At 64.7% G+C, this 55,539-nt stretch carries 54 protein-coding genes and 1 pseudogene (1 of these 55 only partly in view); 28 read left to right on the top strand and 27 right to left on the bottom strand.

Annotated features, from left to right (window positions below; translation table 11 throughout):
• Together BRA1417_RS0138755 and BRA1417_RS0138760 are read left to right on the top strand one after the other, a co-directional pair.
• On the top strand, positions 1-870 hold the 3' portion of the coding sequence (locus BRA1417_RS0138755) for an EAL domain-containing protein (protein ID WP_027520390.1). 600 nt of this gene lie to the left of the window's left edge; 870 of the gene's 1,470 nt are visible here — the last part of the coding sequence; the start codon falls outside the window, past its left edge; the stop codon is at positions 868-870.
• Between the two features lie 15 nt (positions 871-885).
• On the top strand, positions 886-1,740 hold the full coding sequence (locus BRA1417_RS0138760) for a TIGR01459 family HAD-type hydrolase (RefSeq protein WP_027520391.1): 855 nt from the start codon (positions 886-888) through the stop codon (positions 1,738-1,740).
• Positions 1,741-1,861: 121 nt separating this feature from the next.
• Here the strand turns inward: BRA1417_RS0138760 and BRA1417_RS0138765 are convergent, their stop codons facing one another.
• Positions 1,862-2,257: a response regulator gene (locus BRA1417_RS0138765; RefSeq protein ID WP_007596883.1), complete on the bottom strand. Its 396-nt coding sequence runs from the start codon at positions 2,255-2,257 to the stop codon at positions 1,862-1,864.
• Between the two features lie 228 nt (positions 2,258-2,485).
• Between BRA1417_RS0138765 and BRA1417_RS0138770 the strand changes: the two genes are divergently transcribed.
• The gene (locus tag BRA1417_RS0138770) at positions 2,486-3,457 is read left to right on the top strand and encodes a bifunctional riboflavin kinase/FAD synthetase (protein ID WP_027520392.1); all 972 of its coding nucleotides are present in this window, start codon (positions 2,486-2,488) and stop codon (positions 3,455-3,457) included.
• A 9-nt stretch (positions 3,458-3,466) separates the two neighbouring features.
• On the opposite strand, the pseudogene BRA1417_RS46400 reads toward BRA1417_RS0138770, so the two are convergent.
• Together BRA1417_RS46400 and BRA1417_RS0138780 are read right to left on the bottom strand one after the other, a co-directional pair.
• A pseudogene (locus BRA1417_RS46400) lies at positions 3,467-3,906 on the bottom strand (RES family NAD+ phosphorylase).
• Between the two features lie 9 nt (positions 3,907-3,915).
• The gene (locus tag BRA1417_RS0138780) at positions 3,916-4,305 is read right to left on the bottom strand and encodes an MbcA/ParS/Xre antitoxin family protein (RefSeq protein ID WP_027520393.1); all 390 of its coding nucleotides are present in this window, start codon (positions 4,303-4,305) and stop codon (positions 3,916-3,918) included.
• Between the two features lie 263 nt (positions 4,306-4,568).
• On the opposite strand from BRA1417_RS0138780, the gene ileS reads away from it, so the two are divergent.
• The 6 genes from ileS to arfB all read left to right on the top strand — a co-directional run bounded on the left by ileS (position 4,569) and on the right by arfB (position 12,537).
• Entirely contained in the window at positions 4,569-7,577 is a 3,009-nt protein-coding gene (ileS, locus tag BRA1417_RS0138785; protein ID WP_027520394.1) for an isoleucine--tRNA ligase, read from the top strand.
• Positions 7,578-7,734: 157 nt separating this feature from the next.
• Entirely contained in the window at positions 7,735-8,229 is a 495-nt protein-coding gene (gene lspA, locus BRA1417_RS0138790) for a signal peptidase II (protein WP_027520395.1), read from the top strand.
• Between the two features lie 97 nt (positions 8,230-8,326).
• Positions 8,327-9,052 carry a hypothetical protein gene (locus BRA1417_RS0138795; protein ID WP_027520396.1) on the top strand — a complete coding sequence of 242 codons (726 nt, stop codon included), beginning with the start codon at positions 8,327-8,329 and terminating at the stop codon, positions 9,050-9,052.
• Between the two features lie 198 nt (positions 9,053-9,250).
• A complete protein-coding gene (locus BRA1417_RS0138800; RefSeq protein WP_198034908.1) occupies positions 9,251-10,645 on the top strand; it encodes a pitrilysin family protein in 1,395 nt (464 codons plus the stop codon).
• Positions 10,642-12,009, top strand: coding sequence for a pitrilysin family protein (locus BRA1417_RS0138805; RefSeq protein WP_027520398.1), 1,368 nt, complete (start codon positions 10,642-10,644; stop codon positions 12,007-12,009). The genes BRA1417_RS0138800 and BRA1417_RS0138805 overlap by 4 nt, the downstream gene beginning before the upstream one ends.
• 111 nt (positions 12,010-12,120) lie before the next feature.
• Positions 12,121-12,537: an alternative ribosome rescue aminoacyl-tRNA hydrolase ArfB gene (arfB, locus tag BRA1417_RS0138810; protein WP_027520399.1), complete on the top strand. Its 417-nt coding sequence runs from the start codon at positions 12,121-12,123 to the stop codon at positions 12,535-12,537.
• Between the two features lie 62 nt (positions 12,538-12,599).
• Here the strand turns inward: arfB and BRA1417_RS45910 are convergent, their stop codons facing one another.
• Complete coding sequence (locus BRA1417_RS45910; RefSeq protein WP_245286336.1) at positions 12,600-12,788, bottom strand: hypothetical protein; 189 nt, start codon at positions 12,786-12,788, stop codon at positions 12,600-12,602.
• 424 nt (positions 12,789-13,212) lie between these two features.
• Here BRA1417_RS45910 and BRA1417_RS0138820 point away from each other — a divergent pair, with 424 nt between their 5' ends.
• From BRA1417_RS0138820 to BRA1417_RS0138835, 4 genes are read left to right on the top strand one after another with little or no spacing between them, the layout of a single operon-like run.
• Positions 13,213-13,599 carry a cytochrome c family protein gene (locus tag BRA1417_RS0138820; RefSeq protein ID WP_027520401.1) on the top strand — a complete coding sequence of 129 codons (387 nt, stop codon included), beginning with the start codon at positions 13,213-13,215 and terminating at the stop codon, positions 13,597-13,599.
• Positions 13,600-13,995 (top strand): VOC family protein, encoded by a 396-nt coding sequence (locus tag BRA1417_RS0138825; protein ID WP_027520402.1) that lies wholly within the window; start codon positions 13,600-13,602, stop codon positions 13,993-13,995.
• Between the two features lie 43 nt (positions 13,996-14,038).
• The gene (locus BRA1417_RS0138830) at positions 14,039-14,587 is read left to right on the top strand and encodes a hypothetical protein (protein WP_027520403.1); all 549 of its coding nucleotides are present in this window, start codon (positions 14,039-14,041) and stop codon (positions 14,585-14,587) included.
• A gap of 29 nt (positions 14,588-14,616) precedes the next feature.
• Positions 14,617-16,185: a GMC family oxidoreductase gene (locus BRA1417_RS0138835; RefSeq protein WP_027520404.1), complete on the top strand. Its 1,569-nt coding sequence runs from the start codon at positions 14,617-14,619 to the stop codon at positions 16,183-16,185.
• A gap of 147 nt (positions 16,186-16,332) precedes the next feature.
• Here BRA1417_RS0138835 and BRA1417_RS0138840 read toward each other — a convergent pair whose 3' ends face one another.
• Positions 16,333-16,650: a ribbon-helix-helix domain-containing protein gene (locus BRA1417_RS0138840; protein ID WP_027520405.1), complete on the bottom strand. Its 318-nt coding sequence runs from the start codon at positions 16,648-16,650 to the stop codon at positions 16,333-16,335.
• 234 nt (positions 16,651-16,884) lie between these two features.
• On the opposite strand from BRA1417_RS0138840, the gene mutL reads away from it, so the two are divergent.
• The gene (gene mutL / locus BRA1417_RS0138845) at positions 16,885-18,696 is read left to right on the top strand and encodes a DNA mismatch repair endonuclease MutL (RefSeq protein WP_027520406.1); all 1,812 of its coding nucleotides are present in this window, start codon (positions 16,885-16,887) and stop codon (positions 18,694-18,696) included.
• Between the two features lie 100 nt (positions 18,697-18,796).
• Here the strand turns inward: mutL and rsmD are convergent, their stop codons facing one another.
• Both rsmD and BRA1417_RS0138855 read right to left on the bottom strand, forming a co-directional pair.
• On the bottom strand, positions 18,797-19,351 hold the full coding sequence (rsmD, locus tag BRA1417_RS0138850; RefSeq protein WP_027520407.1) for a 16S rRNA (guanine(966)-N(2))-methyltransferase RsmD: 555 nt from the start codon (positions 19,349-19,351) through the stop codon (positions 18,797-18,799).
• A 2-nt stretch (positions 19,352-19,353) separates the two neighbouring features.
• Positions 19,354-21,525: a pseudouridine synthase gene (locus BRA1417_RS0138855; protein ID WP_027520408.1), complete on the bottom strand. Its 2,172-nt coding sequence runs from the start codon at positions 21,523-21,525 to the stop codon at positions 19,354-19,356.
• A 119-nt stretch (positions 21,526-21,644) separates the two neighbouring features.
• On the opposite strand from BRA1417_RS0138855, the gene BRA1417_RS0138860 reads away from it, so the two are divergent.
• Positions 21,645-22,103, top strand: a complete 459-nt coding sequence (locus BRA1417_RS0138860; protein ID WP_007596901.1) for a nucleoside deaminase — start codon at positions 21,645-21,647, stop codon at positions 22,101-22,103.
• Here the strand turns inward: BRA1417_RS0138860 and BRA1417_RS0138865 are convergent.
• The 7 genes from BRA1417_RS0138865 to BRA1417_RS0138900 all read right to left on the bottom strand — a co-directional run bounded on the left by BRA1417_RS0138865 (position 22,100) and on the right by BRA1417_RS0138900 (position 30,429).
• Positions 22,100-23,005 carry an alpha/beta fold hydrolase gene (locus BRA1417_RS0138865; protein WP_027520410.1) on the bottom strand — a complete coding sequence of 302 codons (906 nt, stop codon included), beginning with the start codon at positions 23,003-23,005 and terminating at the stop codon, positions 22,100-22,102. The genes BRA1417_RS0138860 and BRA1417_RS0138865 overlap by 4 nt on opposite strands.
• A 186-nt stretch (positions 23,006-23,191) precedes the next feature.
• Positions 23,192-24,475, bottom strand: a complete 1,284-nt coding sequence (gene purD / locus BRA1417_RS0138870) for a phosphoribosylamine--glycine ligase (RefSeq protein ID WP_027520411.1) — start codon at positions 24,473-24,475, stop codon at positions 23,192-23,194.
• Between the two features lie 413 nt (positions 24,476-24,888).
• Positions 24,889-25,899 carry a hypothetical protein gene (locus BRA1417_RS0138875; protein ID WP_027520412.1) on the bottom strand — a complete coding sequence of 337 codons (1,011 nt, stop codon included), beginning with the start codon at positions 25,897-25,899 and terminating at the stop codon, positions 24,889-24,891.
• A gap of 117 nt (positions 25,900-26,016) precedes the next feature.
• The gene (locus tag BRA1417_RS41585) at positions 26,017-26,907 is read right to left on the bottom strand and encodes a hypothetical protein (protein WP_051448458.1); all 891 of its coding nucleotides are present in this window, start codon (positions 26,905-26,907) and stop codon (positions 26,017-26,019) included.
• A 1,320-nt stretch (positions 26,908-28,227) separates the two neighbouring features.
• Entirely contained in the window at positions 28,228-28,527 is a 300-nt protein-coding gene (locus tag BRA1417_RS0138890) for a transcriptional regulator (RefSeq protein WP_027520413.1), read from the bottom strand.
• Positions 28,527-29,081: a hypothetical protein gene (locus tag BRA1417_RS0138895; protein ID WP_027520414.1), complete on the bottom strand. Its 555-nt coding sequence runs from the start codon at positions 29,079-29,081 to the stop codon at positions 28,527-28,529. The genes BRA1417_RS0138890 and BRA1417_RS0138895 overlap by 1 nt, the downstream gene beginning before the upstream one ends.
• Positions 29,082-29,418: 337 nt before the next feature.
• Positions 29,419-30,429 (bottom strand): alpha/beta hydrolase, encoded by a 1,011-nt coding sequence (locus BRA1417_RS0138900; protein ID WP_027520415.1) that lies wholly within the window; start codon positions 30,427-30,429, stop codon positions 29,419-29,421.
• Positions 30,430-30,566: 137 nt separating this feature from the next.
• On the opposite strand from BRA1417_RS0138900, the gene xseA reads away from it, so the two are divergent.
• Entirely contained in the window at positions 30,567-32,189 is a 1,623-nt protein-coding gene (gene xseA / locus BRA1417_RS0138905; protein ID WP_027520416.1) for an exodeoxyribonuclease VII large subunit, read from the top strand.
• Positions 32,190-32,499: 310 nt separating this feature from the next.
• Here the strand turns inward: xseA and BRA1417_RS44595 are convergent, their stop codons facing one another.
• Both BRA1417_RS44595 and BRA1417_RS0138915 read right to left on the bottom strand, forming a co-directional pair.
• Positions 32,500-32,673, bottom strand: a complete 174-nt coding sequence (locus BRA1417_RS44595) for a hypothetical protein (protein ID WP_198034943.1) — start codon at positions 32,671-32,673, stop codon at positions 32,500-32,502.
• A 50-nt stretch (positions 32,674-32,723) separates the two neighbouring features.
• Positions 32,724-33,545, bottom strand: coding sequence for a dienelactone hydrolase family protein (locus BRA1417_RS0138915; RefSeq protein WP_027520417.1), 822 nt, complete (start codon positions 33,543-33,545; stop codon positions 32,724-32,726).
• 175 nt (positions 33,546-33,720) lie between these two features.
• Between BRA1417_RS0138915 and BRA1417_RS0138920 the strand changes: the two genes are divergently transcribed.
• Positions 33,721-33,948, top strand: a complete 228-nt coding sequence (locus BRA1417_RS0138920; protein ID WP_007596922.1) for a DUF2093 domain-containing protein — start codon at positions 33,721-33,723, stop codon at positions 33,946-33,948.
• Between the two features lie 117 nt (positions 33,949-34,065).
• On the opposite strand, the gene lpxK is transcribed toward BRA1417_RS0138920, so the two are convergent.
• Genes lpxK through BRA1417_RS0138950 form a run of 6 tightly spaced genes read right to left on the bottom strand, consistent with a single transcriptional unit; the run spans position 34,066 to position 39,605 of the window.
• Positions 34,066-35,082, bottom strand: a complete 1,017-nt coding sequence (gene lpxK, locus BRA1417_RS0138925) for a tetraacyldisaccharide 4'-kinase (protein WP_027520418.1) — start codon at positions 35,080-35,082, stop codon at positions 34,066-34,068.
• The gene (locus BRA1417_RS0138930; RefSeq protein WP_027520419.1) at positions 35,075-36,421 is read right to left on the bottom strand and encodes a 3-deoxy-D-manno-octulosonic acid transferase; all 1,347 of its coding nucleotides are present in this window, start codon (positions 36,419-36,421) and stop codon (positions 35,075-35,077) included. The genes lpxK and BRA1417_RS0138930 overlap by 8 nt, the downstream gene beginning before the upstream one ends.
• Complete coding sequence (locus BRA1417_RS0138935; RefSeq protein WP_027520420.1) at positions 36,384-37,097, bottom strand: lysophospholipid acyltransferase family protein; 714 nt, start codon at positions 37,095-37,097, stop codon at positions 36,384-36,386. The genes BRA1417_RS0138930 and BRA1417_RS0138935 overlap by 38 nt, the downstream gene beginning before the upstream one ends.
• A complete protein-coding gene (locus BRA1417_RS0138940) occupies positions 37,094-37,336 on the bottom strand; it encodes a DUF4170 domain-containing protein (protein ID WP_007596929.1) in 243 nt (80 codons plus the stop codon). The genes BRA1417_RS0138935 and BRA1417_RS0138940 overlap by 4 nt, the downstream gene beginning before the upstream one ends.
• Before the next feature lie 60 nt (positions 37,337-37,396).
• A complete protein-coding gene (locus BRA1417_RS0138945; protein WP_027520421.1) occupies positions 37,397-38,215 on the bottom strand; it encodes a 3'(2'),5'-bisphosphate nucleotidase CysQ in 819 nt (272 codons plus the stop codon).
• Positions 38,202-39,605, bottom strand: a complete 1,404-nt coding sequence (locus BRA1417_RS0138950) for a TldD/PmbA family protein (protein WP_027520422.1) — start codon at positions 39,603-39,605, stop codon at positions 38,202-38,204. Before BRA1417_RS0138950 ends, BRA1417_RS0138945 begins: the two co-directional genes overlap by 14 nt.
• A 264-nt stretch (positions 39,606-39,869) precedes the next feature.
• Here BRA1417_RS0138950 and BRA1417_RS0138955 point away from each other — a divergent pair, with 264 nt between their 5' ends.
• Positions 39,870-40,388 carry a DUF6101 family protein gene (locus BRA1417_RS0138955; RefSeq protein ID WP_027520423.1) on the top strand — a complete coding sequence of 173 codons (519 nt, stop codon included), beginning with the start codon at positions 39,870-39,872 and terminating at the stop codon, positions 40,386-40,388.
• Here BRA1417_RS0138955 and ubiA read toward each other — a convergent pair.
• Together ubiA and BRA1417_RS0138965 are read right to left on the bottom strand one after the other, a co-directional pair.
• Positions 40,385-41,341: a 4-hydroxybenzoate octaprenyltransferase gene (gene ubiA, locus BRA1417_RS0138960; RefSeq protein WP_027520424.1), complete on the bottom strand. Its 957-nt coding sequence runs from the start codon at positions 41,339-41,341 to the stop codon at positions 40,385-40,387. The two genes, BRA1417_RS0138955 and ubiA, sit on opposite strands and share 4 nt — an antisense overlap.
• Before the next feature lie 141 nt (positions 41,342-41,482).
• Entirely contained in the window at positions 41,483-42,142 is a 660-nt protein-coding gene (locus BRA1417_RS0138965; RefSeq protein ID WP_027520425.1) for a hypothetical protein, read from the bottom strand.
• Between the two features lie 210 nt (positions 42,143-42,352).
• Between BRA1417_RS0138965 and BRA1417_RS0138970 the strand changes: the two genes are divergently transcribed.
• The 6 genes from BRA1417_RS0138970 to BRA1417_RS0138995 all read left to right on the top strand — a co-directional run bounded on the left by BRA1417_RS0138970 (position 42,353) and on the right by BRA1417_RS0138995 (position 48,329).
• Entirely contained in the window at positions 42,353-43,105 is a 753-nt protein-coding gene (locus BRA1417_RS0138970) for a 16S rRNA (uracil(1498)-N(3))-methyltransferase (RefSeq protein ID WP_027520426.1), read from the top strand.
• A gap of 131 nt (positions 43,106-43,236) precedes the next feature.
• A complete protein-coding gene (locus BRA1417_RS0138975; RefSeq protein WP_027520427.1) occupies positions 43,237-44,388 on the top strand; it encodes an ATP phosphoribosyltransferase regulatory subunit in 1,152 nt (383 codons plus the stop codon).
• Between the two features lie 3 nt (positions 44,389-44,391).
• Positions 44,392-45,369: an ATP phosphoribosyltransferase gene (gene hisG, locus BRA1417_RS0138980; protein ID WP_027520428.1), complete on the top strand. Its 978-nt coding sequence runs from the start codon at positions 44,392-44,394 to the stop codon at positions 45,367-45,369.
• 112 nt (positions 45,370-45,481) lie between these two features.
• Entirely contained in the window at positions 45,482-46,528 is a 1,047-nt protein-coding gene (locus BRA1417_RS0138985) for a glycosyltransferase family 2 protein (RefSeq protein WP_027520429.1), read from the top strand.
• Entirely contained in the window at positions 46,525-47,370 is an 846-nt protein-coding gene (locus tag BRA1417_RS0138990) for a ChbG/HpnK family deacetylase (protein ID WP_027520430.1), read from the top strand. Before BRA1417_RS0138985 ends, BRA1417_RS0138990 begins: the two co-directional genes overlap by 4 nt.
• 134 nt (positions 47,371-47,504) lie before the next feature.
• Positions 47,505-48,329: a DUF2076 domain-containing protein gene (locus BRA1417_RS0138995; protein ID WP_027520431.1), complete on the top strand. Its 825-nt coding sequence runs from the start codon at positions 47,505-47,507 to the stop codon at positions 48,327-48,329.
• A gap of 72 nt (positions 48,330-48,401) precedes the next feature.
• On the opposite strand, the gene BRA1417_RS0139000 is transcribed toward BRA1417_RS0138995, so the two are convergent.
• The gene (locus BRA1417_RS0139000; RefSeq protein WP_027520432.1) at positions 48,402-49,202 is read right to left on the bottom strand and encodes a L,D-transpeptidase; all 801 of its coding nucleotides are present in this window, start codon (positions 49,200-49,202) and stop codon (positions 48,402-48,404) included.
• Between the two features lie 314 nt (positions 49,203-49,516).
• Here BRA1417_RS0139000 and BRA1417_RS0139005 point away from each other — a divergent pair, with 314 nt between their 5' ends.
• On the top strand, positions 49,517-50,296 hold the full coding sequence (locus tag BRA1417_RS0139005; RefSeq protein ID WP_007614982.1) for a protein phosphatase CheZ: 780 nt from the start codon (positions 49,517-49,519) through the stop codon (positions 50,294-50,296).
• Between the two features lie 205 nt (positions 50,297-50,501).
• Here BRA1417_RS0139005 and BRA1417_RS0139010 read toward each other — a convergent pair whose 3' ends face one another.
• Complete coding sequence (locus tag BRA1417_RS0139010) at positions 50,502-51,023, bottom strand: hypothetical protein (RefSeq protein ID WP_027520433.1); 522 nt, start codon at positions 51,021-51,023, stop codon at positions 50,502-50,504.
• A gap of 314 nt (positions 51,024-51,337) precedes the next feature.
• On the opposite strand from BRA1417_RS0139010, the gene groES reads away from it, so the two are divergent.
• The 3 genes from groES to BRA1417_RS0139025 all read left to right on the top strand — a co-directional run bounded on the left by groES (position 51,338) and on the right by BRA1417_RS0139025 (position 54,821).
• Positions 51,338-51,634, top strand: a complete 297-nt coding sequence (groES, locus tag BRA1417_RS0139015; protein ID WP_027520434.1) for a co-chaperone GroES — start codon at positions 51,338-51,340, stop codon at positions 51,632-51,634.
• 143 nt (positions 51,635-51,777) lie between these two features.
• Positions 51,778-53,409 (top strand): chaperonin GroEL, encoded by a 1,632-nt coding sequence (gene groL, locus BRA1417_RS0139020; RefSeq protein WP_027520435.1) that lies wholly within the window; start codon positions 51,778-51,780, stop codon positions 53,407-53,409.
• Between the two features lie 200 nt (positions 53,410-53,609).
• Entirely contained in the window at positions 53,610-54,821 is a 1,212-nt protein-coding gene (locus BRA1417_RS0139025; RefSeq protein WP_027520436.1) for a hypothetical protein, read from the top strand.
• 190 nt (positions 54,822-55,011) lie between these two features.
• On the opposite strand, the gene BRA1417_RS0139030 is transcribed toward BRA1417_RS0139025, so the two are convergent.
• On the bottom strand, positions 55,012-55,410 hold the full coding sequence (locus BRA1417_RS0139030) for an META domain-containing protein (RefSeq protein WP_007614988.1): 399 nt from the start codon (positions 55,408-55,410) through the stop codon (positions 55,012-55,014).
• Between the last annotated feature and the right edge of the window lie 129 nt (positions 55,411-55,539).

The raw sequence follows: 55,539 nt of genomic DNA on the forward strand, positions 1-55,539 counted from the left end.
CTGGCGACGCTCCGCAACGCGATCGACGAGAACCGCATCGACATCTTTCTCCAGCCGATGGTGTCGCTGCCACAGCGCAAGGTCCGCTTCTATGAGGCGGTGACGCGCCTGCGCGACGAGCGTGACCAGCTGGTCGCGGCCGAAGAGTTCATCAGCATCGCGGAGGCCTCTGGGCTGATCGGGCGCATCGACAACATGGTGATGCTGCGCTGCGTGCAGGTGCTGCGACGCCTGATGGTACGCAACAAGGAGGTCGGCGTGTTCTGCAACGTCGCGGCTTCCACGCTCGGCAATTCCACGACCTTCGCGCAATACCTCGATTTCCTCGAAGCCAACCGGGCGCTGGCGCCGTCGCTGGTGCTGGAATTCAAGCAATCGACCTTCCGCAATCTCGGCCCGGCCGAGACCGAGAATCTCGCCGCGCTCGCCCAGCGCGGTTTCCGTTTCTCGATCGACCATGTCACCGATTTGCGTATCGAACCGCGCGAGCTCGCCGATCGCGGCGTGCGCTTCATCAAGGTGCCGGCCTCGCTCCTGCTCGACCCCAGGCAGGCTTCGGCCTCGGACATCCACCCGTCCGATCTTTCCGACCTGCTCGGCCGCTTCGGCATCGACCTGATCGCCGAGCGGATCGAGGGCGAACGCGCCGTGATCGACCTGCTCGACTATGACGTGCGGTTCGGCCAGGGGTTCCTGTTCGCGCCGCCCCGGCCATTGCGGCCGGAGGGGTCATCTGCTACCGCCGCGCCGAACCAGGCACAGGACATTCAGGGATCCAATGGCTCCGGCACACCCAGCTCAGGCGCGACGTCGGCCGCGTCTGCGCCACAGCGCGTCACCGGCAACGCCGCGCTCGCGCGCCGCATCTGATCGGCCGCACGCATCATGACCACGCTGCATTTCGCCGAAAGCCTGCGTGAACTCGTGGCGGGCGTGGACGTCGTGCTCAGCGACATCTGGGGCGTGGTCCATAACGGCCTCGAATCCTTCCCCGAAGCCTGCGAGGCGCTGCACACCTATCGCAGCCGCGGCGGTACGGTCATCCTGATCACCAACGCGCCGCGCCCGGCCGACTCCGTGCAGCGGCAATTGCGCAAGCTCGGCGTCGCCGACGAGACCTATGATGCCATCGTGTCTTCAGGCGACCTGACGCGGCTCTATGTCGCCGACCATCCCGGCCGCAAGATGTTCTGGCTCGGGCCCGAGCGCGACAACTCGATCTACCGCGGCCTCAATGCGGTCACCGCGCCGCTGGAGGAGGCGGACTACATCGTCTGCACCGGCCTCTATGACGACGAGACCGAGACGGCGGAAGACTATCGCGGCATGATGCTGAAGGCGCGCGAGCGCAAGCTGACGCTGGTTTGTGCCAACCCCGACATCGTGGTGGAACGCGGCGACCGACTGATCTATTGCGCCGGCGCGATCGCGGAGCTCTATCGCGAGCTCGGCGGCGAGGTGATCTTCTACGGCAAGCCGCACCGGCCGATCTACGAGCGCGCGATGGCGCTCGCCGGCGAACGCCAGGGCCACCAGATCGACCGCAAAAAGGTGCTCGCGATCGGCGATTCCGTCCGGACCGACCTTACCGGTGCGCGCGAGTTCGGCATCGATTGCCTGTTCGTGACCCGCGGCATCCATGCCGAGGAGTTCGAGGGTCTCGACCAGCTCGACCCGGCTTCGGTGCTGGAATTGTTCGGCCATCCGCCAAAGGCGCTGATGCGCGAACTGAAGTGGTAGTGAGCTGATCGTCATCCCCGGCGGATGTGGAGCATCGAATCCGGCATGACAAAACCAGACGCAGAAAGCCCGGGACAACCGCCCGGGCCCTCCGAATTCAACCGATGGCTTCGATCGCGCCTTAGGCGCTTGCCATGTCCGGGAAGACCGCCTCGATCTTGGTCTTCAGCGTCGCCGCGTTGAACGGCTTGACGATGTAGTTGTTCACGCCAGCCTTCTTGGCCGCGATCACGTTCTCGGTCTTTGATTCGGCCGTGATCATGATGAAGGGCGTGGTGGCGAGGTTCGGATCCGCGCGCACTTCGCGCAGCAGGTCGTAACCCGTCATCGGCTCCATGTTCCAGTCGGAAATCACGAGGCCGTACTTCTTGCCGCGCATCTTGTTCAGCGCTGCCGAACCGTCGCTTGCATCATCGATATTCTCGAAGCCAAGCTGCTTCAGGAGGTTCCTGATGATACGGATCATGGTGCTGTAGTCGTCAACCACCAGAACCGACATCGACAAATCAACCGCCATCTCGACTCCCCCAACGCAAACCCAGGAAATATTACGATCGGACCTGCCGGGCCGGAGCCCCGCGGTTCCATGCTCAAGGACTAGCACCAAGGCGTTAAACAGCGCGTTAACTGGGAATGCCCGCGGTGGACTGAAATCGCTTTCGATGCAGCCGCCCCCTCCCGCTTGACTTCATCCGGCCCGTCGCGCCACGGTCCCGGCCGGTCCCGCCGGCTCGAGATTCCCCTGATGGCTCCGCATTTTACCGTTATCCGCGACACTACGCCGGACTCCGCCATTGCAAGGGGTGCCGTGGTCGCCATGGGCAATTTCGACGGGGTTCATCTCGGCCATCGCGCCGTGATCGCCGCAGCCCTGGAAATGGGCCGGATACATGGCCGCCCGGCGCTGGCATTGACCTTCGAGCCGCATCCGCGCCGGTTTTTCAGCCCCAACACCCCGCAATTCCGCCTGACCGACGAGCGTGCCAAGCTGCGGCTTCTGGCCGGCACCGGACTTGACGGCGCCGTGGTCATGACCTTCGACAAGTCCCGCGCCGGGACCAGCGCGCAAGACTTCATTCACCATGACCTGATCGGGCGCCTTGGCATCGGCGGAATCGCCGTCGGTTACGACTTCCATTTCGGCAAGGGTCGGGTCGGTTCGCCGAGCCTCCTGGTCAACGAGGCGCCCCGGCTCGGCATCGAGGTCGACGTGCAGCCGCATGTCGATATCGACGAGCGGCCGGTCTCCTCCAGCGCGATCCGGATCGCGCTCGCCGAAGGCCAGATCGACGAGGCCACGACCATGCTCGGCTCGCCCTGGTTCATCACCGGCGAGGTGATCCACGGCGAGAAGCGCGGCCGCGACCTCGGTTATCCCACCGCCAATATCCGCCTCGATGCCAATTGCGGCCTCAAGCACGGCATCTATGCGGTGCGGGTCGGCCGCGGCGCGGAGCGGCTGGACGGGGTGGCAAGCTTCGGCCGCCGCCCGACGTTTGATAATGGTGCGCCGCTGCTGGAAATCTTCCTGTTCGACTTCAAGGGCGACCTTTACGGACAGACGCTCGACTGCGCCTTTATCGGCTTCATCCGCGAGGAGCTGAAATTCGACAGCCTGGAGGCCCTGATCCGCCAGATGGACCACGATTCCGCCCGCGCCCGCGCCATGCTCGCCGCCGCCCCGGACGCGTTTCCGAGGCTTGGCGTCATCGATTGATTAATCTGGCTAGACGAGCAGCCGTGGATCGAACGGCGCCTGGATAACCTCCGCGACGCTGACACGCGCTGCATCCGAATGTGCAGGGTTCAAGAGAAAATTAGCTCCATGCGCGCTTATCGCCGACGGCACCTGCACGAGCCCGGTGGCTGACCGATCGAGCCATCGATCCCCAATCTCACGGCTGACCATCGCCTGGGATCGCCAATCGGGCGGCAATTCCGGCCCGACTGCCTCGAGGACAAAGTCGTCGGGGACCGCGATACGCAGCAACTGGTAGGTCGACGGGATCATATCGCGATCCATATGGACAAGCTTTCCAGCAACGCGCTTGACGGATGATCAGCGAGATACACGATGCGCCTGCCTTGCGAATGCCACCGGCCTGCGGCCCTCAGGCCGCCAACTCCAGACAGATCCACGTAATTGGAAATTCGCCAGAGCTCCATCTTGCGGGCTCAGGCAAAGATTCCATGATCGATCTGCTCGAGCAGCTCGCGGACGACAGCCGCGCCGAGTTCGTCTTGCAACAGGTCGGCTGGTTTCTGGCCTGATAGCGATCGATTTGGTCGATCGAGCCAAGCCACTGCCTTTGCAGTGTCACCAAAGACTCGGTTGGCCAGCGTCCTGATCTCCAGAATTCGGACCAGCGACCCGACTGGAGGAAGATCGTCTATCACTTGGCGGATTAGGTCCGCGGTATCATTCTGGCCAGCCTCGAGTAACACGGCATAGGCGTCCTCAAGGGAGGACGTAATCTCTGGATGTGCCTGGGCGTCTCGCCTTCCACCAAGTCGGCGAAGCTGCTTGAGCTCCTCGAACACCTCGGCAAGCGGCTCTGCGTTCATCGAATTAGTCTCCGTTAATCAACACATTAGTTCTACGGCGGAATTCCGCAATAGTGCCCGGCCGTCAGGATCAGGCCGTCCGCCCCTTTGCGCTTCCCCCGCCCCCCTGCTATGGAGTGCCCATGTTTGCGCGGCGCATCATAGGGATTAGCGGCCCGGCTTCCGCCTGAGCTTTCGGCTCGGCGCAAGACCGGGATGTTGTCGTTTCACCCGCGATTCCGCATCGCCATCCGTTCCCGCGCCCTTCCGAGCCAGTCAGCCTCATGTCCGACAAGCCACAAAAATCCCAAAAATCCGAAGCCAAAGACTATTCGAAAACCCTGTTCCTGCCGCAGACCGAATTCCCGATGCGCGCCGGCCTGCCGCAGCGCGAGCCGGAGCTGCTGAAATATTGGAACGACATCGGCCTTTACGACAGACTGCGCCAGCAAGCTCAGGGCCGCGCCAAATTCGTGCTGCATGACGGCCCGCCCTACGCCAACGGCAACATCCATATCGGGCACGCGCTGAACAAGATCCTCAAGGACGTCGTGACCAAGAGCCAGCAGATGCTCGGCTTCGACTCCAACTATGTGCCCGGCTGGGACTGCCACGGCCTGCCGATCGAATGGAAGATCGAGGAGGAGAACTACCGCTCCAAGGGCAAGCAGAAGCCTGATTTCCGCGATTCCACGGCTATGGTGGCGTTCCGGAAAGAGTGCCGCGCCTATGCAACCCACTGGATCAACGTGCAGCGCGAGGAATTCAAGCGCCTCGGCATCATCGGTGACTGGGATCACCCCTATCAGACGATGAGCTATCCGGCCGAAGCGCAGATCGCCCGCGAGCTGATGAAGTTCGCCGCCAACGGTACGCTGTATCGCGGCTCCAAGCCGGTGATGTGGAGCGTGGTCGAGAAGACCGCGCTCGCCGAGGCCGAGGTCGAGTACGAGGACTACACCTCCGACATGGTGTGGGTAAAATTCCCGGTCACCTCGCCCGCGCATGGCGCGCTTGCTTCCGCCAGCGTCGTGATCTGGACTACCACGCCCTGGACGCTACCCGGCAACCGCGCGATCTCGTTCTCACCGAAGATTGCCTACGGCCTCTACAAGGTGACGGATGCGGCCGCGGACAATTGGGCGAAGACCGGCGATCTCCTGATCCTGGCCGATGCGCTTGCAGCGGAGGTGTTCAAGCAGGCGCGCGTCACGGCCTATGAGAAGGTGCGCGACATTCCCGGCGATACGCTGGACGCCGTGGAGTGCGCCCATCCGTTGCGCGGCCTCGATGGCGGTTACGAGTTTATCGTGCCGCTGCTCGCCGGCGAGCATGTCACCGACGATACCGGCACCGGCTTCGTGCACACCGCGCCGAGCCACGGCCGCGAGGACTTCGACGTCTGGATGGCCAATACCCGCGAGCTCGATGAGCGCGGCATCTCGACCGCGATCCCCTACACTGTCGACGAGAACGGCGCCTATACTGCGCAGGCCCCCGGCTTCACCGGCAAGCGCGTGCTCAACGACAAGGGCGAGAAGGGCGATGCCAATGAGGCCGTGATCAAGGCGTTGATCGAGGCCGGCAAGCTGCTCGCGCGCGGCCGCCTCAAGCACCAATATCCGCATTCCTGGCGATCGAAGAAGCCGGTGATCTTCCGCAATACGCCGCAATGGTTCATCGCGATGGACAAGGACGTCAGCGAGAATGGCCATGCAAAAAAGGGCGATACGCTGCGGGCCCGCGCGCTGCATGCGATCTCGGTCACGCAATGGGTGCCGCCGTCGGGTGAGAACCGCATCAACGGCATGATCGCCAACCGTCCGGACTGGGTGATCTCGCGCCAACGCGCCTGGGGCGTTCCGATCGCCGTGTTCGTGCGCGAGAAGAGCGACGGCTCGGCCGAGATCCTGCAGGACGAGATCGTCAATCAGCGCATCAGCGAAGCCTTCATGGAAGAAGGCGCCGACGCCTGGTACATGGAAGGCGCCCGCGAGCGCTTCCTTGGATCGCGCGCGAAGGAAGACTGGAAGAAGATCGATGACATCTGCGACGTCTGGTTCGATTCCGGCTCCACACATGCCTTCGTGCTCGAGGATCGCCAGAACTTCCCGCAGCTCGGCAACATCGTCCGCAAGGTCGATGGCGGCAACGACACCGTGATGTACCTGGAAGGCAGCGACCAGCATCGCGGCTGGTTTCATTCCTCGCTGCTGGAGAGCGCCGGCACGCGCGGCCGCGCGCCCTACGACATCGTGCTCACCCACGGCTTCACGCTCGACGAGAACGGCCGCAAGATGTCGAAGTCGATCGGCAACACCGTCGAGCCTCAGAAGGTGATCAAGGATTCGGGCGCGGATATCCTGCGCCTGTGGGTCTGCGCCACCGACTATGCCGACGACCAGCGCATCGGCCCGGAGATCCTGAAGAACACCATCGAGACCTATCGCAAGCTGCGCAACACCGTACGCTGGATGCTGGGAACGCTGGATCACTACAAGCCGGCCGACGCAGTCGCACCCGCCGACATGCCCGAACTCGAACGGCTGATGCTGCACGAGCTCGCGGTGCGCGCTGCCGTCGTCCGCAAGGCCTATCAGGAGTTCGACTACAAGACCGTGGTCGCAACCCTGTCCGCCTTCCTGAATAGCGAGCTCTCCGCGTTCTATTTCGACATCCGCAAGGACACGCTGTATTGCGATCCGCCGTCCTCGCCGACGCGCAAGGCGGCGCTAACCACGATCGACCTGTTGTGCAGCTCGATCCTGAAATGGCTGGCGCCAATCCTCAGCTTCACCGCGGAGGAGGCCTGGCGCATGTACAGGCCTGAGGCCGAGCCCTCGGTGCACCTGACGCAGTTTCCCGACGACCTCGAAAGCCTGCGCGACGACAAGCTCGCCGCGAAGTGGGAAGCGATCCGCAACGTCCGCCGCGTCGTCACCGGTGCGCTGGAGCTCGAACGCGCCGCCAAGAACATCGGCTCGTCGCTGGAGGCATCACCGGTCATCTATGTCGCGGACCGCGACATGCTTGCGACGCTGTTCGACACCGACCTCGCCGAGATCTGCATCACCTCGAACTACGAGGTGCGCGAGGGCGAGGCGCCGGCTTCCGCCTTCCGTCTCGATGCCGTTCCAGGTGTCGCTGTCGTGGTGGAGAAGGCGGTCGGCACCAAATGCGCCCGTTCCTGGAAGATTTCGCCGACGGTGGGTGAAGACCCCGAATACCCCGACGTCACCCCGCGCGATGCCCAGGCGCTGCGCGAATGGAAGGCGCTGGGGGTCAGCATCTAGGTCTCACCGTCGTCCTGGCGAAAGCCAGGACCCATTTCCACCGCCGCCAATTGCGCCGAAGGCTGATGACCACAAGTCTTTCAAACAACGACCGCCTCGGCGTATGGGTCGTGGCTTTCGCCAGGACGACGACGGAGCATGTTGTGGCGGACTGCCCATGACCCCGCTCCGCGCCGGCATCCTCGCGGCCCTGCTCACGCTCGTGGCCGACCAGGCTTCAAAGCTCTGGCTGCTGAACGTGTTCGACCTCGCCCGTCGCGGCGCGGTCGAGGTGACCCCGTTCTTCGACCTGGTGCTGGCCTGGAACATCGGCATCAGCTTCGGCTGGCTCCAGAACGACGGTCAGGCCGCGCAAATGGCGCTGATGGCCGTGAAGGTCCTCGCCGTGGTTGCGCTGGCGATCTGGATGGCCCGCTCCCACACCCTGCTGGCAACCATCGCGCTCGGCCTGATCATCGGCGGCGCAATTGGCAATGGGATCGATCGCCTCGCCTATGGCGCAGTGGTCGATTTCGCCCTGTTTCACATCAATATCGGCGGAAATACCTATAACTGGTACGTGTTCAATCTCGCGGACGTGGCCATCGTTGCTGGCGTGGCGGCGCTATTGTATGATTCCTTCCTGGGGGTACCCGCCGCAAAAGCGCCCTGATCCCGGCCGATACGGACCGGCAGGCGGAACCTTGCTTTTGCGAGGGATTATGCCGCGTGAGAGCGGCAAACTGCCACATTTTGGAACAGGTACAGTGATGCGCAGCTCGAAGACCAGCGGTTCGATGGTTGAAGACCCCCGGCAGGGATTCTGGCGGGCGTTGAAATTGTCCGCTGTCGCGCTCGGCATCGGTCTCGTCATGTCGGCTGGCGCCGCCCGCGCCGGTGACGACGGCGAGGACGACGACGACATGACCTTCGAAGAGAAGCTCATCGACAATCTGATGTCGGGCATCGGCGCCAAGAGCATGGAGAAGAAGGGTATCGAATACCGCGAGCGATCGCCGCTGGTGGTACCGCCCAAGCTTGACCTGCCGCCGCCCGCCGGGACCGAAGCCAAGAACGCGCCAAACTGGCCGAAGGACCCTGACGAGAGACGCCGCAAGGAGGCCATCGCGCAGCGGAAGAAGGCCGTCAAGGCGACGGAGAGTTGGCAGGCAGGCCGGGCGCTGTCGCCCGCCGAGATGGAGGTCGGCAGGACAGCCGCACCCGAGCGCACGAGCAACGATCCTATTCAGCCGGGCACCAACAGCAATCCGTCGCTCAGCCCGGCCCAGCTCGGTTTCTCCGGCGGTCTGTGGGGCATGATGTCGAACAACAAAGGCGAGGCCAAGCAATTCACGACCGAGCCGCCGCGCCAGTCGCTGGTCGAGCCGCCGCCGGGCTATCAGACGCCGTCGCCGAGCTACGCCTATGGCGCCGGAGAGGACAAGACACGGCGGACCTATTTCGACATCATGTCCGGCAAGGACAAGGAACAATAGCCTCCTGTCCCTTTGCGAGAACCCGACAGACGCGGTCCCGCGCCGGCGGCTCGTGCGCGCCGGACGCGGTCTTTAATTGCTGATCAGTAACTTGCGCCCGAGTTCAGTTCTCTGCTTCGTGACGCGAAGCGTTTGCCGCACGGTGTACCATGCCGTGCCTCCGAGCCGGACATCCGGGCTCGGCCTTTCATAAGGATCATGATGTCCTCTTACCGATCGGCTGCCCGCCTCCTTGCCGCGCTGCTTTCGACGAGTGTCCTGACGGCCGGCGCATCCCTTGCGCAGACCACGGTGACATCGGCTCCGCCCGCCAGCTTCACGCTTGGAAACGGCATGCAGGTCGTGGTGATTCCCGACCACCGCACGCCCGTCGTCACGGAAATGATCTGGTACAAGGTCGGCTCGGCAGACGAGACGCCGGGCAAGTCCGGGCTCGCGCACTTCCTCGAGCACCTGATGTTCAAGGGCACATCGAAGCATCCGGTCGGCGAATTCTCCCAGACCGTGCTCCGCGTCGGCGGCAACGAGAACGCCTCGACCTCGGTCGACTACACCAACTATTACCAGCGGGTGCCGAAAGAGCAGCTGCCGAAGATGATGGAGTTCGAGGCCGACCGCATGACCGGCCTGATCCTCAAGGATGAGAACGTGCTGCCGGAGCGCGACGTCGTGCTCGAAGAGTACAACATGCGCGTCGCCAACAATCCGGACGCGCGGCTGAACGAGCAGATCATGGCCGCGCTCTATCTCAACCATCCCTACGGCCGGCCGGTGATCGGCTGGCATCAGGAGATCGAGAAGCTCCATCGCGAGGATGCGCTCGCCTTCTACCGCCGCTTCTATGCGCCGAACAACGCGACCCTGGTGATCGCCGGCGACGTCGAGCCCGCCGACATCCGCCCGCTGGTCGAGCGCAATTTCGGGTCCATCCCGGCCCAACCGGCGATCCCGGCGCGCCGCGTCCGCCCGCAGGAGCCGGAGCCCGCGGCGCCGCGCACCGTGACCCTGGCCGATCCGCGCGTCGAGCAACCCGGCCTGCGACGCTATTACCTGGTGCCCTCGGCGACCACGGCTGCGGCCGGCGAAAGCGCGGCCCTGGACGTGCTGGCACAGCTGATGGGCAGCGGCAGCAATTCCTATCTCTACCGTGCGCTCGTGGTCGACAAGCCGCTCGCGGTCTCCGCCAGCGCCAGCTATTCGAGCATCTCGCTCGACCCGACCCAGTTCGCAATCTCGGCTTCGCCCAAATCCGGCGTCACCTTCGCCGAGGTCGAGCAGGTGGTCGACGGCGTCATTGCCGATATCGCGCAGAATCCGATCCGCGCCGAGGATCTCGAGCGGGTCAAGACCCAGCTCATCGCCGAGGCGATCTACGCCCAGGACAATCAGGCGGTGCTGGCGCGCTGGTATGGCGGCGCACTGACCACAGGCCTGTCGATCGAGGACATCCGGAGCTGGCCAGATCGCATCCGCGCGGTCACCGCCGAGCAGGTCCGCACCGTCGCGCAGAAATGGCTCGAGAAGAAGCGCTCGGTGACGGGCTATCTGATCAAGGATACCGGCGCCGCCAAGCGCGAGGAGAAGCGTTCGTGACCTATCCCTTCCTTCGACGTGTCTCATTCTCCCTCGTCACCGGCGCGGCACTCGTGCTTGCTACCGTCTCGCCGTCGCAGGCGGCTGCAAAGATCCAGCATTTGACTTCGCCGGGCGGCATCGAGGCCTGGTTCGTACAGGATGCAACTGTGCCGCTGATCGCCATGGAATATTCCTTTGCCGGCGGCTCGGCCCAGGATCCCAAGGAAAAGTCGGGCGTCGCCAATCTGGTCGGCGATCTCCTCGACGAAGGTTCCGGCGACCTCGATTCCAAGACCTTCCATGAGCGGCTCGATCGCCGCGCCATCGAGCTCTCCTTCAGCGCCACCCGCGACACGTTCCGTGGCAGCCTGCGCATGCTGCGCGACAACAAGGACGAGGCCTTCGACCTGCTGCGGAGCGCGCTGACCTCGCCGCATTTCGAAACGGCCGATGTCGAACGCATTCGCTCGCAGGTGATCTCGGGCCTGCGCCGCGAGACCACCAACCCGACCTCGCTGGCGAGCCGCAAATTCCTGGAGGTTGCCTTCGGCGATCATCCCTATAGCCGGCAGTCCAACGGCAACCTCGACAGCGTTCCAACCATCACGGTTGCCGACATGAAGGATTATGTCGCCCGCGTGCTCGCCAAGGACACGCTCAAGATCGCAGTGGTTGGCGATGTCGATGCGGCCACGCTCGGCAAGCTGCTCGACCACACGTTTGGCAGCCTGCCCGCCAAGGCCAACCTCGTGCCGGTCCCCGACGTCGAGGCCGCCAAGCCGCCGCAACGCGCCTTCGTGACGCTCGACGTGCCCCAGACCGTGATCACCTTCGGCGGCCCCGGGGTGAAACGCAGCGATCCGAACTTCATGGCAGCCTATGTCGTCAACCACATCCTCGGCGGCGGCGGGTTGTCCTCGCGGCTCTATCGCGAGGTGCGCGAGAAGCGCGGGCTGGCCTATTCGGTGTTCGAATCGCTGCTCTGGATGGAGCATTCGGCGGTCTTCATTGGCAATACCGGCACCCGCGCCGACCGCGCCGGCGACACCATCGACGCGATCGACAAGGAAGTGCGCCGGATCGCCGAGGAAGGCCCGACGCAGAAGGAGCTCGACGAGGCCAAGTCCTACCTCAAGGGCTCGCAGATGCTGGCGCTCGACACCTCCTCGAAGCTCGCGCAGGCGCTGCTGCAATATCAGCAGGACAAGCTGCCGATCGACTATATCGAGAAGCGCAACGCCGTCGTCGATGCGGTCACCATGGACGACGCCAAGGCGGCCGCAAAGCGCCTCTGGGGCCAGGGCCTCCTGACCGTCGTCGTCGGCCGCGCTCCGCAGGCCGCGGCGCAACCGGCAGCCGCACCGGTGACGAAGTCGAACTGACGTTTTCCGTAGCTTCGTGAATGGCCGGCTCGCCCGGCCATTTGCATTTCGGGGCGCCATTGCCGAACTTGGGCGTCCGGGATATGTCCGGGCATCACGAATGGTGCGACCATGCTGCGGATATCCCGCGATCTCGTCATCGACGAGGACGACATCGAGATCGGCTTCGTCCGCGCCTCCGGCCCGGGCGGGCAGAACGTCAACAAGGTCGCGACCTCGGCGCAATTGCGCTTCGACACCCGGAAGCTGACGCTTCCGGAGGATGCCGCGCTGCGCCTCGCCCGGCTCGCAGGGCAGCGCATGACCAAGGACGGCGTCATCGTGATCCAGGCCCAACGCTTCCGCACCCAGGAGCGCAACCGCCAGGACGCCATCGACCGGCTTACGGAGATGCTCGGCGAAGCCATGATCCGGCCGAAGCCCCGGCGCGCGACAAAGCCGACCTTTGGCTCCAAGCAGCGCCGGCTCGAGGGCAAGAAGCGCCGCAGCGACATCAAGTCGAAGCGCGGGCGCGGATTCGACGACTAGCAGAGACTGCAAAAGAACTCCGGCCGCAGGGCGACCGGAGTTCTGCCGTTTCACTCCATTGGCTAGTAGCGCTTGCCCTTGGCTGCACCGCCTGTCGCGGACTCGTCGGCGGTCCCCTTGTGTGCAGCACTGCCCGTGGTGCCGACCGTGCTCCTGGTGCCATTCGTCGGCTTCATGCCCGTCGTCTCGCCCGCCGCGCCCGGCTGGGCGCTCATCTCCTCGTCGCCGCTGCCCATTGTGCTGCCTTGCATGGGTTTGCTTTGCACGGTGCCGCTAGGCCTCGCGCCAGACGATGTACCTTGCGCGAGAACCGGTGTCACAATGAGAGCCGAGACGGCGCATGCGATTGCGGAGGTCTTCACCAACTTCATCCATTTCTCCTGGATTTTCGCGATGATCGGTTCGCCGGCTTGATGCGCCGTCCGCCTGAGCCGAACCAGTCCATCGCGTTACGAGCACGAACGGCGCGACCGCAATGCAACCTGTCTCGTGTGGTGATCGTTTAGGGATTTGACGGCGGTTTCGCGGAATTGCCCTCCGCATATGCGGCAGCGCGGAACAACGCACCCCGTGCACCTCCGCACGCAGCGAAACAGCCCGCTACTACCACCGCGTGTTTTGCCGCGCCTAGAGTTTGCGCACGCTGAATTGACGTGGACGGGCGGACTTTTGACGATGCGCGCGATCGTGCTGGGATTGTGCACCGCGATGGTGCTGGTGGTGCGGGTGGCCGAGGCGCAGATGCCCTTGCCGGCCGCAAAGCCGCTGGATGGCGCAACACTGTTCAAGCAGCAATGCGCGGTGTGCCACACCACGAACCTGTCAGAACCGGTGCGGCAGGGTCCGCCGCTGGTCGGGATCGTCGGGCGGCCCGCCGGCAAGGTCGAAGGCTTTCACTATTCAGAGCCCCTCGCACAAGCAGCCTTCGTCTGGGACGAGACGAAGCTCGACGCCTGGCTGACCAATCCGCAAGCCGTGATTCCCGGCGTGGTCATGGTCTACCGGCAGGCGAAGCCGGAGACGCGCGCCGCCATCATCGCCTTTCTTAAGGAGCAGAACTGAATGGCGAAGCCGGTCCATTCCATGATCCGCGCACTCGACGAGGCGCGCTCGCTCGACTTCTACAAGCGGGCCTTTGGCCTGGAAGTCGCCGACCGTCTGAAGTTCGCAGACTTTGCCCTGATCTATCTGCGTCATCCCTCCTCGCCCTTCGAGTTGGAGCTGACGGTCAATTTCGATCGCAAGGAGCCGTATGCGCTCGGCGACGGTTACGGACATCTCGCCGTGGTGGTGGAGGATCTCGATGCCGAACACGCCCGTTTCGAGCGCGAGAAGCTCGCACCGGGCCCGCTGCGCGACTTCAAGCACGACGGCAAAACGCTGGCGCGCTTCTTCTTCGTGAGTGATCCCGACGGCTACAAGATCGAGGTGATCCAGCGCGGCGGACGTTTCAACTGATCGACCACAAAATTCAAATCACAAAAATCGAAGGAGGAATGCCATGAGGGAAGTCGACCGTCGAAGCAAGCACAGCCGCCGCGTCTTTCTCAAGGGCGCCGCGACCGCCGTCCCGGTCGTGGCAGTCGCGACCAGCGTCGCCGTCAGCATCGAGGGCGCATGGGCCGACGAGACAAGCGCGCTTTCGCCCGCGACGATGAAGACGCTGCTGAAGGTCGCGCGCGATATCTATCCGCACGACGTCCTCGGCGACAGCTACTACATCACCGCGATCAAGCCGTGGGACGGCAAGGCGGCGAAGGACGCGTCCGTCAAGTCGCTGATCAGCGACGGCATCACACGGCTCGATCAGAATGCGCGTGATCGCCACAAGGTGGCTTACGCTGAAGTGCCCTGGGAAGCAGACCGAGTGGTGCTCTTGAAGGAGATCGAGCAGAGCGACTTCTTCCAGAAGGTGCGCGGCGACCTCGTCGTCTCTCTCTACAACCAGAAAGAGGTCTGGCCACGGTTCGGCTACGAGGGCTCCTCCGCCGAACACGGCGGCTACATCAACCGCGGCTTCGCCGACATCGACTGGCTGCCGAAGGCTTAAGGCTCACCCAACGGTTCAGGAGAACGCATATGGCAAAATTCGATCTGAACGACTCCAGCGTTGTGGTGATCGTCGGCTCCGGTGCCGGCGGTGGCACGCTGGGCAACGAGCTCGCACAGAAGGGCGTCAAGGTCGTCATTCTCGAAGCAGGTCCCCGCATCGAAAATCAGGACTTCGTCAATGACGAGTGGGAGAGTTTCTCGCAGCTCGCCTGGACCGATGTGCGCACCACATCGGGATCATGGCGCGTCGCAAAAGACTTCTCGGGTCTTCCCGCCTGGATCGTCAAGGCGGTCGGCGGCTCGACCACACACTGGGCCGGCGCGTCGCTGCGGTTCGACGAGCACGAGTTCAAGGTGAAGAGCACCTACGGCAACATTCCCGGCGCCAACCTGCTGGACTGGCCGATCACGCTCGCGGAGATGGAGCCGTGGTACGCCAAGGCCGAGAACAAGATGGGCGTGACCCGCACCAACGGCATTCCCGGACTTCCCGGCAACAATAACTTCAGAGTGATGGAGGCCGGCGCAAAGAAGCTCGGCTACAAGACGGTGCACACCGGCAACATGGCGATCAACAGCCAGCCGCGCGACGGACGCGGCGCCTGTCAGCAGATCGGCTTCTGCTTTCAGGGCTGCAAATCAGGCGCGAAATGGTCGACGCTCTACACCGAGATCCCCAAGGGCGAGGCGACCGGCAATCTCGAGGTCCGCCCCGCAAGCATGGCGGTCAAGATCGAGCATGACGCGGGCGGCAAGGTCACCGGCGTGGTGTACGCCGACGAGACTGGCGCGATGCAGCGTCAGAAAGCCCGCATAGTTGCGGTGGCCGGCAATTCGATTGAAAGCCCGCGGCTGCTGTTGAACAGTGCATCCACGATGTTTCCGGACGGCCTCGGCAACTCAAGCGGTCAGGTCGGCCGCAATTACATGCGCCACATGACCGGCAGCGTCTATGCCGTGTTCGAGAAGTCGGTGCACATGTATCGCGGCACCACCATGGCCGGCATCATCCGCGACGAGGCCGCCAACAATCCGAAGCGCGGCTTCGTCGGCGGCTACGAGATGGAGACGCTGTCGCTCGGACTGCCCTTCATGGCGGCGTTCCTCAACCCCGGCGCTTGGGGACGTCCGTTCACCGCAGCGCTCGACGGCTATCCGCGGATGGCCGGCATGTGGCTGGTCGGCGAGGACATGGCGCAGGAAACCAACCGCATCACGCTCGATCCGACCGTGAAGGACAAGTTCGGCCAGCCGGTCGCAAGCGTGCACTTCGACGATCATCCCAACGATCTCGCGATGCGCGCTCACGCGTACAAGCAGGGTGCGGCGGTCTACGACGCGGTGGGCGCCACCGTGAGCTATCCGACACCGCCCTATCCGAGCACGCACAATCTCGGCACCAACCGGATGAGCGAGAAGCCGCGAGACGGCGTGGTCAACAAGTTCGGCCAGAGCCACGACGTCAAGAACCTGTTCGTCTCCGACGGCAGCCAGTTCACCAGCGGCGCAGCCTGCAATCCGACGCTGACCATCGTTTCGCTGGCGATCCGGCAGGCGGATTACATTGCAGGCGCGATGCAGAAGAAGGAGATTTGATCCAATCTCGTTCGTCGTCCTGGCGAAAGCCAGGACCCATTGCCCCGGGAAGCGGTTCGGCGAAGGCTCGTTGTTCGGGACTCATACCGCCCATCGCTGATGGATCCCGCGGTATGGGTCCTGGCCTTCGCCAGGACGACATCAGGGCTATTCCGCTGCATCGAGGATGGGCGCAACCATCGTCTTGAACGCCTGCACCGGCGCTGCCGTCTTGGAACGATAGATCAGGCAGGAGCAGCGCAGCAACGAGGCAAAATTGTTGACCTCGCCGTGATGGTCGAGCACCTCGTTGTAGAGCGTCGTCAGGAACTTGCCGACGCTCATGTTCTCCTTGGCCGCGATCTCCTCCAGCGTGTCCCAGAACGCCATTTCCAGACGGATCGAGGTGCAATGCCCACCGATCCGTAAGGAGCGGGTCTGGGATTCATAGTCGCGTTGGGGCTGATGCGCGAAGAGATGGCACATGGCGTCCTCCCGTCCTGTTGCCGTTTTTTCGCGATGCTACACCGCAGCCCGTTACCCCACAATCGGGACGGCAGCCGGAGATCGATCCCTCCCGGTTGCGCGATTTTCTCGAACGTCCAATCCCATCAATGCGATAGACAGCCCTTTTCCCCAGCCCGCCACGTTCCTGTTGCCCAACACATGCTTTTGACGCAACACGGCCTAGAATAGCGTCTCGAATCTGAAATCGAACTCATGCCCGTCCGCCAATTACCCGAACAGGTCGTCAACCGCATCGCCGCCGGCGAGGTGGTCGAGCGTCCCGCGAGCGTGGTCAAGGAGCTGGTCGAGAACGCCATCGATGCCGGCGCGAGCCGGATCGACGTCTTTACCGATGGCGGCGGGCGCCGGCGGATCGGCATCACCGACGACGGCGGCGGCATGACCGCCAGGGACCTGTCACTGGCAGTCGAGCGTCACGCCACCTCCAAACTCGACGACGAGGATTTGCTGCAGATCCGTACGCTCGGATTCCGCGGCGAGGCGCTGCCCTCGATCGGCTCTGTGGCGCGGCTTGCCATCACCACGCGGCATGCCGGCGAGCCGCACGCCTGGGCGCTCAACGTCGAGGGTGGTGATAAATCCGAGATCATGCCGGCGGCGCTGGCCCACGGCACGCGGGTCGAGGTCAATGACCTCTTCTACGCGACGCCGGCGCGGCTGAAGTTCTTGAAGACCGACCGGACCGAGGCGGAAGCGATCCGTGAGGTCGTGCGGCGCCTCGCGATGGCGCGGCCCGAAATCGCCTTCACGCTGGCGGGCGAAGAGCGCGCCCCGGTGACCTGGGCTGCGGCACTGCCCGGCGTCGCCGGTCGCCTCACGCGTCTCGGCGACATCCTGGGAGCAGAGTTCCGCAGCCATGCCCTTGAGGTCCATGCCGAGCGTGAGGGCGTGGTGGTCGCCGGCTATGCCGCAGCGCCGGCGCTGACCAAAGCCAACGCGCTCGGGCAATATCTCTTCGTCAATGGCCGCCCGGTGCGCGACAAGCTGATCCTAGGGGCAGTCCGCGGGGCCTATGCCGACTATCTGCCGCGCGACCGCCATCCGGTGCTGGCGCTGTTCGTGACGCTCGATCCGCGCGAGGTCGACGCCAACGTACATCCGGCCAAGACCGAGGTGCGGTTTCGCAACGCCGGCCTCGTCCGCGCGCTGATCGTGCACGGATTGAAGGAAGGGCTTGCACGGGAGGGCCGGCGTACAGCGGCCAACAGCGGCGAGAGCGCGCTGTCGTCGTTCCGCCCCGCATTTACGCCGCGCCCGGCAAGCTGGGACTGGCGGGCGTCGCCATCCGCCCCGGTCGCGCCGATGCCGTCATTCGACGGCTCCGCCGTGCCGGCATTTACCGAGCGCGCGCAGGCTGCGTTCGATGTCGGCGCACCCAGCGCGGACGTGCGGATCGAATCCCAGCCGGTCAGTGACCTGGTCGACCGCCCGCTCGGCGCTGCGCGCACGCAGATCCACGAGACCTATATCGTCTCGCAGACTCGCGACGGATTGATCATCGTCGACCAGCACGCCGCGCATGAACGCATCGTCTATGAACGGCTGAAGGCTTCGCTGGCGGAGAACGGCGTGCAGCGGCAGATCCTGCTGATCCCCGAGATCGTCGAGATGGACGAGGCCACGGTGGAGCGCCTGCTCGAGCGCAGCGAGGAGCTGGCATCGTTCGGCCTTGCGATCGAATCCTTCGGCCCCGGCGCTGTCGCGGTGCGCGAGACGCCGTCGCTGCTCGGCAAGACCAATGCGGGCGGGCTCTTGCGCGATCTTTCCGAGCACATGGCCGAGTGGGACGAGGCGCTGCCTCTGGAGCGCCGCCTGATGCACGTCGCCGCCACCATGGCCTGCCACGGCTCGGTGCGCGCCGGCCGCAGGCTGCGGCCGGAGGAGATGAACGCCCTGCTCCGCGAGATGGAGGAGACGCCGAACTCCGGCCAGTGCAATCACGGCCGCCCGACCTATGTCGAGCTGAAGCTGTCGGATGTCGAGAAGCTGTTCGGGCGGAGATAAACACCGGTGCCGTAGGGTGGGCAAAGGCGCAACGCGCCGTGCCCACCGTCTCTCCGCGATCCGATAAAAGTGGTGGGCACGCCCCACCCTACGCACCGAGCTAGGGCCGCTTCAAAAACACGAACTCCGTGTCGTCATAAGCGCGCCGCTCCAATTCCTCGAAGCCTTCCGGTGTGACGAACTGCGCAGCCTTCGCCTCTTCCACCACGAGCAGCGCACCCGGCGTCAGCCAGCCGCCGTCGCGCAAGCTCGCAAGCGCCTTCTCCGCAAACCCCTTGCCATAGGGCGGATCGAGGAACACCAGCGAGAACGGTTCGACCGGATGTGCAGGCCCGAGATCGGTCGCATCGCGACGGTAGACCTTTGTCACGCCACCCAGGCCCAGCGTCTCGACATTGTTCCGCAGCAGGGCGCGCGCTTCCGCGCCGTTGTCGACGAACAGCACGAATTTCGCGCCGCGTGACGACGCCTCGATGCCCAGCGCACCGGTGCCGGCAAAGAGATCGAGCACCCGCGCGTCCGCAATCGGATCGTCATAGGCGTGCACGAGGATGTTGAACACGGACTCACGCAGGCGGTCCGCCGTGGGGCGGATATCGCGCGAGGACGGTGAGGCCAGATTGCGCCCCTTCAATCGACCGCCGACGACGCGCAACGTCAGTCCTCCTTCGGCGCCAGATCGCGCTTGCCGTGATAGCCGCGCTTGGGACGGCGCGGCGGGCCGTAGCCGCTCGCCTCAGCCTCGTTGCGCTCGCGCGCTTCCTCGCTGCCGGTGCGTTGCACCAGCACGCGGCGGCCCTTGCGGTCGTTGATCACGCCACGCTTGGTCGCCGGCTTCTTCTCGCGCGGCGCGTCGTCTCCCTCATGCGAGGCAGATTTCTGCGGCACGTCGAACTGTGCGCCCGATTTCTCGATGATCTTTTCGCCGAGCTGGTCGCGCAGCACGCGGGACTTGATCTCCTCGACCTGGCCTTCCGGGACCTCGCCGAGCTGGAACGGGCCGTAGGAGACCCGGATCAGCCGGTTCACCTCGAGTCCGAGATGGGCGCAGACGTTGCGCACTTCGCGGTTCTTGCCCTCGCGGATCGCGAAAACCAGCCAGACATTGGCACCCTGGTCACGCTCCAGCGTGGCGTCGATCGGACCGTATTTGACGCCCTCGATCTCGATGCCGTTCTTCAGTTCGTCGAGCTGCGCCTGCGTGACGTCGCCATGGGCGCGGACGCGGTAGCGGCGCAGCCAGCCGGTGTCCGGCAGCTCGAGCGTGCGCGCGAGCCCGCCATCATTGGTGAGCAGCAGCAGGCCCTCGGTGTTGAAGTCGAGCCGGCCGATCGAGATCAGCCGCGGCAGGCCTTCGGGCAGATTGTCGAACACGGTCGGACGTCCCTCGGGATCGTCATGCGTCGTCATCAGGCCGCGCGGCTTGTGATAGAGGAACAGCCGCGTGCGCTCGCGCTCCGGCAGCGGCTTGCCGTCGATGGTGACGACATCGTTCGAGGTGATGTCGAGCGCAGGCGAATTGATCACCCGGCCGTTGACGCTGACGCGGCCCTGCGTGACCATCTCCTCGGCGTCGCGGCGCGAGGCGAGGCCCGCACGCGACAGTACCTTGGCGATACGCTCGCCGGCCTTCTTCGGCTTGACCTCTTCCTCGCGGCGCGGCCGCCGCTCGGAATCACGATCGCGCTCGCGATAGGCGCCGCGGCCGCCGAAGGCCGGACGCTTCTCGAAGATCCTGCTCTCGTCCTCGTTTTCGCGGCGTGGACGATCGCCGGAACGCGCTTCGCTGCGGGGATGCTCGTGCCAGTCGGAACGGCCCTCGGAGCGCTCGCGCGGACGATCGAATTTCGGGCGATCGCCGCCGCGATCGAACCTCGGACGATCATCGCGTGGACGATCGAACTTGGGACGATCGAATTTAGGACGATCGAACTTGGGGCGCTCGCGGAACGGACGGTCACCCGATGGACGATCGTCGCGCGAACGCGAAAAGCGCGGACGGTCGTCGCCGCCGCCTTGCCGATCATCGCGCTTCTGCCAGGGCTTGTCCTGACCGCGGTCGCCGCCGCCGAAATCCTTGCGCGGTCCCTTGCTGAAGTCCTTGCGCGGCGGCCGGTCACCGCGCGGAGCCGCATCGCGCTTCTGCCAGGGTTTCGAATCGCTGCGCTCGCTGCGATTGCGATCTGGTGCGCCGCGCGAAAACTTCCGCTCGCCGTCGAACTTGCGTTCCGGGCGGTCGCCACGCGGCGCGTAAGGTCGCTTGTCGCCAAACTTCGCGTCGCCGGTTCGGCCGGCCGGACGGGAATCGTCGCGATCCCTGCGCGGCGGACGGTCATCACGCCCATAGGACGGGCGATCACCGCGCGGCTTGAACGGCCGCTTGTCGCCATCGCGCGAGGGGCGATCAGAAAATGGGCGGTCGCCACGGGGCTTGAACGGGCGCTTCTCGCCGTCGCGCGACGGACGATCGGAAAACGGACGGTCCTCACGCGGCTTGAAGGGACGATCGCCACGCGGCTTGAAGCTGCGCTCGCCACGATCCTCGCCGCGCGGCCGATCTTCACGCGGCCGGTCTTGGCGGTTGAACTTCGGACGGTCGCTGAAGTCGCGGCGCGGGGCATCGCCCTCCTCGCGGCGGCGGAAGGGACGGCTGTCGCGGTCGCCGCGGGGCGGGCGAGCGTCGCCTTTGTCCCCGGGAGGGCCGCGCTTGGCGAACTTCTTGTCGGGTCCGCGTGGCTTGCCGGAGCGGCCCTTGGCGGGGCCGCCCTTGCCCGGGCCGCGATCACGCCGGCCGCGGGAATCGTTGTCTTTGTCGCTGTCGCGAGGCATGAATAATCTCACTCAGGGGGTGGCCAGAAAGCATTGTGCGCGCTCGTCTCGAGCCGCATGCTCAGGCAAAATCGGTAAGCACTTCTGCTGAAGGCGCAGCTACTAGCAGGTTTCTCGCGATGATACGAGGCTTGAAAGCCCCCTCTTTCATGGATTTGGCGCTCAAAACGGCCGAAAACGCCGGAAAGGCGGGCGAAGTTCCGATCGGGTGCGTCGTGGTCCGCAATTACGAGGTCATCGCCACCGCGGCGAACCGGACGCTGACCGACTACGACCCCACGGCGCATGCCGAGATCGTTGCGCTGCGCGAGGCGGCCAAAAAGATCGGCAGCGAGCGCCTGGTCGACTGCGACCTCTACGTGACGCTGGAGCCGTGCACCATGTGTGCGGGCGCGATCTCGTTTGCAAGGGTAAGGCGCCTCTATTACGGCGCCGCCGACCCCAAGGGCGGCGCGGTCGAATCCGGCGTGCGGTTCTTCACGTCGCCGACCTGCCATCACGTCCCGGATGTTTATTCCGGGGTCGGCGAAAGCGAGGCGGCGCGGCTGCTCAAGGACTTCTTTCGCGAGCGGCGCTAAGGCGCGGCAAAGAACTCGCGCAGCGCCTTTGCGGTGACGTCGGGGTTTTCCTCGGTGAGGAAGTGTCCGGAATCCACCGGCTGGCCTTCGACGTTGGTCGCCCATTGCTTCCAGATGTCGAGCGGGGTGGCGGCGGCTTGCGCGACGCCCGCATTGCCCCACAGCGCCAGCATCGGAATGGTGATCTTCTTGCCGGCCTCGAAATCGGCCTTGTCGAGATCGTAGTCGAAATAGGCGCCGGCGCGGTAATCCTCGCACATCGCATGCACGCGGGCGGGATCGCGGAACGGGGCGATGTAGTGTTCGAGCGCGCGCGCGTCGATGGCCTCTAACGTCTTCGACCTGGTCTGGCTCGCCATCTTGAAGCGCAGGAAGAACTCGCCATTGCTCGAAATCAGCGTTTCCGGCAATGGCGCGGGCTGCGCCAGAAACGTCCAGTGATAGATCTTCAGCGCATAGGCGCGGTTCATCCGCTCCCAGTAATTATAGGTCGGCAGGATATCGAGCACCGCAAGCTTCGACAGCCGGCCGGGATGATCGAGCGCCAGCCGATACGAGACGCGGCCGCCGCGGTCATGGCCGGCGAGCGCGAAGTGCACGTGGCCGAGGCGCTCCATCGCCTCGACCATGGCCTTGGCCATCGCGCGCTTGCTGTAGGGGATGTGCAGCGCGTCGCTCTCGGGCATGTCGGACCAGCCATAGCCGGGCAGATCGGCGATGATCAGCGTGAAGGCGTCGGCCAGTTGCGGCGCGACGCGGTGCCACATCACGTTGGTCTCGGAGAAGCCGTGCAGCAGCAACAGCGGCGGTCCCTTGCCGCCGATGCGGGCGAAGATGCGGCCGAAGGAGGTGTTGATCCATTCGGAGGCGAAGCCGGGATAGAGGTCGGCGAGATCGGACATCTTCTGCATCCTTATCTGTCAGCGCGGGATCTGTTCGGTCTTGAGAATGCCCCAAAACAAAAAGTCGAAAAACAACCCCATGCACAGTAGCTAAGTCCAACAGCCGCCTACACAATTTCGGAGTGCCGACGGCGCGGCCGCTCATTGCGCGCGGGTGCGAAAAAGGCCTGTCAGCTCTTGGCCTTGTCAGCTCTTGGCCTTCTCGGCGTCCACCGCCTGCCAGCCGATGTCGCGGCGGCAAAAACCTTCCGGCCAGTTGATGCGGTCGACGGCCTGATAGGCGCGGGCCTGCGCCTCCGTCACGGTCTTGCCGAGCGCGCAGACGTTGAGCACGCGGCCGCCATTGGCGAGGATGGCGCCGTCCTTCTCGACCGTGCCGGCGTGGAAGATCTCGGCGGTCTCGACCTTGGCGGCGGCGTCGAGCCCCTCGATCCGCGTGCCTTTCTGATAGTCGCCGGGATAGCCCTTCGCCGCCATCACCACCGTGAGTGCGGCCTCCGGATGCCAGCGGAGGTCAAAGTTCTTCAGCTGCCCGTCGCAGGCGGCGAGGAAGGCCGGCACGATGTCCGACATCATCCTGAGCATCAGCACCTGGCACTCGGGATCGCCGAAGCGCACGTTGAATTCGAACAGCTTTGGGCCCTGCGTCGTCAGCATGATCCCGGCGTAGAGGATGCCGCGGAACGGCGTGCCGCGCTGCTTCATGCCTGATACCGTCGGCAGGATGATCTTGGCCATGATCGCGTCATGGATCGCCGGCGTCACCAGCGGCGTCGGCGAATAGGCGCCCATTCCGCCGGTGTTCGGGCCGACGTCATGGTCGAACACGCGCTTGTGGTCCTGCGCGGACGCCAGCGGAATGGCGGTCTCGCCGTCGCACAGCGCGAAGAAGCTGATCTCGCGGCCCGGCAGAAACTCCTCGACCACGACCTCGGCGCCGGCCTCGCCAAAGCCGCCCTCGAACATCATGGCGATGGCGTCCTCCGCCTCGCGCACCGACTTGGCGACGACGACGCCCTTGCCGGCGGCAAGTCCGTCGGCCTTGACCACGATCGGCGCGCCCTGGCTCTGGACGTAGGCACGCGCATCGGCGGCATTGGTGAACCGCTTGTAGGCGCCGGTCGGAATGCCGAATTCGGTGCACAGCGCCTTGGTGAAGCCCTTCGAGCTTTCGAGCTGGGCGGGGATCTTGTCCGGCCCGAACGCCTTGATGCCGGCGGCGGTGAGGTCATCGACGATACCGGCCGCCAGCGGCGTCTCCGGGCCGACCACCACGAGCTCGACCGCATTCGTCTTGCAGAAGTCGATCACGGCGGCATGGTCGGCGACGTCCAGCGCCACGCATTCCGCCTCGCGCGCGATCCCGGCATTGCCCGGCGCGCACCAGAATTTGGTCACCAGGGGAGAGGCTGCGATCTTCCACGCCAGAGCATGTTCGCGGCCGCCAGAACCGAGCAGGAGAATGTGCATCGAGGGCTCGAAAAGTAGAGGTTTGTGCTGGCGGAGTCGCACGAATCGGGGTGGGTCTCAAGGGGGGATGGCCCCGAACTCGCCGTCATCCCGGCGTGGGCAGAGGCATCCCCTTGAAGTGTTCGGCCTAACGCGGCGCGCAGGCCGAAATCAATGCAGGAAGTTGGGGGCCTTTGAGCGACCGATTCGATCTTGGTCCGGAGCGCATAGTCTACATGGCGCGCGATTTCCGCCCAAAAGGTGCCTCGGAAGCTTGGCGGCCGCGGGCCTTTTATACCGAGGAAAGTCAGCCGAACGGCTGCCTTATTTGCTTGCGCGATGGGATCGTCACTGGGCGGCCGAAACACGAAGCGGTTCGGGGCGCCTTTGCGCCTGAGGGCCCGGTCCGGCGACGCCGAACGCGCCCAGACCTCTTAACCGATCCGCACTATTTGATCGCCGAATTGACACCCATAGTAAAAGCGCTGGGTCTTGTTCGATCTCTGCTCGATTGGCAGCTCAACGACGTCGATTGGCATGCCCGCGAACTGCTGGACATGGACCGCACAGAGATGAGCGATCAGCACTTCCGAGACAGACAGTAAGTCGTCGACCATCTTCTTCATCAACGGAGTGATCGTGGCCTTTTGCTTCTCTTCGCCAGGGCGAACGATCTCAACATAGGGTGGGTCGATCAGTGCGCTCGGTGTCATCTTGAAGTCGAACGTCTTGATATGCTTTTCTTCGGTCGGATGTTCGATCATATTGCGCATACCGAGAACGAACAGAAGAAACGGTCCCGCCTCTCTCATATACCGTGCAAACGATGAATCGTTTCCATAGCACTTACCTACAAGCGCAGTCAGGGAATCGATCCACTTGCTTCGAATTTCGCTGGCGTAAAAGAGCCTCGCTATCGCCTCAAGCGTATTCACGATGTGCCCCGCTTTTTGTGCGAACGCATCACATCGAGCGTCAAGATTTCCAATCGACGGCAGGGCCAACATGCCGGAGACCGGCCGCTGCGCCTCGTAAGCGGCACGAGCCTGCAACTCGACCGTTTCCAAGTCGAGGCGAATGGTTTCTATGGCCACGAAATCTTTCAGCAATTCAAGAGCCAGACACAATCCCTTCTCCTGCTCAAAGGAGGCAGGCAGCATCTTCTCGTCGAACAGCGTGTGCGCGGTAAGAAGCGTCCGCGAAACGATTGGATCGCTCGACCCGATCGCCAGTATTTTCTGTTGCGTATCAGGGATGGAAGCGTTGGTGCGTTGGGGATCGATCTGATCCGCAAGTTGAACGCCATAAATACCACGCTCTTTGACCATATAGAGCGTGTTGCCAATCGGAATCATATCGGTGATGGCGCTATCATCGCCATCGCTGCCGACGAGTCCTGATTTGGCGGAATTCCGCAACGCATCAATCGGCAGGCGATCGGTCATAACTCAATTCCCCTGACAAGGCTGGACGAGCAGCCATGGCGTAGACCGGTGCCGAAGCCGGTTGGCGGGAGCAAGGGCACACGGCCTCAATTCTCCCCTCCTAGTGACGGCCCCTTCTCAAATTTTGACCAATGCGCGCAAGCGTAATCGCTGCGACACTGGAGCCTGATCCGGTCCGCCCACTATTGTGCCCGTTGGAACGCTGTCCCTGTTCTTTACCACATCAGGTACCCCCGCTTTCTTAGCCACCAATCTCCACTTTCTGCGAAATTCGGTCGTGGACCAAGGTAAGCCGGTAACATCGTTGATGATAATTGGGCCGGACGTGGGGAGCGCCAAAATGTCGAGGCCAAGGGCCTTGAACTCCGCCAACACCATCGGAGCCTTCTTCAGATCGACTTCAATCGGGCGGCCGCTTGATCCTGTCGTGTGCCGCAAGATCAAACTTTTGTCGATGTCGGACCAACGTAGGCCACGGAGCCACTTCCGACCATCGATTTCAACGTCGGAGCTTCCCGGCTCCCCGACAGGGACCCACTCACCAATTACATCCTTTTGGCCAAGCCTCAATTCGAATTGAAACGCTTGAACGAGAGCTATCGAATACCAACCAAAGTGTTCGCGAGCCGTGCGACGGATAGCCTGGACATGCTCGGCAGTTAGTTGCACGAAGCGCGGTCCCTGAGTGCGAAACCGGCTCTGGCGAAGTATTTCCGCAAGTCGCCTGCACTCTGGATCTTCGAGCAGCGTAAAGCCAAACTTAAATAGAGCCCGAAGCCGCGCGATCATTTCATTCGCAGCGGCAGTCCGACCGCCAGAACCCGAAACTTTGTACCAGTAAAGCAGCGTTGGCGCCGTGATGCCTCGGACCTGATGGTGGCCGTACTTCTCACTTATCCGATCGAACGTGCGGCCCTGCTTGATGCGCACCTGATAGCGAAGTTTTTGGAAAGGCGAGTCCAAATCGCTTCGATAGGAAGCTATTAGTTGCTTGAGCGCTAGCGCCATTGTCCGTCACAGCCCCTCGGCGTGCGAGTACATCAACAGAAGGATCGTGATAATCACAACCGCCGCAGCTATGCCGACCACTCCGTCGGCACGGATAACTGCTCCGAGGAAGTGTATTTCGAGTCGTTGAAATTGGTCCACCACATTAGCTCCGTGCTACTTGGCTCAGACGATCCGAACCGATGTCGCCATTGGGTCAGCATCGGCACGTGGTGCCAAGATCATTCGGCGGTCAAAAAAGATCTTGAGTGATCGTAAGGCCTTAAGCAGGACGCAATGTCATCAGCGCTCTTGCAAAAAAACCGCTGATGTAGGTGACCGAAAACTACTATGCCGATAAGTATCTGAGTGAGCTGTCAAAACCTCGCGCGATAGCGCGAGAATATGACGGGAAGAGACTTTGGTAAGATCATCGCTGCGGAAAGTGGATGATCGTTCAAGTGGTTGGCCTGATCAGCGGTTTTTTCTCTTCCATCCGCGGCCGTCCAGACTTGTAGCGGGGTTGCTGCTTGCGCATTGGGAATGCGCTAGTTCGCGACCTAGACCCAATGCCTGGCGACTTCCCCCACGGGAGTAAAACGGCGTCACCGTGAGCACGGGTACCGAGAGGGTTTTTCTCGCGCGAAGCGCCGGATGAGGGGTTTCCATCCACACGCACAAATATTTGCAGAGACAGACCCCTCACCCGAGTGTGCCCGTGTCTGCCAACGGAGATGCCCTCTCCCACAAGGGGCGAGGGCACAGCAATCTGCACCTCGATCGCGAAGCCACGGATATGTCCGCAATGGACATTCGCGCCGGTTTGGCACTCCGATGCAAACTTCCGGTCTAGCCTCGTGAACCGACATGTACGGCACCAAGTCAACGGAAGCGATGGGCCAACTGGCGACATTGCGGCTTTGGCCTGATATTAAAGCGCCATGGTTCGCAATGTTCTTTTGTTGGGCACTGTTGTCGCATTCTTCGCGACAATGGTGTCCGCCGTCGTAGGAAGCTATTTCGGGATCCGTGCGGTTCTGAATATCGCTCCTGGCGGACCGCGCCGATGGACTGTAAGGGTCTGGCGGCTAAATGCTGTTCTTTTCCCCGACGAGCTTTCAGCCTCAGGGAAGCGTTACAGGTTGCGATATTTGAGGGCCTTGATCGTAACCTTGTGCTCAGGCGTAGCTTTGACTGCATTTGCCGTCGCGCTGTACAACACCAAGCCTTAACTCAGCGGATGCCGACCGAATGTCGCTTCAGGGTCACAAGCCGCCGATCGCGCTCGAGGTGGGAGACTTCCGCTTTGCGTTGGTAAGCCGACGTTTATGAGTACACGTCCTACCCCTGCTTCCCCGCAATAATCTCCTGCAACGTCGCCACATGCCGCGCGAACGCGCCGCGGCCCGCTGCAGTCGCAGTCACCGTGGTTTGCGGCTTCTTCCCCACGAACGCCTTCTCCACCGACACGTAGCCCGCCTTGGCCAGCGTCTCGATATGCGCGCCGAGATTGCCGTCAGTGGCGCCGGTGAGCTTTTTCAGCCGGGAGAATTCCAATCCAGCGGTACCCGGCAGCGCGTTCAGGGCCGCCATGATCTTCAGCCGCAGCGGCTGGTGGATGATGTCGTCGAGCTCGGCCATCAGATCCGCCGCATCCAGAGGCCGCCGAGGATCAGGCCTCCGCCATTGACGAAGGCCATCCAGAGCGGAAACGCCTCGCCGATGTAGAAATAACCGATCAGCGTCAGCGCGGAGATGCCGAGAGCGATGGCCATGAAGGCATAGCCGAACCACAGGCCCGCCAGCGAATAGAACAGCATGAAGTAGAGCGGCCAGAACGTGCCGAGCTGGCGCGGGCCGAAATGACCGAGCAAATTGGTGCAGAGATAACCGAAGGCAAAGAACAGCACGAACACCAGAAGCAGCCTAACATTGAAGGCGACGCCATGGGATTGATGCGGCGGATTGAAGATGCGCAGCGCCACCAGACCGCCGGCGCCCAGAGCATCCGCGGCAACCCAGGCGTAGACCGCATAGACCGGCCAAAGCCAGGTCACGAGATTGGCCGCGAACACCAGGATGCCCCACCAGACGGCAGCGTGGCTCGCCAGCTCGTAGAGCTGCGATTGCTTCACGCGCTGGACGATGTCGTCGACATCGGCCAGCGCCGCGGAAGCTTCCTTGCTGTCGATCATGTCGTCCCTTTCTGTCCCTGGGCTATCTCGTATGACGCTCGGTGACAGCTGAGCAAGCGCTTCGTCCTTCGAGACGTCAGGCGGACCAGGCGGCTTGCTCCCGCCTCTCCCGCTTGCGGGAGAGGCCGACGCGACCCGGGCGATGCGCCAGCATCGTCCCGCGCGCGGCGGGTGAGGGCTCTCTCCACTTGGGGATTTTTTCCGCAATTCTCGACGATCCCATTGCGGCGACAGCCCTCTCCCCAGCCCTCCCCCGCAAGCGGGGGAGGGAGCCTACCGCCGATGCCGCTCCATCGTTCGCTCTCATATGCGATTGCCCTGTCATCAACGGGGCGCATCATGACTGCCCTGCCCCGCGCGTCGCCACATCGTCGGCGATGACCGAGATCGCCTTCGGGTTGGTGACGATGCCCATGTGGTTGATGCCGTCGATGATCTTGACGTCGACCGACGGTTTGATGGCCTGCACGACTTCCGCATATTTATCCGAGATCATCATCTCGTCCTCGGCGCCGCCGAAGATCGTGACCGGGCGTGTCGTCGCCGGAAGATCGACGCGATAGCCGCGCGTCGCGAAATTGCGCATCAGGCGCTCGGAATAGGTGGAGACGAGGTACTTTGCCGAAGTCGCGGGAACGGCGAGCGCGAGCACCGGAAGCTGCGAACAGCAGTCGATGCCGAGCTTGCGCAATGCGGCGAGCGCGAAGAGGCGCGGCAGGTCGGCATTGGCCCAGCCGCCGGAATGCGGCTTGTTGGTCGGCGCGTCATAGCCGAGATAGGGCGCGAGCAGCACGGTGCGCACGAACATGTCCTGCATGATCGGTGTCGCGGCGACGCGCAGCGAGAAGCCGGCGCCGGCGGAATGGCCGACGAGGGTGAGCGGCAGCTCCGGCGCGGTCTTGCGCACCTCGGCGACGAAATCGACGAGGTCGTCCTCGAGCTGGCCGACATAGCCAATGTCGCCGCGGGTGCCGGAGCCGCCATGGCCGCGAATGTCGAGCGCCCAGGTCTCCACGCCGCGCGAGGCGATCGCATGGGTCAGGGCATGATTGACGGTGCCGCTGGAGCCGGACGAGCCGTGGATGAAGATCGCGCCGCGGCCCGTCGCAGCGCCGCTGGCAGCGTAGTGGCGAAAGCCGATCCAGGTGCCGTCGCGGGCCTGGAAGCGCTCGAGCGGAGGCAGCGTGGACCAATCGATGCCCTTGGCGGAGTCGGAGACCGATCGCATCTCCGGCGGCCGCTCCAGCGGCGTTGCGATCATGGCAGCCAGGATCAGCGCCACGCCGCCGACCGCACACAGGGCCCATTTGAGTCCGCTCAAAACACCGCGCAGCAGTCGAATTGCCATGATCCACTCCCCTCAAACCGATCAACTATAGAGAACTCTATATTACAGAGTACTCTCCTGATCAATACCCGGATTGGCGCGGCGCTGCAAAAATCCTTAACGTCGGGTCTGATCCCCACATGCCGAATCGTTTGCCGATGCCTTCAGCGGAACCCCTGCTCAACACTCCCGAATTCACCGTTTCCGAGCTCTCGCAGTCCCTGAAGCGGACGGTCGAGGACACCTACGGCCATGTCCGGGTCCGCGGCGAGATCTCCGGCTTCCGCGGGGCTCATTCCTCCGGCCATTGCTATTTCGCGCTCAAGGACGAGAGCGCCAAGATCGAGGCGGTGATCTGGAAGGGCGTGCACGGCCGGATGCGCTTCAAGCCCCAGGAGGGGCTCGAGGTCATCGCCACCGGCAAGCTCACGACCTATCCGGGCTCCTCGAAATACCAGATTGTGATCGAGGCGCTGGAGCCGGCCGGCATCGGCGCGCTGATGGCGCTGATGGAGGAGCGCAAGCGGAAGCTCGCCGCCGAAGGCCTGTTCGACGAGGCGCGCAAGCAGCTTCTGCCGTGGCTGCCGGAGGTGATCGGCGTGGTGACCTCGCCGACCGGCGCCGTGATCCGCGACATCCTGCATCGGCTGGAGGATCGCTTTCCCCGCCACGTGCTGGTGTGGCCGGTGAAAGTTCAGGGCGAAGGCTCGGCCGAGCAGGTCGCGGCTGCGATCCGCGGCTTCAATGCGATTGCCGCGGGCGGCAAGATTCCGCGCCCCGACGTGCTGATCGTCGCGCGCGGCGGCGGCTCGCTGGAGGATCTGTGGTCGTTCAACGAGGAGATCGTGGTCCGCGCCGCGGCCGAGAGCATGATCCCGCTGATCTCGGCCGTGGGGCATGAGACCGACATCACGCTGATCGATTTCGTCGCCGACAAGCGCGCGCCGACGCCGACGGCGGCGGCCGAGATGGCCGTGCCGGTGCGCAGTGATCTCTTTGTCGAGGTCGGCGATCTCGGGCGACGCACCCGGTCCTGCTGGCAACGCGGCCAGGAGAGCCGTCGCAGCGAGCTGCGTGCGGCCGCGCGCGCGCTGCCGGCGGCAGGCGATCTGCTGGCGATCCCGCGGCAGCGGCTGGATTCAGCGGGTGCGTCCCTGCCCCGCTGCCTCAAGGCCAACACGCATGCGCATTTCCGCCGGTTCACCGCGGCCAGCGCCAAGCTGACGCTGCGGGTGCTGCACGGCCAGATCTCGCAGGCCGATCATCGCCTCACGGTGTGCGGCGAGCGGCTCGGGCTGTCCACGCGCTCGTTGCTGCGGCGGCGGCGTGATCGTTTCGCCGGGCTCGAGGTGCGCTTGCGTGCCTCCAAGCTTTCCAATGCGCAGGCGCAGCGCAACGCGCTTGCGCGACAGCGCGAACGCACGCATCGCCTTGCCGAGCGCGCGGGCCGCGCGCTGGTGACGCTGTTGCAGCGGCTCGATGCCCGCGTCGAGAACAGCGGCAAGCTGCTTTCCGCGCTGTCCTATCGCGGCGTACTTGCGCGCGGCTTTGCGCTGGTGCGCGACGAAGCCGGCCATCCCCTGCATGCGGCGGACGCGATCGGGCCCGGTGCAAGGGTTGAGATCGAGTTTGCGGATGGCCGCGTGGGCGCGACCGCGGATGCGGATCGGCCCGCGGCTGCAGCGAAGCGCGCGCCGTCGCAAGCGAAGGCGGCGGCGCAAGAGGCGAAGCCCGCGCCGAAGCGCGTGGGCAAGCCGGTGGATCAGGGGAATTTGTTTTAGGCGGGAGGGCGGCGTTCCACCCTCGGTGTCGTCCCGGCCTAGTGCGCAATTGCGCACGGGGGCCGGGACCCATAACCACAGGGAGCGGTTTGGCGAAGACTGCTCGTTCGGTACTCCCACCGCTCGCAACAGACAGATCACGCGGTATGGGTCCCGGCCCCCCGTGCGCAATTGCGCACTAGGCCGGGACGACGGTGGAGAGGCCCCAACCTCGTCATTGCGAGCGCAGCGAAGCAATCCAGAATCTTTCCGCGGCGGGACCCTGGATTGCTTCGCTGCGCTCGCAATGACGGCGTGGCAGCAGTCCGCCCTACCGGCAGGACAAGCCCGCGTCGATCGTGGTCCAGAAGCCGCAATGTTCCGGCGCGCCGGCATGGGCTTCGAAGAGATGGGCTTCAAACAGGAAGACCGCGACGGTGAAGACGATCAGGGCGGAGGAGAACAGGACGAAGCGGTTGCGCATGGGATTGCGTTTAATCGACATCGTGGTCGAATGATGGCGTCGTCACGGGCTTCCGGGCTACAAGACCCCCTTTACCGCGCCAGCCACTCCGCGACTTCCTTCTGCGACTCCGCGCGCGCTGCCGCATCGGTGCCGAGATGGCCGTGCTCGGGCGCGGCGGCATCAAGGCTGCCGGCCGCCTGCAGCGGCGTGTTGGCGCGGTCGAAATCGTGATAGGCGCCGGGATAGACCACGATGCGCGCGAGCGCGCTGCGGCCATGCGCACCATCGACCATCTGGCGGCAGGCCGGCGGCGACGAGACGTCGTCATTGCCGCCGATCAGCACCAGCGTCGGCACCCGTGTGCTCCAGCCGAGGCCAGCGGAAATCCTGCAGTCCGGATAGAACGCGATCGCGGCGCGGAAATCCGGGCCGACCTCGCGCGCAAGGCTCTGCGGACGCACGGCCCAGAGCAGCGCGCTGGCGCCGTTCGCCCAGCCCATCAGGCTGACGCGGTCCCGCGCAACCCAACTCTGCCGCATCAACCAGGCGCGCGACGCCGCGATGTCGGTGACGCGTTCGCGCCGCGCCTTGACGTGGATGTCCTTGACGCGGCATTGCGGCCCGAGCTCGCGCGAGCCGTAGCTGTCAGGGAGCAGGACGGCATTGCCGGACTTGAGCAGCCGCTCGGCCCAGTCGCGATAGCGCGGCAGGACGGAATCGGAATGGCCACCGAGGCCGCCGCAGCCGTGCAGCGCGATCACGGTCGGAAACGGTCCCGCGCCCTCGGGCTTGTAGAGCTGCGCATGCAGCACGCCGGACGAAAGCGGTATCTCGACCGGCTGCGGCGCCGGCGAGCCTTGCGCGGCCGAGATCAGGAACGTCAGGAACAGGGCGGTGAACGGAAGGCGCATCGAACTTTGCCGTTGGATCCTTCGCTCAAGCACTATCATGCGGAAACGGCGCCAAAACATCACAAACCGGTGGGTTTACCGGGCGGACAAGCCACCCTATCTATGCTACATCCCGTCCAACACATCGTGCCCTCCCATGTGATCCCGGAGCGGCCTTCCACGGAGACTTTCGACCGTGCTGAACAAGTTCGGCCCCTCGGGCCATGGCGAAGCGCAGGTGCAGTATCTCGACGGCGATTTCCGCGTGATCTCGCCGGGGACTTTCGTGCGCTGCGCGATCACCGATACGCGCATCCCGCTCGACGAGTTGAAATACTGGAGCGTGGATTTGCAGGAAGCCTACGCCACACCCGCCGCCGTGCTCGAACGGCATTACCCGGGCGCGCCCAAGCCGCAAGCGTGAGGCCGCGGACAGCAACTTCATCGAAATTCTCCCGATCGTCTTAAAACGATAGGAGCCTGCGATGAATGGCGCCTGAATGTCCTCGCCGCCTGGCGTTCGCCAGGACGACAGTGGGTTTCAACGCCTTGAAAATCGCCGCTCGCGCGCCTTGTAGAGATGATCGCTGATCAGTTGCCGGAGCGCAGCCGGGTCGTCGAATTCGAGCTGCACCGCGAACGGCACGATGCCTTCCGGCACACCCTCGCGGCCGTGCAGACGCGCGAGATCCTTTTCCGTCGTCACCAGTGTTTGCTGCTCGCGCCGCGCCTCCGCGGCGAGGGCTGCGATCTCCTCGTCTGAAAACACGTGATGATCGGCAAAGGCACGCGTGCGCGCGAGCTCGATACCGCCAGCACGCAACGTACGGAAGAACCGTTCGGGATCGCCGATGCCGGCGAACGCGAACACCGGCTTGCCCAGTAGTCTTGCGACCGACCCGGCATCCGGCTTCAACCGCGCCCGCAGCTCCGGCTTGTTGCGCCTGGCAAGCTCGGCGGCGACATCGTCGGCGGCGCGGCCGCCGCCGATCACGACCAGCGCGTCGGTGCGCGCGAGCTGCGCCTTCAGCGGCGCACGCAGCGGACCGGCCGGAAACACCTTGCCATTGCCGAGGCCGCGTTCGCTGTCGATCACGATCAGCGAGGTGTCCTTTAGGAGGCGCGGGTTCTGGAAACCGTCGTCCATAAGGATCACGGTGGCGCCTTGCGACTTCGCCAGCACGATGCCGTCGAGGCGGTCGCGCGCAACTGCAACAGGAACGTCGCGCGCCATCATCAGCGGCTCGTCGCCGATATCGGACGCGGTGTGACGCATCCGGTCGACCATCACCGGGCCCTTGAGGCTGCCGCCATAGCCGCGGCTGAGCACCACCGGCGTCTCGCCGAGCTCGCGCAAGAGCTTGGTCAGCGCCAGCACCGTCGGCGTCTTGCCGGCGCCGCCGACATGATAGTTGCCGACGCAGATCACGGGGATGCCGGCGTCGACGCCCTCGCGCAGCATCCGCCGTTCGGTGATGGCGCCGTAGAGCGCACCCAGCGGCCCCAACGCGTACGATTCGAGCGAACGTGGCCGGTACCAGAAGGCCGGCTCACGCATTGGCGGCCCCCATCTCGATCCGCAACTGCAGAAGATAAGGCTCCAGCGCGGTCATGGTGCGGTTGAGCGCGCCGCCGAGATCCTCGACCACGCCGGCGCCCGACTGCTGGATCTTCTGGCGCAGGGCAGGATCGGCGAGCAGCTGGCCGAGTTGCTTGATCAGCAGCTCCTGCGTGTCGGCCTGGCGCGCGCCGCCGCTGTGATCGAGCGCCTCGTAGACGTCGGCAAAATTGAAGACGTGCGGACCATGGACGATGGCCGCGCCGAGCTTGATTGCTTCGATCGGATTCTGGCCGCCATGGTGGATCAGCGATCCGCCCATGAACACGATGTCCGAGAGGCGATAGAACAGGCCGAGCTCGCCCATGGTGTCGGCGATGTAAACGTCGGTGGTCGCCGTCGGCATCTCGTCGCGCGAGCGCAGGGCCGGCTTCAGGCCGGACGCCGTGATCAGGCCCGAGATCGAGGAGCCGCGGTCCGGATGGCGCGGCACGATCACGGTCAGGAGCTGCGGGAAGAACCCGCTGAGGCTGCGATGCGCCGCGATCAGCATCTCCTCCTCGCCCGGATGGGTCGAGGCCGCGACGATGATCGGACGCCCGCGCGTCATCGCCATCAGCCGTTCGAGCTTGGCGGGATCGGCCGGCGGCGCGGGAACGTCGAGCTTGAGATTGCCCGTGGTGACGACGTCGCGGCCGCCGAGCGCCGAGAAACGCTCGGCATCGGTCTTCGATTGCGCCAGGCAAATGTCGAACCGCGACAGCAGCGCCGAGATGGTGCCTTGCATGCGGCGCCAGCGCGGGAACGAGCGCGGCGACATCCGCCCGTTGATCAGCACCATCGGCACGCGGCGCGCGGCGCCGGCCAGGATCAGATTCGGCCAGAGATCGGATTCGATGAACAGCGCCAGCGACGGCTTCCAATGGTCGAGGAAGCGCGCGACATAACGCGGAGAATCATACGGCACGTATTGATGGATGACGTCGGGCGGAAAGCGCTTTGCCACAATGGCAGCCGACGTGACCGTGCCCGAGGTGAGCAGAATGCGCAGGTTCAGATCGCGCAAGCGCTCGATCAATGCCGCCGCGGCGAGGACCTCGCCGACGCTGGCGCCGTGAATCCAGACCAGCGGACCGTGCGGCCGCACGTCCCGGGACAGGCCCCGCCGTTCGCTGACCCGCGCGGGATCTTCCTTGCCCTGCTTCAGGCGCCGCTTGATCAGCACAGGCGCGAGCGGCACCAGGCCGCGCGCCAGGCGCCGGTACATCCGCAGCGTCAACGGCAGCGAGCCGGGCAGCGATTTAGGCATCTGCAGGTCCCGGCCGGCCGAGCTGCGCATAGGCGCGGCGGGTCGCCTCGTTCAAGGTCTCCTCCAGCTCGAGCCGCAGCGCTTCCATGGTGGCGGCGTTCGCATCCGGCGGAACGTGGATTTCCTTGATGCCGACCAACGCGCCCCGCCCGAACGGCAGGTTGATGGTGGTGCGGTCCCAGTTCTTGAGCCGGACGAAGCGGCTGGTCGCCATCGCAAAAGGCATGATCGGCCGCCCCGATTCCCGTGCCAGCATGATGATGCCGAGCCCGGCCACGCGCGAGCGCTTGGGGACGTCGGCGGTCAGCGCGACATTACAACCGTCCTGCAGCGTCCGCACCATTTCCTTGAAGGCACCGACCCCGCCTTTGCGGTGAAACGCGCCGCCATGGTCGCCGGACCCGCGGATGGTGCCGATGCCGAGCCGCTCGGCGGCAATCGCGTTGAACTCGCCGTCGCGGTGACGGGAGATCAGGACCCTGGCCTTATACCAGTCCTTGTTCTTGATGAACGGCGTGAGGAAATGCTGGCCGTGCCAAAACGCGAAGATCGCCGGGATCTGCGGCTCGACCCGGTCATAGACGTCAGGCGGATCGAACGTGAATTTATTCGTCCGCCAGACCAGACGCAGATATTCGGCCGCCAGGATTCCGACGGCACGCTGGACGAAGCTGCTCCTCAGCGTATTGCGAAGCAGCTTTTTCAACGCGCCGGTTCTTGATTCGGGTCGAGCAGCCGGTGGAGATGGACGATGAAATAGCGCATCTGCGCGTTGTCGACCGTGCTCTGCGCCTTGGCGCGCCAGGCGGCGTGCGCGGTCGCGTAGTTCGGATAGAGGCCGACGATCTCGACGTCGTCGAGGTTCTTGAAAGTGTTGTGCTCGAGATCGACGAGCTCGCCGCCGACGACGAGGTGGAGCAGTTGTTGCGGGGCACTATCTGGCATCGGTTCTGTTCCTAACGGGCTGCCCGGCAAAGCAGTGTTCGACAAGCACGAGAAAGCGCGTCACGGCAAGGGGCGGTTTCGAAAATGCGAGACAATGTTCGCATGACGATCGCGACCCGCTGCCACCAGCACCCCATGCGTGACTTGCCGGCGGTTATAGAGGATGGGATCTCCGGAGAGATCGCTCATCCTACCATCGGCTTCCTGCACGATCAAATCCGCCGCCGCAAGGTCCCAATCATGACTGTTGCCGCCCGCAAAAGCCGCATCCAGCGCGCCATGGGAGACCCGGCACAGCCGCAGCGCGAGCGAACCGATTCGCGGATGCAGCTTGATCTCGCCCAGTGACGGCTTCAGGCGCTCGACCAGGGGCTTCGGACCCGCAACCCGCGAGAAGTCGAGCTCGAATCCCGCCGTCGCCCGCACCGGCACGTCGTTGAGGGTCGTGCCCTGGCCCCGGGCGGCGAAGAAGAACTCATCGCTCGTCGGCGCGAACACCGCGGCCAGCACGGGCGAGGCATCCTCGACCAGCGCGACGCTGACGCACCATTCGTCATTGCCGTTGAGGTAGTTGCGGGTGCCGTCGATGGGATCGACGATCCAGGTCAGCCGCCGCGACAGCCGCACCTCGTCGTCGGCGCTCTCCTCCGACAGCCAGCCATAGTCGGGCGTCGCTGCGCGCAGCCGCGCTTCCAGGAGATCGTTGACGGCAATGTCGGCTTCCGAGACTGGCGAGGACGCGCCCTTGGTCCACTTCTTCAGCTCGGTGCGGAACATCGACTGCGCCAGTGCGCCCGCCTCCCGCACCGTGTCTTGCAGCAGCGCCGCGTCGCGCGCCGGGATGATCGCGCCAGTTGCGTTCGCGTCAGCGTCCGCCAAGCGTCAAACCCTCGATGCGCACCGTCGGCGCATTGACGCCGTAACGGAACTCGAGATTGTTCGCCGGCTGCATCGACTTGAAGATCTCGAACAGATGACCGGCGATCGTCACCTCGCTCACGGGATAGGTGAGTTCGCCGTTCTCGATCCAGAAGCCGGAGGCGCCGCGGCTGTAATCGCCGGTCACGCCGTTGACGCCCGAGCCGATCAGATCGGTGACGTAGAACCCCTGCTTGATGTCGGCGATCAGTTCGGCCGGCGTGGGCGTGCCGGGTTCAAGATGCAGATTATATGGCCCAGGCGACGGCGAGGAGGAGACGCCGCGATGGGCGTGACCGGTGGTGGTGAGGCCGAGCTCACGCGCGGTGGCGCAATCGAGCAGCCAGGTCGTCAGCACGCCTTCGTCGATCAGCGCGATCTTCTTCACGGCAACGCCTTCGGCGTCGAACGTCTGCGAGCGCAGGCCGCGTTTGCGCAGGGGATCGTCGATGATGCGGATGTTCTTGGCGAACAGCTGCTGGCCGAGCTTGTCCTTCAGGAAGCTGGTCTTGCGCGCGATCGAAGCGCCATTGATGGCGCCGACGACGTGACCGACCAGCGAGCCCGCGACGCGCGGATCGAACACCACAGGCACCTTGCAGGTCTCGACCTTGCGCGGATTGGCGCGCGCCACGGTGCGCTCGCCCGCGGAACGGCCGACGATCTCCGGCGACAGCAGATCGGCGCCATGCGGAGCCGAGGTGAAGTCGTAGTCGCGCTCCATGCCGGTGCCGTCGCCGACAATGGCGGTGGCGGAGATGCCCTGGCTGGACCGTAGATAAGAGCCGTGGAAGCCGGTGCTGGTGACGAGCACCATGCCGCCCATGCCGGCGGAGGCCGAGGCGCCGCCGGATTTGGTCACGCCCTTCACAGCGAGCGCCGCAGCCTCGGCTTCGAGCGCGCGGCGCTCGAGCTCCGAGGTCGCGGGCACGTCAGGGTCGAGCAGATCGAGATCGGGGAAGTCGCGCGCGAGCAGTGCGGGATCGGCAAGGCCAACATATTTGTCGTCGGGCGCGACGCGCGCCATCGCAACCGCTCGCTCGGCAAGCTTGGTCACGGCATCGCCGCTGGCATCGTTGGTCGAGACCACCGCCTGGCGCCGGCCGACCAGCACGCGCAAGCCGACATCGTCGCCCTCGGAGCGCTCAGATTCCTCGACCCGGCCGTCGCGCACCTCGACGCCTTGGGAGACGCCGCGCACGGCGACCGCATCGGCCGCATCCGCGCCGGCACGCCGGGCAGCCTCTACCAGCCGCTGCGCGAGATCGGAGAGCGCAGACTGGTCGAACAGGTCGCGGCTGGCTGTGGACGAATCCTTGGGCGAAAGCGTCGAGCTTGGTGAAGGGTTCACAAACGAAATCCTGTTGGGGCGGGCTGCGGGACCGGAACCCACAGATGTGCCCTGATCGCGCGGACTTCAAGCATTTTCAGCCCACCAAAAGCTCAGATTCGCACCTTGCGCGCAACGTCTCGTCAATCATGCGCGCCAAGGTCTTGTCAATCATGCGCGGCGGTGAGGTTGGATTAACCAGCCTTTTTAAGCGGTTTCGGAAAGGCTCGCGCTAAGGTCCTCACATCGACCGGGAACATAATCCCGGCGGGGAGAACTAAAGCCGTGAGGCGTCAAACAGCAACAAGCGGGATCGCTCCCGCCGGGTCGAGCCGCTCCCTGCGGCTCGACCCCCTTTCCCTTCCGGTCCGCTTCGATGCGCATGATCCGCGCGCCGATGGATATGTCCGGCAGATCGAGCTTCATCGCGAACGTGTCGTGCTGCACCGTGCCGTCCGCGGCATGCGGATGGCGATCAACGTCCGCGTCAGCGACTTCATCGGCGTCGCGCTACGCGGCAACGACGAGGCCCAGACCCTCGTCCTCGTGCATCGTGATCCCTCGCTCTCCATTCCGCTGCTGGTCAGCGCCGATGGCGACGAACTCGTTGAGGCCTGGGCGATCTGGAGCGAGCTATTCGCGCTTCCGCAACTCGACGAAGGCGCACGCAGGCCCGCGCCGCGCCGTCGCCGCGCCAACGCGATCCGCGACCGCCGTCCGAAATTTCTGATGCGCCGCCGCACCGGTGTCGCACGGGAATTGTCGGTGCATCGCGATGAGCGCGAGATCATCGCACGGAGTTAAGCGGCCCGCATCACCGCGTCGGCCAATAACCCCGCAAACAACAACAGCCCCGCATCGCGATTCGAATAGAACAGGCGCTTGCAGAGTTCGCCGTCGCTGATATTCAGCCGCGCGATCTGCGAGGCCAGATGCACGGCGAAGGCTCCAAGTCCGAGCCATGCCGGCCAGCGCGCATCGCCCGACGCCAGCGCCACGCCGATCAGCAGCACCGCCAAGCCGTAGAACAGGATCAGCGCCTGGTGCGTTTGCGCGCCGAACAGACGCGCTGTGGACTTGATGCCGATCAGCGCATCGTCCTCGGCGTCCTGATGCGCGTAGATCGTGTCGTAGCCGATCACCCAGGAAATCGCGCCGGCATAGAGCACGAGCGCGGTGACGTCGATGCGCCCGAAGGTGACGGCAAATCCCATCAGGGCGCCCCAGGAGAACGCGAGCCCGAGCACGATCTGCGGCCACCATGTGATGCGCTTCATGAACGGGTAGATCGCGACGATCAGCAGTGAGGCAATGCCGGTCAGGATCGCGAAGCGGTTGAACTGCAGCAACACCACGAGCCCGATCAGCGCCTGCGCGATCATGAAGGCCAGCGCCTGCTTCGCGCTCACCTGGCCCGACGGCAGCGGCCGCGAGCGGGTGCGCTCGACCTTGTCGTCGAGGTCACGGTCGGTGATGTCGTTCCAGGTGCAGCCCGCCCCCCGCATCACGAAGGCGCCGACGAAGAACAGGACGACGGTGAGCGGCAGGCCGCGGATGTCATGCGCCATGCCGGCGGCGAGCGCCGCCGACCACCAGCACGGCATCAACAGGAGCCAGGAGCCGATCGGACGATCGAAGCGGGACAAGCGCAGATAAGGCCGCGCCCATTGCGGTGCGCGCGTATCGACCCAGTTGCCGGTGGAATCGGCAACGCGGGCGGATGTGCTAGTGCCCAGTTTTCGAAGTTCGTATTCCATCGCGGCGTATTCCGGTACGAACTTCGAACACGACAAGGGCACTAGCAAGAAATTATAATTCACGTGCCTCTTATCGATTTGAAGTTCCTATGAGGATCTCGCGGCAGGCACCGTAGGAATTTCAAATCGGCGGCACGTGCATCATCGCGTCAGGACGTTGCCGTTGAGTGTATCGAAGGTGCTGCCGCCCTTCTTGCCGGCATTGGCCTCGGGCGCCGAGCCCGAACCCAGCACTTCGCTCAGCGACGGACCGGCCGGTCCGCGCGGCTGGTTCTGCATCTGCTGCGCGACGTTGCAGACCTTCGCCGTCATGGCCTCGGTGTTCTTGTGGCCGTCCTTCATTTGCGCGCCGACCTGCGCCGGGATCCCGCACTTCGAGGCGTTGGCCTCGATGTATTTGATCATCTTGGTCTCAGCCTGGCTGAAATTGCGGATCAGCTTGCAGGCCTCGTCCGGCGGCGCGTGACGGTCGCTCGCGGCCTTGATCAGCTTGCCGCGCTTTTCGGCCTCCTCGCGCAGAGGCATGAACGCCTTCATGCAGTCCTCGCCGGGACCGGCTTGCGTCGGCGGGGCCGCGCTGAAGGCGCCAGCGCCACCGACGGGTGCGGCGCCGTTCACCGGGAAGGACGATTGCGGCGCGCCGCCGACGGAGGCGACGGGCGCCGAGCCGTTCACGGGCGGAAACGCGGAACTGGCTGGGGCCTGGCCCGGCAGCGGCGCGGGGAAACTCTGCGCATAGGCACAAACGGCGCCCATCGTGACCATGGCGGCAGTGATCGGAACCATCAAATGACGGATCATCAAGGCAGTCTCTCCGGCAGGAGCTTGCGGGGTTCGGCGTCTTCCCAATTGAAGCGCAACCAGCGTGCTCGCGATTTTACGATTCCCGCCGGCCCTTAACAACCCGTTGAATAGGGCAGGAGCGCGGCGCGCCGACGCACCATTTTGGCAAAATTTACCCCGAAAGGACTGCTTTCGGCTAAGAACGGCGGCAAATTGGACCTTTGAACGATGCCCTCCTACGATTTCCGCGGCCCCCGCCTGTTCGTCGACGCCCCGCTTGCCCAGGACGGCAGGGTCGAGCTCGACCGCGACCAGAGCAACTATCTCGGCAATGTGCTGCGGCTTGCCGCCGGGGCCGAGGTCTTGGCATTCAACGGCCGCGACGGCGAGTGGCAGGCCGCCATTGAAGGCCGCAAACGGCCGGACAGCCTCGTCATCCTCCAGCAGACCCGGCCGCAGGACAGGCTGCCCGACCTCGCTTACGTCTTCGCCCCGCTCAAGCACGCCCGGCTCGACTACATGGTGCAGAAGGCCATTGAGATGGGCGCGGCCTCGCTTCAGCCGGTTCTGACCCGGTTCACCCAGGCTTCCCGCGTCAATACCGAGCGGATGCGCGCCAATGTCGTCGAGGCGGCCGAGCAATGCGGCATTCTCAGCATCGCCACCGTCGCCGAGCCGATGCCGCTGGAGCGCTTCCTCAGCCAGCGCGCCGCCGGCAGGCTGCTGATCTTCTGCGACGAGGCGGCGGGGCTCGAAAACCCCATTCAGAGCCTGCAAGGCGCACAGGCGGCGGAAGGCATCGACGTGCTGATCGGCCCCGAAGGCGGCTTTGCCGAGGAAGAGCGGGCGCTGCTGCTGCGGCAGCCGAAAATCCTGCGGCTGGCGCTGGGACCCCGGATCATGCGGGCCGACACGGCCGCGGTGGCCGCGCTCGCGCTGGTGCAGGCGGTGCTGGGCGATTGGCGTCGCAAAATGGCCTGATGCCATATTGGCCGACCGTTAAGCGATTGATCCTTTGGAGGTCGAAACCGCTTTCGGGCCATGCTAAGGCCTGCGGCAATTCGCTCCCCTTGCTTGCCCTGCCCGGTTCCACCGGGACGATGGACCCCGACATGACCGCGACTGCCACCTCACATGCTGCCGGCTCCGCCGCCTGGGCGGACACGCTGCTGCTGTCGTTCGCGCAGGCCGGCTATGTCAGGGCCGAGCCGGCGATCCTGCAGCCAGCCGAACCGTTCCTGGATCTCTCCGGCGAGGACATCCGCAAGAGCCTGTACCTGACCACGGACCTCTCCGGCGAGGAGCTCTGCCTGCGCCCGGACCTGACCATTCCGGTGGCCCGCGATTACCTCAGCTCTGGCCGTGCCGGCCAGCCGGCCGGGTTCAGCTATCTCGGCCCGGTGTTCCGCTACCGCAACGGCCAGTCCAGCGAATTCCTGCAGGCCGGCATCGAATCGTTCGGCCGTCAGGACCGCGCCGCGGCCGATGCCGAGATGCTGGCGCTGGCACTGGAGGCGACCGCCGCCTTCGGCGTCCGCGACGTCGAGATCCGCACCGGCGACGTGGCGCTGTTCAACGCGCTGCTCGACGCGCTCGACCTCTATCCGGTCTGGCGCCGCCGCCTGGTCAAGGATTTCAACCGCAAGATCAGCCTGGAGCAGGATCTGGAGCGGCTGGCAGCCGCGACCACCGCGACCCGCAGCGAATATGAGGGCGTGCTCGCGGCGCTCGCCGGCTCCGACCGCAAGGCGGCACTCGCTTTCGTCACCGATCTGATGTCGATCGCCGGCACCACCAATGTCGGCGGCCGCACCACCGCCGAGATTGCCGACCGCTTCCTCGAGCAGTCGACGTTGAAGGGCGGCGCGCTGCCGCGCGAGGCCATCGCCGTGCTCAAGCGTTTTCTGTCGATATCGGGTAATCCCGACGACGCCGTCGCCGAGCTGCGCGCGCTCACCAATGATGCAAAGCTCGACCTCAGTGCTGCGATCGACCAGTTCGAAAGCCGGGTCGGCTTCATGGCGGCTCGCGGCATCGATGTGAAGGCGACGCGCTTTTCGACCGCGTTCGGGCGCGGGCTCGACTACTACACCGGCTTCGAATTCGAGCTGCATCACCGCGGCAACGGCGCCGAGCCGCTGGTTGCCGGCGGCCGCTATGACGGGCTGATGACCCAGCTTGGATCGGCCGAGCCGATCCCCGCGGTCGGTTTCTCGGTCTGGGTGGATGCGCTGACCCGGATCGGCCGCAAGGTGGGAGCTTAAGTCATGAGCGCGCCATTCGTTCTGGCCGTTCCCTCCAAGGGCCGCCTGCAGGAAAACACCGAGGCCTTCTTCGCCCGCGCCGGGCTGAAGCTGTCGAAGGCGGGCGGCGCGCGCGACTATCGCGGCACGCTCACGGGCCTCGACAATGTCGAGGTCGCCTATCTCTCGGCGAGCGAGATCGCCTCGCAACTATCCCGCGGCTCGGCGCATCTCGGCGTCACCGGGGAGGATCTGGTGCGCGAGACCATCGCGGACGCCGACAAGCGCGTCTCCCTGATCGAAGGCCTCGGCTTCGGCTATGCCGACGTCGTCGTCGCGGTGCCGCAGGCGTGGATCGACGTCCGCACCATGGCCGACCTCGACGACGTCACCACCGGCTTCCGCGAGCAGCATCACATGCGGATGCGGGTCGCGACCAAGTTCATCAACCTCACCCGCGCCTTCTTCCAGAGCCAAGGCATCACCGATTACCGCATCGTCGAAAGCACGGGCGCGACCGAAGGCGCGCCGGCCGCCGGCAGTGCCGAGTTGATCGTCGATATCACGACGACCGGCGCCACCCTCGCCGCCAACGGATTGCGGGTGCTCGACGACGGCGTGATCCTGCGCAGCCAGGCCAATCTGGTCGCCTCAAGGGACGCCGATTGGTCCCCGCAAGCGCGGGAGACCGCGCGAATCATCCTCGATCACATCGCGGCGCGGGCGCGGGCCAACAAATACCGCGAAGTCCGCACCCGCTTCCGCCAGTGCGACGCGGCCATGCTCACCGAGGCCCATGAGCGCTTCGGCGTCGAAGCCCCATTCGGCGGACCTACCTCGTCAGGCATGCTCACGCTGCACTGCCCGCCGGGCCAGCTCTACGCACTCGCGAGCTTCCTGCGCGGGCACGGCGCCGAGACCGTTTCGGTGGTTTCGCTGGATTACGTGTTCGACCGGGAGAACCCGCTGTTCGCCAGGCTCGAGGCGTTCCTGCGGCAGTGAGCCCAAAGTTTGTTGAGCAATTCCGTTCAGCGTAGCGACAGCAAACGGCAGCTACCATATGCTGTCGGGATGACCTTGCAAGAAGACCTGATCGCCCCTGGAACCTTGATCGATGACTCTGGGCTCTGACATTTCCGGCATGACGGCCAATGCGGCAAGCGCCGCCGCGAAGGGACTGTCGATCGTCGTCCCGCTCTACAACGAAGCGGCCGGCCTCGCCGCCTTGCACCAGCGCATCTGCGATCTCGCAAAGACCTTGCGGCAGCGCTATCGCCTGGCTTGCGAGATCGTCTATGTCGACGACGGCAGCGCGGACGCGACGCTGTCGATCGCCCGCTCGCTGCCGGCCGACGCGGTCGACGTCCAGGTGGTGTCGCTGTCGCGCAATTTCGGCAAGGAGGCCGCGCTGATGGCCGGCCTCGACCATGCCCGGCTCGGCGCGGTGCTGTTCATGGACGGCGACGGCCAGCATCCGCCGTCGCTGGTCGAGCGACTGGTGCGGCACTGGATCGAGGACGGCTACGACGTCGTCTATACCGCCAAGGCGCATCGCGACAACGAGCCCTTCCTGCGGCGGCTTGCCGGGCGCGGCTTCTATGCGCTGATCAATTGGGGCGCGCGCCAGAAGATTCCGGAAGATGCCGGCGATTTCCGCCTGCTGTCGCCGCGCGCGGTCGCAGCACTGAGGCAGCTGCCGGAACGCAACCGCTTCTTCAAAGGCCTCGCGAGCTGGATCGGCTTCCGCCAGATTCGCGTCGATTACGAACCCGCGCCGCGCACCCATGGCGTGACAACCTTCAGCGCCGCGCGTCTGCTTGGTCTTTCGATCGAAGGCGTCACCTCGTTCTCGGTGGCGCCGCTGCGCTTCGCCAGCCTGCTCGGCGTGATCCTCGCTGGCGGAGCGTTCCTGTTCGGTCTGTCGATCCTGTGGGAGGTCTTGACCACCGGCAAGCAGGTGCCCGGCTATCCCTCACTCGTGATCGGCCTGATGACGATTGGCGGCGTGCAGCTCATCATGATCGGCATCGTCGGCGAATATATCGGCAAGATCCTCTCCGAGCTGAAGGCGCGCCCGATCTACTTCGTCGCCGAGCACAGTGAAAAGCATTTCGAGACCGACAAGGCTGACGACGCCTCGAAGAGGACGGCGGCCGAATGAGCGCTGCCGCGCCGCCGCGGCGGATCTGGCTCTGCGCCGACGATTACGGCATCAGCCCGGGCGTCAATCGCGCCATCCGCGACCTGATCGAACGCGGCCGTCTCAACGCGACTTCGGTGATGATGGTGGGACCTGCGGTCGAGCGCAGCGAGATCGAGGCGCTCCAGGCGGCAGCGAAAGCGAGCCCACGCTGCGCGATCGGATTGCACGTGACATTGTCGGCACCGTTCCGGCCGCTCACCATGTATTTCCGCCCGCTCGACGGAGACATGTTTCTCCCGTTTCCGAAGCTGCTGCGCGCGGGCCTTGCGCGGAGGCTCGACCGCGAATTCTTTCGCAACGAGGTCAAGGCGCAGCTGGCAGCCTTCGAGAAAGCGTTCGGACATGCGCCGGACTTCGTCGACGGCCATCAACATGTGCAGCTCTACCCGCAGGTGCGCGACGGCTTTGTCGATGCGGTGAGCGAAGTCGCGCCAAAAGCCTGGGTGCGCCAAGGCGGCCGCGACCTGCCGCTGATGCAGCGGCTGGCTTCACCGAAAGCCATGGTGCTCGACATCCTCAGCGCGCAATTCCGCCGCCGTGCCGGCAGCGCGGGCCTCAGCTTCAATCCCGGTTTCGCCGGCGCCTATGATTTCACGCAAGCGGCCGATTTCGGTGCGCTGATGCGGCATTTCCTCGAAGGCCTGCCGGATGGTGGCCTCATCATGTGTCATCCCGGCTTCGTCGACGACATCCTCGCCGGGCTCGACCCGATGACGGACGTCCGCGAACGCGAGCACGCCTATCTCGCCGGCGATGCCTTCGCGCGCCTGCTGACGGACAGCGGCGTCACGCTGGGGTGAACCGGCGAAGTTTGCGAGAAAGCCGCCCGCGAGGCAGCTTGTCGCATACCGAAATTTAATCCTGCCGGCACTGTTGGGGCCACAATGGAACCCTACATCTGCCTCGCGCTTGTTTTGCGCGAGGGAGACTGACCATGACGCCGCAGGAACGCCAACTCGTCGACGAGCTTTTCGACCGGCTTTCGAAACTGGAAAATGCACCGCGCGATCCCGACGCGATCGCCGCGATCGCCGACGGCCTGCGCAAAGCGCCCGGGGCGATCTATGCGCTGGTGCAGACCGTGCTGCTGCAGGACGAGGCGCTGAAGCGCGCCCACAACCGCATCCAGGAGTTGGAGGCGGGGCAGGCGCCCGAGCAGGCGCAGTCCGGCGGTTTCCTGGACACCATGCGCGACACGCTGTTCGGCGGGGGCCCGTCGCGCGGCTCGGTTCCGAACGTACCGCCGCGTGACTCGCGGCCGGTCTGGAACAGCGGCCAGGCGATGCAGCAGCCCCAGCCCGGTTACGGCCAGCCGCCTTATGGGCAGGCATACGGTCAGGGTCCAGGCCAGGGCTATGGCGCGCCGCCGGTCGGCGGTGGCGGCGGCTCGTTCCTTGGTACGGCGGCGGCAGCCGCGGCCGGCGTCGTCGGCGGCTCGCTGCTGCTGTCCAGCATCCGCGGCATGATGGGCGGATCGCATCAGCAGGCCTTCGGCGACACCAATGCCTTGGGCGACCGCGGCGCTGGTGGAAGTCCCTGGAGCGGCAACGATCAGTCGGGCGGCTCGCTCGCGCGCGATGCCGGCCTTGACGACATCGGCTCGAACCGCGGTGATGCGTCCCGGCAGGGCTTCGCCGACCACGCTTCGAACGACGACCAGAATTACAACGATCAGAACGACAATGGCGACGATAACATCGACCTCGCCGATGACAGCGATTTCGGCGGCGGAGATGATGGCGGCAGCGATTACGCCTGACGCTTCTTATCCTTGCTCCAAACGAGAACGGCCGCCGATGAGGCGGCCGTTTTGGTTCCGAGCGCTATGCGCCTACATCACGACGACTTTGGTGCCGACATTGACGCGACCGTAGAGATCGATGACATCTTCGTTGCGCATGCGGATGCAGCCCGAGGAGACGTTGGTGCCGATGGTCCAGGGCTCGTTCGAACCGTGGATACGGTAAAGCGTCGAGCCGAGATACATCGCGCGCGCACCGAGCGGATTTTCCGGACCGCCTTCCATGTGCCTCGGCAGATCGGGGCGGCGCGCGATCATTTCCGCCGGCGGCGTCCAGGCCGGCCATTCGCGCTTGGCCGTGATCGACTTCACGCCGGACCAGGTGAAGCCGGGACGCCCGACGCCGATGCCGTAACGCATCGCCCGGCCGTTGCCCTCGACGAGATAGAGAAACTTGTTCGGCGTATCGACCACGATCGTGCCGGCGCTTTCATTGCCGCTATAGTCAACGAGTTGTTTCTCGAATCTCGGGTCGAACTGACGCTGCCGCGGATCGACTGCCTCTTGCTGGAGACCTGCGCCCTGCATCTGCGGTTCGCCCATCGGCGGCAGTCGGCGCTGGTCATAATAACCTGGCTGCTGTTGATACATCGGCTGCTGCGGAGCGTAGGCCGGACCGCGGCCGGGTCCGTCGCCGAAGATGAACTCGATGAAGCCGCCGCCCATGTTCGCATTGGAGGCGACGCGCACTGGCGCAGGCGGCACCTGCGGCTGGTATAGCACCGCGGGCGGATCGTTCGGCACGCTATTGTCGAAGGCGTCGGCGCTGTTGGCGCCCGCAATGAGGGTGCAAGCGCTGCCAAGCAGCGCGACAGACATTTTCTTGAACATCGACGTACTCTGTACTGTTTCGTCTAGATCACATGCGTCGTGGCGAGGTGGTGGCTGATCCGCACCCGCGACGTGGTCAATAAAGAGCAAAAGCCGTTTTGTTTGGTAAACGGAAACGCCATTTCGATTCACCACGTCGTCGGCAGCGGTGCAATTTGGCGATCAGCGTTTATTTTCGATGAACGCCGCGCACTCATGGTTAATCGCCCGTTTGCAAGCCGTCGCGCACAACCGCACGACAGTTCCGGCTGTGAACTTCGTGTTAAATCGCTTCTGCCTACAAAGACGCGTGAGTGAGGTGGGGGGAGTTCTTGATGGCTATTCACCGCAAACGTTTTCGTGTCGAGGAGGCTATTGTCGGCGAGATGCCCAGCCCCGAAATGATTGAGGAGGCTGCGCCGATGCATAGCGAGATCATGGCCGAGTTGCGTGCGATCCGTGCACAGATGGCGAAGGGCACCGCGCCCTTGTCCGGCAGCGCCGCCATGGCCGCGATCGACGCCTCCACCGCCCACGAGCTCTCCGAAGCCCGTACCATGCTCGATACTTACCGGGCGCAGATCGAGCAGTGCGAGAAGCTGAAGGTCGAGCTCGACCTCATCCACGACGCCATCGACCGTACCAAGCGCGAGATCGCGACACTGCATGGCAAGAGCTTCGACGGCGGCGAAATGGCCAAGGTCAATGGCGAGCTCGGCGCGGTCGTCGGCGGCACCGAACAGGCAACCCAGCAGATCCTCGAAGCCGCCGAGTCGATCGACCAGGCGGCCAGCGCGATGGCCAAGGTGCAATCGGCCGATCAGCAGAAGCGGCTCGCCGACGATATCCAGGAACGCGTCATCTCGATTTTCGAAGCCTGCAACTTCCAGGACCTGACCGGCCAGCGCATCAGCAAGGTCATGAGCACGATGAAGTTCATCGAGCAGCACATCAATTCCATGATGGAGATCTGGGGCGGCGTCGACGCGATCAAGTCCCATGTCGTGCCGCAGGTCGACACCCGCAGCGATGACGACAAGCTTCTCAACGGCCCGAAGCTCGCCGGCGACGTCGGCCACGCCTCGCAGGACGACATCGACGCGCTGTTCGACTGACGGACGCGACGTACGGAAAAACAAAACGCCGGCGCAAGCCGGCGTTTTTTTTCGTGAGAGCATTCCCTCCGCTGTCATCGCCCGGCTTGACCGGGCGATCCAGTATTCCGAGTCGATAGCGATTGAACCGAGGGGCCGCGGCGTACTGGATGCCCCGCTCCCGTGCGCAATTGCGCACTAGGCGGGGCATGACGAAGGATAGAGACTACGCCCTCGGCGCGCAGCGGACGTAGACCATGTTGCCGTAGCGGGTGGCGGCGTCCTTGTCGATGAAGCGGGTGATGAGGACGCGGCCGTCGAAGGAGACGATCTCGCGGTCCTGCTCGCCGGGCGTCGGGCCCGCCGGCCCGATATAGTTCTTGCCGCTGGGCGAACCCTTCAGCCGCAGCTCCTGCGGTGTTGCCTGGTCCGCCAGATGCATGATCACGCCGCCGGACGAGCCGGCGGTGATCACGTAAGGATTTTTGCATTGGGCCCGGGCGGCAGCCTCGGTGCGGGCGCGGTCGGCCGGGTTCTGGAACGAGGCGAGGCCCCAGCGCCCGACGATCTCGTCGGCGCGGATCGAGGCGGGCATTTCCGGACCGGCGCCGGGCTCGGCCTCGGGGGGCGGTGAGGACGAAGAAAAGGACGGCAGGCTCATGCCGCCGCCGCAGGCGCCAAGCAGCAGCGCCAGGCAAGAAGCCGCCGCCAGATTGGCGACCGTGCGCGCGTGAGCTGAACTGATCATGGCATTCCCCCGGACAAAACCATGGCCGCACCCCTTCCGCAGCCAAGCGCAAAACCGCTGCCGGAGCAATGACGTCCTTTAATACGCCGGCGCCCCGAACAAGTTTCCAATGTCACCATCCTATATCCGTCTCACCAATCGCTTAACCACCTTTGCTTGACAGGATCGCGGCCAAGCCATATTCCCGGACGCACCATTAGCACTCTGAAAGATGGATTGCTAACGCGCGCCGATCGATCCTCGGGAAGGGTGGACGGAAGCGCCGCCCCGCCCACTTTCACTCCTTCCGAAACGAGCCTCCAAAGGGAAACGTCATGACTAAATCTAAATTTCGTCCGCTGCATGACCGTGTCGTGGTCAAACGTATCGACGCCGAGTCAAAGACCAAGGGCGGCATCATCATTCCGGACACGGCCAAGGAAAAGCCCTCCCAGGGCGAAGTCGTCGCCGTCGGGCCCGGTGGCCGCGACGAGGCCGGCAAGCTGATCCCGATCGACCTCAAGGTCGGCGACCGTGTGCTGTTTGGCAAGTGGTCGGGCACCGAGGTCAAGATCGACAACGATGATCTCCTGATCATGAAGGAGTCGGACATCATGGGCGTGATGGCCTAAGGCCAGACGCCTGAACGGCCGCTGAATGCATGCCCGGGTCACTCGATCCGGGCATGCATCATTCCGCCGGGTTCGATCGCGGACCCCGGAATGAGGCGGCCCAATAAGCAAGACACATCACGAAACAAGAGGAATTGCAGACCATGGCTGCCAAAGACGTCAAGTTTTCCGGAGACGCGCGCGATCGCATGCTGCGCGGCGTCGACATTCTCGCCAACGCCGTCAAGGTGACGCTCGGCCCGAAGGGCCGCAACGTGCTCATCGAGAAGTCGTTCGGCGCGCCCCGCATCACCAAGGACGGCGTCACCGTCGCCAAGGAGATCGAGCTCGAGGACAAGTTCGAGAACATGGGCGCCCAGATGGTCCGTGAGGTCGCCTCCAAGACCAACGACCTGGCCGGCGACGGCACCACCACCGCGACCGTGCTGGCCCAGTCCATCGTACGCGAAGGCGCCAAGTCGGTTGCCGCCGGCATGAACCCGATGGACCTCAAGCGCGGCATCGACATCGCGGTCGCGGCCGTCGTCAAGGACATCGAGAAGCGCGCCAAGCCGGTCGCCGCCTCCTCCGAGGTCGCCCAGGTCGGCACCATCTCGGCCAACGGCGATGCCGCCATCGGCAAGATGATCGCACAGGCGATGCAGAAGGTCGGCAACGAGGGCGTCATCACCGTCGAGGAGAACAAGTCGCTCGACACCGAGGTGGACATCGTCGAGGGCATGAAGTTCGACCGGGGCTATCTGTCACCCTACTTCGTCACCAACCCCGAGAAGATGACCGCCGAGCTCGAGGACGCCTACATCCTCCTGCACGAGAAGAAGCTCTCCGGCCTGCAGGCCATGCTGCCGGTGCTGGAAGCCGTGGTGCAGTCGGGCAAGCCGCTCGTCATCATCGCCGAGGACGTCGAGGGCGAGGCGCTGGCCACCCTGGTCGTCAACCGCCTCCGTGGCGGGCTGAAGGTCGCCGCCGTCAAGGCGCCGGGCTTCGGCGACCGCCGCAAGGCCATGCTCGAGGACCTCGCGATCCTCACCGGCGGCCAGCTGATCTCCGAAGATCTCGGCATGAAGCTCGAGAACGTCACGGTGAAGATGCTCGGGCGCGCGGGCAAGGTTGTGATCGACAAGGAGAACACCACGATCGTCAAGGGCGCCGGCAAGAAGCCGGAGATCGAGGCCCGCGTCGGTCAGATCAAGGCCCAGATCGAGGAAACCACCTCGGATTACGACCGTGAGAAGCTCCAGGAGCGCCTCGCCAAGCTCGCCGGCGGTGTCGCGGTGATCCGCGTCGGCGGTGCCACCGAGATCGAGGTCAAGGAGAAGAAGGACCGCGTCGAGGACGCGCTCAACGCCACCCGCGCCGCGGTGCAGGAAGGCATCGTCCCCGGCGGCGGCGTCGCGCTGCTCCGCGCCAAGAAGGCGGTTGGCCGTCTCACCAACGCCAATGCCGACGTCCAGGCCGGCATCAACATCGTGCTGAAGGCGCTGGAAGCCCCGATCCGCCAGATCTCCGAGAACGCGGGCGTGGAAGGCTCGATCGTCGTCGGCAAGATCCTGGAGAACAAGTCCGAGACCTTCGGCTTCGACGCCCAGACCGAGGAGTATGTCGACATGGTCGAGAAGGGCATCATCGACCCCGCCAAGGTGGTGCGCACCGCGCTCCAGGACGCCGCCTCGATCGCCGGCCTGCTGGTGACCACCGAGGCCATGGTTGCCGAGTCGCCGAAGAAGGACGCCGCGCCCGGCATGCCGGCCGGTGGCGGCATGGGCGGCTTCTAAGGCCGATCCTTAGCCCACAGTATTGCGAAGGCCGCCTCCGGGCGGCCTTCTTTTTTGGCAATCATGGTCCATGCTTTCCAATTCAACCGGCGGCCAAAACCCACTACGGTGACGCCCGATTCGAATTGTTTGGGCCTGATCTCAACGGAAACCCGCTTCACACTTTCCGGATCATGCCCCATTGCCCGGGGATTTCGTCGATGCGCGCGCTTGTGTTTTGCTCCACGGCCGTTCTGGCGGCTCTGCTTGCAGGTTCGCCTGAGGTCGCATCCGCCCAGATGAAGCTGGCGCCGAAGGCCACGGCGCCCGGCGGCGTCGAGACGCGCTATTTCACCTCGATCGACGGGCTGATGGACGGTAATGCCGACGTGATCCTGAAGGAGACACGCCAGGGCAAGACCGTCACCGCAGCCGTGCTCGACGTCTGTTATCCCGTCGCGAAGAATTCCGACCGCAAGGACCGCTTCGTCGTCAATCTCCAGGTCGCGGGCCAGAACCTGACGGGTACGACGCAGAGCCTCGGCGCGAAGGTGCCGGTCACCGTCAAGCTGCTGCGCAAACAGGCCGGAGACACGTTCGAATTCCGCGGCCAGATCAGCATTGGCCAGGCCGTGACCGAGGTCACCTCGCCCGACAATTCCGATCTCAGCGAGAAGGAATTCCTCGACAACCAGACCTCCGACGACGGCATCACGCCGCAGCCGAAGGATTTCACCGACGTCTCGCCGGAAGCGATCGCGGTCAAGGTCAAGCTGGATGCCGCAACCGAGTTCCTGAAGAGCCTGAAGGGCCAGGACGTCGAGGTGACGCTGGCGAGCCTCACCGTCGGCTGCGACGCGTTGCGCGCGGGCGAGCAAACCATCAACATGTCGGTCGATCCGGAGCGCGCCGGCGCGCTGCTGGCAAAATTCAAGGCGACGCCCGGCGTCACCGCCGCGGGCTGGACCGCGGGCATGACCGAGATGGACCGCACCATCCGCATTGCCGCCACCGACTGGCGCGACGGTGACAAGATCAACCGCGACAAGCTCGCGGCCGCGGTGGCTGGCGTGCTGAGCAGGACGCTCGCGGCAAAGCCGGTCTCGCAAAGCTTCAACCCGGCGACCGGCAAGCTCAAGCTGGTGTTCAAGCGGCCGAACCAGGACTTTCCCACACTCGAACTCACCGACACGATCGAGGTCGCGGGCCTCGTCTCGCCCGACAAGCCCGGCACCACCGACAAGCTCATGCTCTGGATCGGGAGTCCCGCGACCACGACCACCGACGAGAGCACCGGTGCCAAGCTCAACCTCTCGGACGAAGCGACCGCCGACGAGGAAGGCGATCAGCCCGACGACAACGGTTCGGTCGAGGCGCTCGCCAAGGAGCTGAAAGGCCAGCGCTGGGACGCCGACAAATCGGTGTGGAAGTAGACGCAGCCCCCCTGTCAGTCATCGCCCGCGAAGGCGGGCGATCCAGTACTCCGAGACGGCCGTGGTTGAATCGATAGGCCGCGGGGTACTGGATTCCCTGCTTGCCGCCTACGCTAAAACTTCGGCGCCCCTGGACCTCAACCCCGGCGAAGCCTAGGCGTAGCCGGGTCGCCGGGAATGACAGTGGTGGCTAATTGCCGTTGACGCGGAAGCGCAGCGGCTTGGGGCCGACGAGCGTCAGCACGTCGCCCTGGCGCTTCCAGGTCTCGACGCTGCCCAGCGCTGCAACGAGATCGTCGTCGGCCTGTGCCCTTGCCGGCGGGCAGGAGCGGTCCTGGATCTGGCCGGGAACGAAGATCACGGTGTTGCCGGCGACCGAGAACTGGCCCTTGCCGCCCTTGCACCAGAGCTCCAGCACGACCTCACCATTGTCGCCGATCTCGATGTTCGGAATCCGCTTCGAGCCCGGCTGCGGCAGCGCCTCCAGCGTCATCTCAGTGCCGAACGGAAAACCGTCCTCCGCACGCGCGAGCGTGGACATCGCGAGCATTGCAACCGCCGCACACACCGTCTGCCTGAACGAAACCATGAGACCTCTCGACCGACCTGATTTGCGCCACCTTCTATAAGACGGCGGCGCCGTTGAGAAGGTTCGCCCATGCGCCACGCAAAAATCCCCGCGAGGAGCAACCTCGCGGGGATTTGCGTTGAAGCCGGG

It is taken from the genome of Bradyrhizobium sp. WSM1417, from assembly GCF_000515415.1.
Lineage (GTDB): Bacteria > Pseudomonadota > Alphaproteobacteria > Rhizobiales > Xanthobacteraceae > Bradyrhizobium.

Excerpts from the sequence above, each read along its gene's own strand:
- BRA1417_RS0138855 (WP_027520408.1), bottom strand. The coding sequence starts at position 21,525 with ATGCCTCGCGACAGCGACAAAGACAACGATTCCCGCGGCCGGCGTGAT.
- BRA1417_RS0138770 (WP_027520392.1), top strand. The coding sequence starts at position 2,486 with ATGGCTCCGCATTTTACCGTTATCCGCGACACTACGCCGGACTCCGCC.
- BRA1417_RS0138875 (WP_027520412.1), bottom strand. The coding sequence starts at position 25,899 with ATGACCGATCGCCTGCCGATTGATGCGTTGCGGAATTCCGCCAAATCA.
- groL (WP_027520435.1), top strand. The coding sequence starts at position 51,778 with ATGGCTGCCAAAGACGTCAAGTTTTCCGGAGACGCGCGCGATCGCATG.
- lpxK (WP_027520418.1), bottom strand. The coding sequence starts at position 35,082 with ATGCGTGAGCCGGCCTTCTGGTACCGGCCACGTTCGCTCGAATCGTAC.
- BRA1417_RS0138895 (WP_027520414.1), bottom strand. The coding sequence starts at position 29,081 with ATGATCGACAGCAAGGAAGCTTCCGCGGCGCTGGCCGATGTCGACGAC.
- BRA1417_RS0139030 (WP_007614988.1), bottom strand. The coding sequence starts at position 55,410 with ATGGTTTCGTTCAGGCAGACGGTGTGTGCGGCGGTTGCAATGCTCGCG.
- BRA1417_RS0138795 (WP_027520396.1), top strand. The coding sequence starts at position 8,327 with ATGCGCAGCTCGAAGACCAGCGGTTCGATGGTTGAAGACCCCCGGCAG.
- BRA1417_RS0138860 (WP_007596901.1), top strand. The coding sequence starts at position 21,645 with ATGATACGAGGCTTGAAAGCCCCCTCTTTCATGGATTTGGCGCTCAAA.
- BRA1417_RS41585 (WP_051448458.1), bottom strand. The coding sequence starts at position 26,907 with ATGGCGCTAGCGCTCAAGCAACTAATAGCTTCCTATCGAAGCGATTTG.
- BRA1417_RS0138990 (WP_027520430.1), top strand. The coding sequence starts at position 46,525 with ATGAGCGCTGCCGCGCCGCCGCGGCGGATCTGGCTCTGCGCCGACGAT.
- hisG (WP_027520428.1), top strand. The coding sequence starts at position 44,392 with ATGAGCGCGCCATTCGTTCTGGCCGTTCCCTCCAAGGGCCGCCTGCAG.
- BRA1417_RS0138830 (WP_027520403.1), top strand. The coding sequence starts at position 14,039 with ATGAGGGAAGTCGACCGTCGAAGCAAGCACAGCCGCCGCGTCTTTCTC.
- BRA1417_RS0138865 (WP_027520410.1), bottom strand. The coding sequence starts at position 23,005 with ATGTCCGATCTCGCCGACCTCTATCCCGGCTTCGCCTCCGAATGGATC.
- xseA (WP_027520416.1), top strand. The coding sequence starts at position 30,567 with ATGCCTTCAGCGGAACCCCTGCTCAACACTCCCGAATTCACCGTTTCC.
- BRA1417_RS0139010 (WP_027520433.1), bottom strand. The coding sequence starts at position 51,023 with ATGATCAGTTCAGCTCACGCGCGCACGGTCGCCAATCTGGCGGCGGCT.
- arfB (WP_027520399.1), top strand. The coding sequence starts at position 12,121 with ATGCTGCGGATATCCCGCGATCTCGTCATCGACGAGGACGACATCGAG.
- BRA1417_RS0139000 (WP_027520432.1), bottom strand. The coding sequence starts at position 49,202 with ATGTTCAAGAAAATGTCTGTCGCGCTGCTTGGCAGCGCTTGCACCCTC.
- BRA1417_RS0138890 (WP_027520413.1), bottom strand. The coding sequence starts at position 28,527 with ATGGCCGAGCTCGACGACATCATCCACCAGCCGCTGCGGCTGAAGATC.
- purD (WP_027520411.1), bottom strand. The coding sequence starts at position 24,475 with ATGCACATTCTCCTGCTCGGTTCTGGCGGCCGCGAACATGCTCTGGCG.
- ileS (WP_027520394.1), top strand. The coding sequence starts at position 4,569 with ATGTCCGACAAGCCACAAAAATCCCAAAAATCCGAAGCCAAAGACTAT.
- BRA1417_RS0138940 (WP_007596929.1), bottom strand. The coding sequence starts at position 37,336 with ATGCCAGATAGTGCCCCGCAACAACTGCTCCACCTCGTCGTCGGCGGC.
- BRA1417_RS0138800 (WP_198034908.1), top strand. The coding sequence starts at position 9,251 with ATGATGTCCTCTTACCGATCGGCTGCCCGCCTCCTTGCCGCGCTGCTT.
- BRA1417_RS0138900 (WP_027520415.1), bottom strand. The coding sequence starts at position 30,429 with ATGGCAATTCGACTGCTGCGCGGTGTTTTGAGCGGACTCAAATGGGCC.
- BRA1417_RS0138930 (WP_027520419.1), bottom strand. The coding sequence starts at position 36,421 with ATGCGCAGCTCGGCCGGCCGGGACCTGCAGATGCCTAAATCGCTGCCC.
- BRA1417_RS0138820 (WP_027520401.1), top strand. The coding sequence starts at position 13,213 with ATGCGCGCGATCGTGCTGGGATTGTGCACCGCGATGGTGCTGGTGGTG.
- lspA (WP_027520395.1), top strand. The coding sequence starts at position 7,735 with ATGACCCCGCTCCGCGCCGGCATCCTCGCGGCCCTGCTCACGCTCGTG.
- BRA1417_RS0138965 (WP_027520425.1), bottom strand. The coding sequence starts at position 42,142 with ATGATCCGTCATTTGATGGTTCCGATCACTGCCGCCATGGTCACGATG.
- BRA1417_RS0138985 (WP_027520429.1), top strand. The coding sequence starts at position 45,482 with ATGACTCTGGGCTCTGACATTTCCGGCATGACGGCCAATGCGGCAAGC.
- BRA1417_RS0138825 (WP_027520402.1), top strand. The coding sequence starts at position 13,600 with ATGGCGAAGCCGGTCCATTCCATGATCCGCGCACTCGACGAGGCGCGC.
- BRA1417_RS0138975 (WP_027520427.1), top strand. The coding sequence starts at position 43,237 with ATGACCGCGACTGCCACCTCACATGCTGCCGGCTCCGCCGCCTGGGCG.
- BRA1417_RS0138840 (WP_027520405.1), bottom strand. The coding sequence starts at position 16,650 with ATGTGCCATCTCTTCGCGCATCAGCCCCAACGCGACTATGAATCCCAG.
- BRA1417_RS0138835 (WP_027520404.1), top strand. The coding sequence starts at position 14,617 with ATGGCAAAATTCGATCTGAACGACTCCAGCGTTGTGGTGATCGTCGGC.
- BRA1417_RS0138915 (WP_027520417.1), bottom strand. The coding sequence starts at position 33,545 with ATGCGCCTTCCGTTCACCGCCCTGTTCCTGACGTTCCTGATCTCGGCC.
- groES (WP_027520434.1), top strand. The coding sequence starts at position 51,338 with ATGACTAAATCTAAATTTCGTCCGCTGCATGACCGTGTCGTGGTCAAA.
- BRA1417_RS0138760 (WP_027520391.1), top strand. The coding sequence starts at position 886 with ATGACCACGCTGCATTTCGCCGAAAGCCTGCGTGAACTCGTGGCGGGC.
- BRA1417_RS44595 (WP_198034943.1), bottom strand. The coding sequence starts at position 32,673 with ATGTCGATTAAACGCAATCCCATGCGCAACCGCTTCGTCCTGTTCTCC.
- BRA1417_RS0138995 (WP_027520431.1), top strand. The coding sequence starts at position 47,505 with ATGACGCCGCAGGAACGCCAACTCGTCGACGAGCTTTTCGACCGGCTT.
- mutL (WP_027520406.1), top strand. The coding sequence starts at position 16,885 with ATGCCCGTCCGCCAATTACCCGAACAGGTCGTCAACCGCATCGCCGCC.
- BRA1417_RS0138765 (WP_007596883.1), bottom strand. The coding sequence starts at position 2,257 with ATGGCGGTTGATTTGTCGATGTCGGTTCTGGTGGTTGACGACTACAGC.
- BRA1417_RS0138780 (WP_027520393.1), bottom strand. The coding sequence starts at position 4,305 with ATGAACGCAGAGCCGCTTGCCGAGGTGTTCGAGGAGCTCAAGCAGCTT.
- BRA1417_RS0138970 (WP_027520426.1), top strand. The coding sequence starts at position 42,353 with ATGCCCTCCTACGATTTCCGCGGCCCCCGCCTGTTCGTCGACGCCCCG.
- BRA1417_RS0139005 (WP_007614982.1), top strand. The coding sequence starts at position 49,517 with ATGGCTATTCACCGCAAACGTTTTCGTGTCGAGGAGGCTATTGTCGGC.
- BRA1417_RS45910 (WP_245286336.1), bottom strand. The coding sequence starts at position 12,788 with ATGCAAGGCAGCACAATGGGCAGCGGCGACGAGGAGATGAGCGCCCAG.
- ubiA (WP_027520424.1), bottom strand. The coding sequence starts at position 41,341 with ATGGAATACGAACTTCGAAAACTGGGCACTAGCACATCCGCCCGCGTT.
- BRA1417_RS0139025 (WP_027520436.1), top strand. The coding sequence starts at position 53,610 with ATGCGCGCGCTTGTGTTTTGCTCCACGGCCGTTCTGGCGGCTCTGCTT.